At 65.8% G+C, this 56,598-nt stretch carries 53 protein-coding genes (2 of these 53 cut by a window edge); 26 read left to right on the top strand and 27 right to left on the bottom strand.

Annotated features, from left to right (window positions below):
• Nucleotides 1-10: the beginning of an NAD(P)-dependent oxidoreductase gene (locus BLR19_RS04410; protein ID WP_091747624.1), read on the bottom strand. 599 nt of this gene lie to the left of the window's left edge; the window shows 10 of its 609 coding nt (coding positions 1-10); it begins with the start codon at nt 8-10; its stop codon lies beyond the left edge, outside the window.
• 53 nt (nt 11-63) lie between these two features.
• On the opposite strand from BLR19_RS04410, the gene BLR19_RS04405 reads away from it, so the two are divergent.
• The 6 genes from BLR19_RS04405 (at nt 64) to rplL (ending at nt 4,152) form a co-directional block, all read left to right on the top strand.
• Nucleotides 64-480 carry a winged helix-turn-helix transcriptional regulator gene (locus BLR19_RS04405; protein WP_091747621.1) on the top strand — a complete coding sequence of 139 codons (417 nt, stop codon included), beginning with the start codon at nt 64-66 and terminating at the stop codon, nt 478-480.
• A 90-nt stretch (nt 481-570) separates the two neighbouring features.
• Complete coding sequence (locus BLR19_RS04400) at nt 571-1,632, top strand: AI-2E family transporter (RefSeq protein ID WP_218119313.1); 1,062 nt, start codon at nt 571-573, stop codon at nt 1,630-1,632.
• Nucleotides 1,633-1,785: 153 nt separating this feature from the next.
• Nucleotides 1,786-2,238 (top strand): NUDIX hydrolase, encoded by a 453-nt coding sequence (locus BLR19_RS04395; protein WP_055754820.1) that lies wholly within the window; start codon nt 1,786-1,788, stop codon nt 2,236-2,238.
• A gap of 69 nt (nt 2,239-2,307) precedes the next feature.
• The gene (locus tag BLR19_RS04390; protein WP_091747615.1) at nt 2,308-2,880 is read left to right on the top strand and encodes a DUF2059 domain-containing protein; all 573 of its coding nucleotides are present in this window, start codon (nt 2,308-2,310) and stop codon (nt 2,878-2,880) included.
• A gap of 310 nt (nt 2,881-3,190) precedes the next feature.
• On the top strand, nt 3,191-3,706 hold the full coding sequence (rplJ, locus tag BLR19_RS04385; RefSeq protein WP_055754822.1) for a 50S ribosomal protein L10: 516 nt from the start codon (nt 3,191-3,193) through the stop codon (nt 3,704-3,706).
• A gap of 62 nt (nt 3,707-3,768) precedes the next feature.
• Nucleotides 3,769-4,152 carry a 50S ribosomal protein L7/L12 gene (gene rplL, locus BLR19_RS04380; protein ID WP_055754823.1) on the top strand — a complete coding sequence of 128 codons (384 nt, stop codon included), beginning with the start codon at nt 3,769-3,771 and terminating at the stop codon, nt 4,150-4,152.
• A 134-nt stretch (nt 4,153-4,286) separates the two neighbouring features.
• Here the strand turns inward: rplL and BLR19_RS04375 are convergent, their stop codons facing one another.
• The gene (locus BLR19_RS04375) at nt 4,287-5,204 is read right to left on the bottom strand and encodes a CE1 family esterase (RefSeq protein WP_091747612.1); all 918 of its coding nucleotides are present in this window, start codon (nt 5,202-5,204) and stop codon (nt 4,287-4,289) included.
• Between the two features lie 119 nt (nt 5,205-5,323).
• Between BLR19_RS04375 and BLR19_RS04370 the strand changes: the two genes are divergently transcribed.
• Entirely contained in the window at nt 5,324-6,004 is a 681-nt protein-coding gene (locus tag BLR19_RS04370; protein ID WP_091747609.1) for a type 1 glutamine amidotransferase domain-containing protein, read from the top strand.
• A gap of 170 nt (nt 6,005-6,174) precedes the next feature.
• On the opposite strand, the gene BLR19_RS04365 is transcribed toward BLR19_RS04370, so the two are convergent.
• The 4 genes from BLR19_RS04365 to BLR19_RS04350 form a co-directional block, all read right to left on the bottom strand.
• The gene (locus tag BLR19_RS04365) at nt 6,175-8,151 is read right to left on the bottom strand and encodes a M61 family metallopeptidase (RefSeq protein WP_091749097.1); all 1,977 of its coding nucleotides are present in this window, start codon (nt 8,149-8,151) and stop codon (nt 6,175-6,177) included.
• Between the two features lie 117 nt (nt 8,152-8,268).
• The gene (locus tag BLR19_RS04360; RefSeq protein WP_091747606.1) at nt 8,269-10,230 is read right to left on the bottom strand and encodes a M61 family metallopeptidase; all 1,962 of its coding nucleotides are present in this window, start codon (nt 10,228-10,230) and stop codon (nt 8,269-8,271) included.
• Between the two features lie 132 nt (nt 10,231-10,362).
• Nucleotides 10,363-10,848, bottom strand: a complete 486-nt coding sequence (locus BLR19_RS04355; RefSeq protein ID WP_143007331.1) for a hypothetical protein — start codon at nt 10,846-10,848, stop codon at nt 10,363-10,365.
• A gap of 132 nt (nt 10,849-10,980) precedes the next feature.
• Nucleotides 10,981-11,532 carry an FKBP-type peptidyl-prolyl cis-trans isomerase gene (locus tag BLR19_RS04350; RefSeq protein ID WP_091747599.1) on the bottom strand — a complete coding sequence of 184 codons (552 nt, stop codon included), beginning with the start codon at nt 11,530-11,532 and terminating at the stop codon, nt 10,981-10,983.
• A 340-nt stretch (nt 11,533-11,872) separates the two neighbouring features.
• Here BLR19_RS04350 and rpoB point away from each other — a divergent pair, with 340 nt between their 5' ends.
• The 3 genes from rpoB to BLR19_RS14955 all read left to right on the top strand — a co-directional run bounded on the left by rpoB (nt 11,873) and on the right by BLR19_RS14955 (nt 20,542).
• Nucleotides 11,873-15,988: a DNA-directed RNA polymerase subunit beta gene (gene rpoB / locus BLR19_RS04345; RefSeq protein ID WP_091747596.1), complete on the top strand. Its 4,116-nt coding sequence runs from the start codon at nt 11,873-11,875 to the stop codon at nt 15,986-15,988.
• 103 nt (nt 15,989-16,091) lie between these two features.
• Nucleotides 16,092-20,288: a DNA-directed RNA polymerase subunit beta' gene (rpoC, locus tag BLR19_RS04340; RefSeq protein ID WP_091747592.1), complete on the top strand. Its 4,197-nt coding sequence runs from the start codon at nt 16,092-16,094 to the stop codon at nt 20,286-20,288.
• A gap of 122 nt (nt 20,289-20,410) precedes the next feature.
• The gene (locus tag BLR19_RS14955) at nt 20,411-20,542 is read left to right on the top strand and encodes a hypothetical protein (RefSeq protein ID WP_255366429.1); all 132 of its coding nucleotides are present in this window, start codon (nt 20,411-20,413) and stop codon (nt 20,540-20,542) included.
• Nucleotides 20,543-20,544: 2 nt separating this feature from the next.
• Here BLR19_RS14955 and BLR19_RS04335 read toward each other — a convergent pair whose 3' ends face one another.
• Both BLR19_RS04335 and BLR19_RS14585 read right to left on the bottom strand, forming a co-directional pair.
• Nucleotides 20,545-21,309, bottom strand: a complete 765-nt coding sequence (locus BLR19_RS04335) for a hypothetical protein (protein WP_091747589.1) — start codon at nt 21,307-21,309, stop codon at nt 20,545-20,547.
• Nucleotides 21,310-22,117: 808 nt separating this feature from the next.
• Complete coding sequence (locus BLR19_RS14585) at nt 22,118-22,699, bottom strand: hypothetical protein (RefSeq protein ID WP_143007330.1); 582 nt, start codon at nt 22,697-22,699, stop codon at nt 22,118-22,120.
• A 394-nt stretch (nt 22,700-23,093) separates the two neighbouring features.
• Between BLR19_RS14585 and rpsL the strand changes: the two genes are divergently transcribed.
• The 4 genes from rpsL (at nt 23,094) to tuf (ending at nt 27,548) form a co-directional block, all read left to right on the top strand.
• The gene (gene rpsL, locus BLR19_RS04320) at nt 23,094-23,468 is read left to right on the top strand and encodes a 30S ribosomal protein S12 (RefSeq protein ID WP_008260482.1); all 375 of its coding nucleotides are present in this window, start codon (nt 23,094-23,096) and stop codon (nt 23,466-23,468) included.
• 81 nt (nt 23,469-23,549) lie between these two features.
• Complete coding sequence (gene rpsG, locus BLR19_RS04315; protein WP_017506744.1) at nt 23,550-24,023, top strand: 30S ribosomal protein S7; 474 nt, start codon at nt 23,550-23,552, stop codon at nt 24,021-24,023.
• Between the two features lie 146 nt (nt 24,024-24,169).
• Entirely contained in the window at nt 24,170-26,248 is a 2,079-nt protein-coding gene (gene fusA, locus BLR19_RS04310; RefSeq protein ID WP_039248504.1) for an elongation factor G, read from the top strand.
• A gap of 109 nt (nt 26,249-26,357) precedes the next feature.
• Nucleotides 26,358-27,548: an elongation factor Tu gene (tuf, locus tag BLR19_RS04305; protein WP_091747580.1), complete on the top strand. Its 1,191-nt coding sequence runs from the start codon at nt 26,358-26,360 to the stop codon at nt 27,546-27,548.
• A gap of 250 nt (nt 27,549-27,798) precedes the next feature.
• Here tuf and BLR19_RS04300 read toward each other — a convergent pair whose 3' ends face one another.
• The 3 genes from BLR19_RS04300 to BLR19_RS04290 form a co-directional block, all read right to left on the bottom strand.
• The gene (locus BLR19_RS04300) at nt 27,799-28,686 is read right to left on the bottom strand and encodes a pentapeptide repeat-containing protein (RefSeq protein WP_055755153.1); all 888 of its coding nucleotides are present in this window, start codon (nt 28,684-28,686) and stop codon (nt 27,799-27,801) included.
• Nucleotides 28,687-28,767: 81 nt separating this feature from the next.
• Nucleotides 28,768-29,259: a pentapeptide repeat-containing protein gene (locus BLR19_RS04295; protein WP_091747577.1), complete on the bottom strand. Its 492-nt coding sequence runs from the start codon at nt 29,257-29,259 to the stop codon at nt 28,768-28,770.
• A gap of 57 nt (nt 29,260-29,316) precedes the next feature.
• Nucleotides 29,317-31,845 carry a TSCPD domain-containing protein gene (locus BLR19_RS04290; RefSeq protein WP_091747573.1) on the bottom strand — a complete coding sequence of 843 codons (2,529 nt, stop codon included), beginning with the start codon at nt 31,843-31,845 and terminating at the stop codon, nt 29,317-29,319.
• Between the two features lie 206 nt (nt 31,846-32,051).
• On the opposite strand from BLR19_RS04290, the gene BLR19_RS04285 reads away from it, so the two are divergent.
• From BLR19_RS04285 to BLR19_RS04275, 3 genes are read left to right on the top strand one after another with little or no spacing between them, the layout of a single operon-like run.
• A complete protein-coding gene (locus BLR19_RS04285) occupies nt 32,052-32,444 on the top strand; it encodes an NADH:ubiquinone oxidoreductase subunit NDUFA12 (protein WP_091747570.1) in 393 nt (130 codons plus the stop codon).
• A complete protein-coding gene (locus tag BLR19_RS04280) occupies nt 32,441-33,094 on the top strand; it encodes a DUF2155 domain-containing protein (RefSeq protein ID WP_091747568.1) in 654 nt (217 codons plus the stop codon). Before BLR19_RS04285 ends, BLR19_RS04280 begins: the two co-directional genes overlap by 4 nt.
• A 26-nt stretch (nt 33,095-33,120) precedes the next feature.
• Nucleotides 33,121-33,459, top strand: coding sequence for a hypothetical protein (locus BLR19_RS04275; protein ID WP_091747565.1), 339 nt, complete (start codon nt 33,121-33,123; stop codon nt 33,457-33,459).
• Here BLR19_RS04275 and lepB read toward each other — a convergent pair.
• The 5 genes from lepB to aroQ all read right to left on the bottom strand — a co-directional run bounded on the left by lepB (nt 33,456) and on the right by aroQ (nt 37,317).
• On the bottom strand, nt 33,456-34,220 hold the full coding sequence (gene lepB / locus BLR19_RS04270) for a signal peptidase I (RefSeq protein WP_091749094.1): 765 nt from the start codon (nt 34,218-34,220) through the stop codon (nt 33,456-33,458). The two genes, BLR19_RS04275 and lepB, sit on opposite strands and share 4 nt — an antisense overlap.
• A gap of 78 nt (nt 34,221-34,298) precedes the next feature.
• Nucleotides 34,299-35,006 (bottom strand): leucyl/phenylalanyl-tRNA--protein transferase, encoded by a 708-nt coding sequence (gene aat / locus BLR19_RS04265; RefSeq protein WP_091747562.1) that lies wholly within the window; start codon nt 35,004-35,006, stop codon nt 34,299-34,301.
• On the bottom strand, nt 34,976-36,328 hold the full coding sequence (gene accC / locus BLR19_RS04260) for an acetyl-CoA carboxylase biotin carboxylase subunit (RefSeq protein WP_091747558.1): 1,353 nt from the start codon (nt 36,326-36,328) through the stop codon (nt 34,976-34,978). Before accC ends, aat begins: the two co-directional genes overlap by 31 nt.
• 3 nt (nt 36,329-36,331) lie before the next feature.
• The gene (accB, locus tag BLR19_RS04255; protein ID WP_055808514.1) at nt 36,332-36,823 is read right to left on the bottom strand and encodes an acetyl-CoA carboxylase biotin carboxyl carrier protein; all 492 of its coding nucleotides are present in this window, start codon (nt 36,821-36,823) and stop codon (nt 36,332-36,334) included.
• Nucleotides 36,824-36,870: 47 nt separating this feature from the next.
• Nucleotides 36,871-37,317, bottom strand: a complete 447-nt coding sequence (gene aroQ / locus BLR19_RS04250) for a type II 3-dehydroquinate dehydratase (protein ID WP_055808515.1) — start codon at nt 37,315-37,317, stop codon at nt 36,871-36,873.
• Nucleotides 37,318-37,661: 344 nt separating this feature from the next.
• On the opposite strand from aroQ, the gene thiS reads away from it, so the two are divergent.
• Nucleotides 37,662-37,868, top strand: coding sequence for a sulfur carrier protein ThiS (gene thiS / locus BLR19_RS04245; protein WP_055755162.1), 207 nt, complete (start codon nt 37,662-37,664; stop codon nt 37,866-37,868).
• On the opposite strand, the gene BLR19_RS04240 is transcribed toward thiS, so the two are convergent.
• Nucleotides 37,869-38,255, bottom strand: coding sequence for a type II toxin-antitoxin system VapC family toxin (locus BLR19_RS04240; protein WP_066551875.1), 387 nt, complete (start codon nt 38,253-38,255; stop codon nt 37,869-37,871).
• The gene (locus BLR19_RS04235) at nt 38,252-38,497 is read right to left on the bottom strand and encodes a type II toxin-antitoxin system Phd/YefM family antitoxin (RefSeq protein WP_066551874.1); all 246 of its coding nucleotides are present in this window, start codon (nt 38,495-38,497) and stop codon (nt 38,252-38,254) included. Before BLR19_RS04235 ends, BLR19_RS04240 begins: the two co-directional genes overlap by 4 nt.
• A gap of 115 nt (nt 38,498-38,612) precedes the next feature.
• On the opposite strand from BLR19_RS04235, the gene BLR19_RS04230 reads away from it, so the two are divergent.
• Complete coding sequence (locus tag BLR19_RS04230; RefSeq protein ID WP_039247919.1) at nt 38,613-39,395, top strand: HisA/HisF-related TIM barrel protein; 783 nt, start codon at nt 38,613-38,615, stop codon at nt 39,393-39,395.
• 637 nt (nt 39,396-40,032) lie between these two features.
• On the top strand, nt 40,033-40,332 hold the full coding sequence (locus BLR19_RS04225) for a hypothetical protein (RefSeq protein WP_091747555.1): 300 nt from the start codon (nt 40,033-40,035) through the stop codon (nt 40,330-40,332).
• Here BLR19_RS04225 and udk read toward each other — a convergent pair.
• A complete protein-coding gene (gene udk, locus BLR19_RS04220; RefSeq protein ID WP_091747552.1) occupies nt 40,329-40,976 on the bottom strand; it encodes a uridine kinase in 648 nt (215 codons plus the stop codon). The two genes, BLR19_RS04225 and udk, sit on opposite strands and share 4 nt — an antisense overlap.
• Before the next feature lie 158 nt (nt 40,977-41,134).
• On the opposite strand from udk, the gene BLR19_RS04215 reads away from it, so the two are divergent.
• Nucleotides 41,135-42,763, top strand: coding sequence for a long-chain-fatty-acid--CoA ligase (locus tag BLR19_RS04215; protein ID WP_091747549.1), 1,629 nt, complete (start codon nt 41,135-41,137; stop codon nt 42,761-42,763).
• Between the two features lie 18 nt (nt 42,764-42,781).
• Entirely contained in the window at nt 42,782-43,450 is a 669-nt protein-coding gene (locus BLR19_RS04210; protein ID WP_091747546.1) for a DUF1499 domain-containing protein, read from the top strand.
• Here the strand turns inward: BLR19_RS04210 and BLR19_RS04205 are convergent.
• Complete coding sequence (locus BLR19_RS04205; RefSeq protein ID WP_091747542.1) at nt 43,447-44,349, bottom strand: MBL fold metallo-hydrolase; 903 nt, start codon at nt 44,347-44,349, stop codon at nt 43,447-43,449. The genes BLR19_RS04210 and BLR19_RS04205 overlap by 4 nt on opposite strands.
• A gap of 66 nt (nt 44,350-44,415) precedes the next feature.
• Here BLR19_RS04205 and BLR19_RS14765 point away from each other — a divergent pair, with 66 nt between their 5' ends.
• The gene (locus BLR19_RS14765) at nt 44,416-44,562 is read left to right on the top strand and encodes a hypothetical protein (protein ID WP_165116191.1); all 147 of its coding nucleotides are present in this window, start codon (nt 44,416-44,418) and stop codon (nt 44,560-44,562) included.
• Between the two features lie 4 nt (nt 44,563-44,566).
• Here the strand turns inward: BLR19_RS14765 and BLR19_RS04200 are convergent, their stop codons facing one another.
• Entirely contained in the window at nt 44,567-45,106 is a 540-nt protein-coding gene (locus BLR19_RS04200) for a hypothetical protein (RefSeq protein WP_143007329.1), read from the bottom strand.
• Nucleotides 45,107-45,359: 253 nt separating this feature from the next.
• Here BLR19_RS04200 and BLR19_RS04195 point away from each other — a divergent pair, with 253 nt between their 5' ends.
• Entirely contained in the window at nt 45,360-48,317 is a 2,958-nt protein-coding gene (locus BLR19_RS04195; RefSeq protein ID WP_369818830.1) for a TonB-dependent receptor domain-containing protein, read from the top strand.
• A 139-nt stretch (nt 48,318-48,456) separates the two neighbouring features.
• Nucleotides 48,457-49,011, top strand: coding sequence for a hypothetical protein (locus BLR19_RS04190; protein WP_091747532.1), 555 nt, complete (start codon nt 48,457-48,459; stop codon nt 49,009-49,011).
• A gap of 45 nt (nt 49,012-49,056) precedes the next feature.
• Here BLR19_RS04190 and metH read toward each other — a convergent pair whose 3' ends face one another.
• The 4 genes from metH to BLR19_RS04170 are packed head-to-tail and all read right to left on the bottom strand — an operon-like array spanning nt 49,057 to nt 54,718.
• Complete coding sequence (gene metH / locus BLR19_RS04185) at nt 49,057-51,723, bottom strand: methionine synthase (RefSeq protein WP_091747529.1); 2,667 nt, start codon at nt 51,721-51,723, stop codon at nt 49,057-49,059.
• Complete coding sequence (locus BLR19_RS04180) at nt 51,724-52,806, bottom strand: homocysteine S-methyltransferase family protein (RefSeq protein WP_091747526.1); 1,083 nt, start codon at nt 52,804-52,806, stop codon at nt 51,724-51,726. It abuts the gene before it with no gap.
• Nucleotides 52,803-53,759 carry a methylenetetrahydrofolate reductase [NAD(P)H] gene (gene metF / locus BLR19_RS04175; RefSeq protein WP_091747523.1) on the bottom strand — a complete coding sequence of 319 codons (957 nt, stop codon included), beginning with the start codon at nt 53,757-53,759 and terminating at the stop codon, nt 52,803-52,805. Before metF ends, BLR19_RS04180 begins: the two co-directional genes overlap by 4 nt.
• Nucleotides 53,759-54,718, bottom strand: coding sequence for an ArsR/SmtB family transcription factor (locus BLR19_RS04170; RefSeq protein WP_091747520.1), 960 nt, complete (start codon nt 54,716-54,718; stop codon nt 53,759-53,761). The genes metF and BLR19_RS04170 overlap by 1 nt, the downstream gene beginning before the upstream one ends.
• A 119-nt stretch (nt 54,719-54,837) precedes the next feature.
• Here BLR19_RS04170 and BLR19_RS04165 point away from each other — a divergent pair, with 119 nt between their 5' ends.
• Entirely contained in the window at nt 54,838-55,242 is a 405-nt protein-coding gene (locus tag BLR19_RS04165) for an EF-hand domain-containing protein (RefSeq protein ID WP_066551861.1), read from the top strand.
• 2 nt (nt 55,243-55,244) lie between these two features.
• Here the strand turns inward: BLR19_RS04165 and BLR19_RS04160 are convergent, their stop codons facing one another.
• Nucleotides 55,245-56,171 (bottom strand): 2-hydroxyacid dehydrogenase, encoded by a 927-nt coding sequence (locus BLR19_RS04160; protein ID WP_091747516.1) that lies wholly within the window; start codon nt 56,169-56,171, stop codon nt 55,245-55,247.
• 29 nt (nt 56,172-56,200) lie between these two features.
• Nucleotides 56,201-56,598, bottom strand: the 3' end of a protein-coding gene (gene ettA / locus BLR19_RS04155; protein WP_091747513.1) for an energy-dependent translational throttle protein EttA. It continues 1,270 nt past the right edge of the window; the window shows 398 of its 1,668 coding nt (coding positions 1,271-1,668); its start codon lies beyond the right edge, outside the window — the gene reads right to left on this strand; its stop codon occupies nt 56,201-56,203.

The raw sequence follows: 56,598 nt of genomic DNA, 5'->3' as shown, positions 1-56,598 counted from the left end.
CGACTTTCATGAAAGGCTCCTGTAGGTATCCAATGGATACCAGGTGCGCTATGGGGTGCGGCCATGCAAGACGGCACCTCTCAGACACCTAATTACCTTCAAGAAACCTGGCTGCGCGGCGATGTGTTCGCAGCGAACTGTCCGACGCGGCAACTGCTGGACCGCATCGCCGACAAGTGGAGCACCCTGATCCTGATCGTGCTGGGAGAGGGGCCGATCCGCTTCAACGCCCTGAAGCAGCGGGTCGATGGGGTGTCGCAGAAGATGCTGAGCCAGACGCTGAAGTCGCTGGAGCGCGACGGGCTGGTGTCACGCTCGGTCGTGGCCACCGTGCCGGTGTCGGTGACCTATGCGGTCACGCCGCTGGGCCGAACCCTGATGGCGGCGATGCAGTCCATGATCGACTGGGCCGAGACCCGGATGCCGGAAGTCGCGGCCGCGCAAATGGCCTACGATCAGCGATCCTCCGACGCCCACTGACTTTTTTATCGCCTGCGGCGAACGGCCACGCTCGACCCGCGTTCCTGTCGCGACCTTGAAGGGGGCGATATGTTCGGACTGGGAAAACTGATGGGCGACAAGCCTGGTGTGGGCGGCCACGACCCGTGGAAGGGGCGGCTCGCGTTCGGCGCCATCGTGCTGGTGGCGGCCTATTTCGCGGTCCAGCTGATCGTGACGCTGCAGACGCTGTGGCTGCTGATCTTCGGGGCCATCGTGGTGTCGGTGATCCTGCGCGCCCTGGCCGATCCCATCGTGCGCTGGCTGAAGGCGCCGGATCCGCTGGCCGTCTTCCTGTCGCTGCTGATCGTGGTCGCGGTCCTGGCGGGGATATTGACCCTGTTCGGAACCCAGATCACCGAACAGGTCGTGGCCCTGTCCGCCGTGGTGCCGCAAGGCTGGGAGCAGGTTCAGTCCTGGATCCAGGCCCAACCCTATGCCGCACAGCTGTTGGAGCAACTACAAGGGCTGGGCGGCCGTGCCGGTCAGGCGTTGCAGGTCGCTCAGAAGTTCGCCCTGGGCTTCGCATCGGGTGTCACCACACTGGTTCTCGTCGTGGTCGCGGGCGTCTTCCTGGCGATCGAGCCCGCCAAGTCGCGCGAGGGGCTGCTGTCCATGCTGCCCATGGATCGCCGCCCGCGAATGCGCGAAGTGCTGAACAGCTGTGGGAAGGCGCTGAAAGGCTGGCTGAAGGCGCAGCTGTTCTCGATGGTTCTGGTCGGCACGCTGACAGGGGTCGGCTTGGCCATCATCGGCGTGCCGTCGGCGCTGGGGCTGGGTCTGCTGACGGGATTGGCGCAGTTCGTGCCGATCGTGGGCCCCATCGTCTCCACCGTGCCGGCCGTGCTGGTTGGCGCCACGCAAGGGTGGCAGACGGCCCTGATGACGCTGGCGCTGTATGTCGTGGTGTCTCAGCTGGAGAGCAACTTCATCACGCCGATGGTGCAGAAGAACGTCGCGAACCTGCCCGTCGTGCTGGGCATCTTCGCCGTCGTGGGCATCGGCACCCTGTTCGGGCCGCTGGGCGTGCTGTTCGCCACGCCGCTGGCGCTGGTGCTGCACACCTTGATCACCATGCTGTATCGTCAGGACGTGCTGGGCGATCCCAAGGCCAAGGCGCCCGGAGAGAAATAAATGGGACCGTCCGTGGTCTGACAACTTGACGCAGCCGTCGCGATCCCGTTTCGAGGGCGGCCGCGACCGGCAGACCTGGAACCAGACGTGAAGATTGGGCGAGCGCCAGCACGAATCGTCAGGACCGCTCAAGCGATGGGCGAGGGCTGAGGCGTGCCGCAGGCCCGGTCGAAACGCACCACCCGCTCCGAGACCCGGCAGGTCGCGGCCCTGCCGTGGCGGCTGGAGGACGGCGAGCGTCGCATCCTGATGATCACCTCGCGCGAAACGCGACGCTGGGTGATCCCCAAGGGCGGGCGGATGGTCGGCAAGAGCGATCCCGAGGCCGCCGCCCAGGAGGCGATGGAGGAGGCGGGGGTGAAGGGCGACGTCGACACCCAGTCCATCGGCGTCTTCCGATACGCCAAGGGTCTGAAAGACGGCGGCGTGCGCCAGTGCGTGGTGTCGGTCTATCCGCTGGAAGTGCTGATCCAGATGGGCGCCTGGCCCGAGGCACATCAGCGCGAGCGCCGCTGGATGAGCCTGAGCGAGGCGGCGGATCTGGTTCATGAGCCCGACCTGGCCGCGCTGATCCGCGACTTCGACGCCACGCCGCTGGAAGATTAAGCAACCGTCGGTCGAATTCGACTGGCCTGCGGGCCTGAGCGTTCCGATAAGAGAGCGGGGGAGGCCATCATGATCATCACACACAAATTGGCGCTGGCCGCGTCGTTGGGTCTGGCGCTGGGTCTGAGCGCGACAGGCGCGTATGCGCAGACGGCGGCTCGATCCGAAACTGTCGTTGTCACGCGCGTCGAGCCTGCGCCGCAGGATGCCGGCCTGGCGCGCCGCAGCGCCCTGGCGCGCGAACTGATCGACCTGTCCGTCGGCCCGAACTTCATGAAGGAGTTCGAGCGCTTCATGGTCACGCAGATGGGTGAACTGGATAAAAAGGGCGGCGAAGAAGCGATTTGGGTGCGCACCAACATGCCGTCCATGGCTAGCAGAATGATCGAGCGGTTCATGGATGACTTGGCCCCAATCTACGGCTCCGTCTTCACTGAAGAAGAGCTGGTCGCTCAGATCGCATTCTATCGCACGGCTGTCGGGCGCTCTGTCGCAGCCAAGACGATATCCTTGAGCATGGCCTCACAGGAGGTCGAGACCGCAGCGATGACGAACCTTCTGGAGGAGTTCGAGAGCAAATATTGCGCCCGGTTCGACTGCGGCGAGGCCGAACAGACCGGCGCCAAGCCCAGCCGGCGTTAAGCCGGGTTGATTTCTAACGGCGGCGCCTGTAAGAGCGCCGCTTCCCGTCGGAGGTTCATCTTCTGACGGTCCTGTCCGAGAACTTCGGGGCGTGGGGGTCACCCAGGCCATAACTGTCAGAGAGCCCTCTGACGCCGTGGGGAGATGGGGACGCGACCTTGCGCTGTCAGCCCGCATTCCGGGACGGACGCCGTCAGACGCATCCTTCGGACAATAAGACCGGCCCGACGTTTCGCAGCGATGCGACGCGCTTTGGCCAATCCGTCGTCGGGAATAAGCCCGGCGGCGAATACCAAGACTGGAGACCGCAATGGATCGCGCTCAAAAAGCCGAGTCTATCGAATCGCTCAAGGGCGTTTTCGCCGACGCCGGCAGCGTGGTCGTGACCCACAACCTGGGTCTGACCGTTGCGGAAATGGAAGATCTGCGTGGCCGTCTTCGTAAAGAAGGCGGCGCGTTCAAGGTGGTCAAGAACCGCCTGGCGCTGAAGGCGCTCGAAGCCGAGGAAGGCAGCGACTACCACAACCTGTTCAAGGGTCCCGTGGGCATCGCCTATTCCGAGAACCCCGGTACGGCCGCCAAGGTCGCCACCGAGTTCGCCAAGGCCAACGATCGTTTCAAGATCGTCGGCGGCTTCATGGGCTCGACCATCGTCGACCAAAAGGGCGTGGACGCACTGTCCAAGCTCCCGACGCTCGACGAGGTTCGCGGTCAACTCATCGGCCTGCTCAACGCGCCTGCGACCCGTATCGCCGGCGTGCTGCAAGCACCCGCCGGTCAGCTGGCTCGCGTGTTCAACGCCTACGCCACCAAGGAAGCCGCGTAAGCGGCCCAGCCTTTCATCTCTGCATCACTCTCTAAAACCAATCCTCCGAAGGAAAACTGACAATGGCTGACCTCGCCAAGATCGTCGAAGACCTGTCCGCTCTGACCGTCCTCGAAGCTGCTGAACTCTCCAAGCTGCTGGAAGAAAAGTGGGGCGTCAGCGCCGCTGCTCCGGTCGCCATGGCTGCTCCGGCCGCCGGCGGCGGCGCTCCGGCTGAAGCTGCCGAAGAGCAAACCGAATTCACCGTCGTCCTGGTCGACGGCGGCGACAAGAAGATCAACGTGATCAAGGAAGTCCGCGGCGTCCGTTCGGACCTGGGTCTGAAGGAAGCCAAGGACCTGGTCGAAGGCGCTCCGCAGAACGTCGTCGAGAACGTCTCCAAGCAAGCCGCCGACGAAGTCGCCAAGAAGCTGACGGAAGCCGGCGCCAAGGTCCAGATCAAGTAAGATCTGACTTTCGGCATTTGCTGAAGATCGGAAAGGCCCGGCGGGAAACCGCCGGGTCTTTTTCTTTTGGGGCCTACCGCGCTTCGCGCTACTTGAGGCCCATGAGCGGCAACAAGGCTAGGGCTTGGTCTGCATCAGCGCTGCGGGCGGGTGCGGGCGGCGAAGAAGGCCCACAGGGCGTCGTTGTCGGCGACCCAGCTGTGGCCGCCGCCGGCGGTGATACGGCCCACGACGTCGGCGCCGTCGCGGCAGGCGGCGTAGCCCTCTTCATAGACCTTGTTGGCTATCCAGCGGGTGTCGCGCACCTGGGTGCAGCCGTTCAGCTGGGCCCAGCGCTGTTCGGCGGCATGCATGGTGTAGCTCCAATAGCCTGCGCCGCCGCCCTGGATCGGATTGGTGGTGTCGGCGTCGCCGGCGAAGGCGATGACCGGCATAGGGCGCGAAGGACGGCAGGTGGCGGGATCCGGCTCCTGCGGGCGGTCCTTTCTGGGATTGCCGGCGCGCAAGCCGACGACCGGAGCGATGGCGGCAAAACGGTCGGCGGCGACGCAACCCAGCCAGGACACCATCCGCCCGCCGCCCGACAGGCCCGTCGCATAGATGCGGCTGTCATCGACGCAGCCCTGGTCGGCCAGATAATCGATGGCTCCCGTCAGATAGGCGACGTCGTCGGCATCGCCGGGACCGGGGACTGCGCCGGTGACGGTCGGCACGCCGGGGATGTTCCAGACGAAACCTTGATCGATCGGAATGCCAGCATCGGGCGCGGCGACAATGAAGCCGTGCCGATCCGCCGCCTCAGCCAAGCCGGAAGACACCAGCATCTTCTCTCCCGTGCCGCCGCTGCCGTGCAGCAGGAAGACCAGAGGTGAGGGCTTCGCGGGGTCAAAACCGACGGGCAGGTGGATCCGCATCGTGCGTCCGGTGCGGCCGATGGCGACGGCCTGGGTCGCGCCCGCCTGTCTGATGTTGCAGGGGGCGGCCGCGTGCGCCGACGGGCTGAAGATGATCAGGCCCATCAGGGCGGCGAACAGGCCGAACCAAGGCTTCATGCGACGTCGTCTCCGCTGATCGAGAGCGACAGGGTGAGGTGTTTTCGGCATCGAGGCCAGTCTTGAGCGGCGCCGTGCGGCTTCCCATCTGTGGACACCCCAAGACGGAGCCATCCCCTATGAAAATTCTGCTGGTGCTGACGTCGCACGATCAACTCGGCGACACGGGCAAGAAGACCGGCTTCTGGCTGGAAGAACTGGCGGCCCCCTATTACGCGCTGAAGGATGCGGGCGCGGAGATCGTGCTGGCCTCGCCCAAGGGCGGGCAACCCCCGCTGGATCCCAAGAGCGACGACGCGGACGCCCAGACGGACGACACGCGCCGCTTCAAGGCCGATGCCGAAGCTCAGGCCGCCCTGGCCTCGACCGTCATCCTGTCGTCGGTGAAGGCCGATGATTTCGACGCCGTCTTCTATCCCGGCGGTCACGGGCCGCTGTGGGACCTGGCCAATGATGCCGATTCCATCGCCCTGATCGAGGCCTTCACCAAGGCGGACAAGCCGACCGGCTTCGTCTGCCATGCGCCGGGCGTGCTGAAGTCCGTGAACGGCGCGGACGGCAAGCCGCTGGTCAACGGCCGCAAGGTGACCGGCTTCACCAACTCCGAAGAGGAGGCCGTGGGCCTGACCGATGTGGTGCCGTTCCTGGTCGAGAACGTGCTGACCGCCAACGGCGGCGACTACTCCAAGGGGCCGGACTGGGGCTCCTATGTTCTGACCGACGGCAAGCTGGTGACCGGGCAGAACCCCGGCTCGTCGCACGCGGCGGCCGAGGCGTTGCTGAAGCTGTTGAGGGCATAAGGAAAATCTGTCTCCTCCCCGCGATGGGGAGGGGGACCGCGAAGCGGTGCAGGGGTTCTTGAAGTCCCACAGACCTAAAGAGCCCCTCCGTCGCGACGCGAAGGCGCGTCGCGCCACCTCCCCACCGAGTGGGGAGGAGACAGTCGCCCAGAGTTAGCGCCGGCCCAGAGTTAGCGCCGGCGTGGCGCGAGGATGTCGGACAGGCGATCCGGCGCGCCCTCGATCCGTTCCAGCCGCGGGTAGCGCAGGCCGTCGTGGTAATCGAAGGCCACCGTGCGGAAGCGATCGCCGGATTTCAGCAACAGTTCGATCGGGGCGTCGGTCCCTTTCGCCGCCGTGACGGTGTTGCGCAACACCTCGGCCGAGCCGGCCTTGCCGTTGACGGCGACCAGGCTCCAGCCGGCGCCGAGGCCTTGCTCGAAGGCGGGCCCGCCCCAGCGGATGTTGGTCAGCTTGTCCGTCGTCAGGGTGAAGCCCAGCGAATACTGGAAGTCGTTGGCCCAGCCGGTCTGGACCGACTTCTCCGCCGCCGAGGGCGTGTCGGTGTAGGTCAGTCGCCAGCCGCCACGCTCGATCCCGGCCAGCGGCGCGCGGGCGTCGGGACCGACGGCGTCCAGACGGGTGCGCAGGAAGGCGGCCCAGTCGTGGGGATAGACCGCATTCAGGGCCGCGACGACATCTTCGAAGGTGTAGCCCTGAGGCGCCCATTCGCCGTCGTCGTGACCGAAGAAGCCCCTGGCGAAATCATCCAGCGACTTGCGGCCATTGGTGCCCTCGCGGATCAGGGTGTCGGCGTCCAGCCAGACCAGCAGGCTCTCGCGGTAATAGTCGCCGGTGCCGCGCATCCACGAGGTGAACTGGCCCGGCACGCGGTAGCCCAGCAGATTGTGGTTGTTGGTGTCCTGAAGCGCGCGCCACGCGCGGCCCGGCTGTTCGTCATAGAAGGCCGCGACGTTGGCCAGGGTGGCCAGCGCCACGTCCCTGGAATGCAGGCCCGAGCGGGCGGCGAGGACGTCGCCCCAGTATTCGGTCTGACCTTCATAGACCCACAGCAGGGTGTTCTGGGTCGGGACGTTGTGGTTGGCGGTCAACTCGTCCGCCGGACGCATGAACTTGCCGTTCCAGGAGTGGGTGTATTCGTGGGGCAGCAGGCCCCGGTCGCCGGCGCTCTTGGCCCAGTTGGTGAAGAAGTCGGGCGCGCCGGTGTTCTCGGATGAGCGGTGATGCTCCAGGCCGATGCCGCCCATCTGATCGGTCAGGGCGAACAGGAACTCGTAGTTGTCGAAGTGGCGGGCGCCGAACAGGCGGTCGGCCTGCTGAACCATGTTTTCGAACAGCTTGAGTTGGTCGTCCGTGGCAGCCAGGCCCTTGGCCTCGTCGGCCAGGATGTTCAGGTGGACGCGGTCGCCGCTGGGGTCGATGTCCACGCGGCGATAGTGGGCGCCGGCGAAGATGGGGCTGTCGATCAGGGTGTAGAGGTCGGTCGTCGCAAAGGTCGCCACGTCGCCGTCTTGCGAGGCCGTGCTCAGGGCCGTGCCATATTTCCAGCCGGCGGGCAGGACGACGCTGGGGGCGACCTGAATCTGGCGGCTGAAATAGCCGGCCGGATAGAGGATGGCCTTCTCCCATTGAAGATTGACCATCGCCGGGGTCATCAGCACGCGCCAGTTGGAACTGTCGGGCTGGGTCAACTGCTGGAAGGCGATGTCGATGCTGGTGACGCCGGCCGGTATGTCGAGGTGGAAGGCGTAGGGGTCCAGCGTGTCGCGCAGCCACTCGATACGCTGGCCATCGGCGGTCACGGTCAGGCCGGAGATCAGCTGAATCGGGCCGGTGGCGGCGTGATTGCCGGGCAGGAACTTGGGATAGAGCAGGGTCAGCGGGCCGGGACCGGCGACGGGGATGGTCTGGCTGACGTTGATGATCCGGCGGTCCAGATCGGTGATGTCGGCGCGGTACTGGATGACACCGGGATAGGGCTTGTCCTGGGGCGCGGGGATGGCCGGCTGGGCGCGGGGCAGGGCCAGCGGCGCCTGGGTCGCATCGGTTATGACCGGAGTGGACTGGAAGGTCTGGGCCAGGGCCGGGGCGGCGGCGGTCGTCATCAGGACGGCGAGGCAGGCGGCGGTCAGGCGGGTACGCGGCATCAGGTCATCCACATCGGCAGGGGAAGCCGCACCGTCGTGGGCGGGGCGCGATGCGTCAAGCGTGGCGTTGTGTCTCCTCCCCATCGCAGATGGGGAGGAAACGGGTGAGCGTGCTGCTCAGCGCCGGCGTGGCGTCAGGATGTCGCCGAGGCGGTCGGGGGTTCCGGGGATCCGTTCCAAGCGGGGGTAGCGCAGGCCGTCGTGGTAGTCGAAGGCGACGGTGCGGTATTGCTCGTCGTCCTTGACGATCAGGGTGATGGGGACAGCCGGGTCCTTGGCGGCGGTGACGGCTTCGGCGAGGCGGTCGGGGGTGGCGGCCTGGCCGTTGACGGCGACGATCTCCATGCCGGCGGCGAGACCCGACTTGAAGGCCAGGCTGTTCCACTGGACGCTGCGGATCTTGTTGGCCTCGCCGGTCTGGAAGCCCAGGGAATAGGTGAAGTCGTTGCGCTTCAGTTCGGTGTAGAGGGTCTTCATGTAGTCGGTGGGCTTGTCCGAATAGGCCAGCCGCCAGCCGCCGCGCGCCAGGCCGTCCAGCGGGGCGCGGGCGTCGGGGCCGTCGGCGTCCAGCCGGGTGCGCAGGAAGGTCGCCCAGTCGTTGGCGACGACGCCGTTCAGGGCCGCGACCACATCGTCGAACGTATAGGGGGCGGGGGCGTAGTCGCCGTCGCGGACGCCGTAGAAGGCGCGGGCGAAGTCGTCGAGCGATTTGCGACCGCCGGTCTTCTCGCGGATCGTCGTATCGACGTCGAGCCAGATCAGCTGGCCCTCGGAATAGTAGTCCTCGTCACGCTGCCACGACAGCCAGCCCTTGGGCTGGCGCTGGCTGATGATCGGGTCGTTGGTGGTGTCCTGCATCGCGCGCCATTCGCGGCCGACGCGGGTGTCGAAGGTCGCGGCGGTCATGGCCAGGGCGTCCATCGCCTGCTGTTTGGTCAGCAGGCCCGAACGGGCGGCGATGACCTGACCATAGTATTGGGTCTGGCCCTCATAGACCCACAGCAGGCTGTTCTGGAGGGGCGAGTTGAAGTTGGGCACATACTGGTCGGCGGGGCGGCGCCATTTGCCGTCCCACGAGTGGTTCATTTCGTGGCTGAGCAGGTCGCGGTCGCCCAGATGCGTATCCCAGCCGGTGAAGAAGGCGGGATCGACGGAGTTCTCCGAACTGCGGTGATGTTCCAGTCCGATGCCGCCCAGCTTGTCGGTCATGGCGATCAGGAAGTCGTAATGGTCGAAGTGGCGCGCGCCATACAGGCGGTCCATCTGGTCGACCAGGTTGCGCAGGATCTGGATCTGCTCGTCGGTGGCGTTCAGGCTGTCGGCCTTGTCCGCCACAAAGTTGGCGCGGACGGGCGAACGGCCGCCGGGGTTCAGGTCGATCTGGCGATAGTGGACGCCGGCGAAGACCGGGCTGTCGATCAGGACTTCCAGATTGACGGGCTTGAAGGTCTGGACGTCGCCGGTCTTGGTTTCGGGCTCCAGCGCCGTGCCGAACTGCCAGCCGGCGGGGAACTTGACCGTGGGCTGGACCATGATGTTCCGCGACCAATGGCCGGCGGGATAGAGCAGCATCTTCTCCCACTGAATGTTCAGCATCTCGGGCGTCATGGTGATTCGGCCCTGGGCGCCGGTCGTCGGCGACAGGTGCTGCATCGTGATGTTCAGCGCGGTCGCGCCCGCCGGGACGACCACGTGGTAGGCGAAGGGATGCAGGGTGTCGCGGACCCACTGCACGCGCTGGCCGTTCGCCGTGATCTCGATGCCGGCGAGCTGCGCGATGGGGCCGACGGGGCCGTGGTTGCCCGGCAGCCATTCGGGGAAGAACAGGGTCATCGGTCCCGCCTGGGCGACCGGGATCGTTTCCTTCACCGCAAAGATGTGTTGGGCCAGATTGGTGGCATCGACATCCAGGGTGATGACGCCGGGGTAGGCGACGTCCCGCGCTTCCGGAATCGCGGGCAGGGGCGCGGGCAGGGCGGGCGGCGTGGTCGAGGCCTGCTGCGCCAGGGCGGCCGGGGCGGTCGAGGCCAATAGGAGGGCGAGGCCGACAGGGGCGGCGCGCAGGCAAGAACGGATCATCGAGGACTCTTCAGGCGACTGGGGGAGCCGCGACAGTCCGACGCAGGGTGCAAGGCGTCAAGCGTCAGCGCTGATCCGAAATTACACTGCACCCCGAAAACGCGTGCAAAATGCAAGGGCGTGCAATTCGGATCAGTCCTCCTCCATCGGACGCAGGGGCGGCGTGGTGGGCAGGTTGTGCTGTCGTTTCGGGTCGTTGGCCATGCCCCGGTAGTAGCGCACAGCATGGTCGTCGATCTTGGCGATGGCCTCCAGATCCTTGTGCAGGCGGGACCAGCCCCGCGCCTCGATCAGCTTGCCGTCGATCATCGCCCGTGAAGCATTGGCCCAGGCCAGACGCGCCATGTCGGCGGCGTTGCAGGGCAGGCGCTGGTCGATGGCGTCCAACTCATAGGCGTCGAGCGGTTCGAAAACCGCGCCGTGCGGCTGGTCCGATCGGCGCCAGCCCTCCGTGCGGGCGCGCCAACGGAAGGTCGAGAGGCTGAGACCGTGGCGCGCGCAGACCTCCTGGGCGAACCCCCCGGCGAGATAGTCTTTGCGGGCGGCGGCCCAGGTTGCGGCGGACCGTCGGGTCCAGTCGGGCGAATTCGGATTGGGATCGGAGATGTCATCGGCCATGCCGCCCATGATGCGGGCGGCGTCGGCTATGGCCGGAACAATGACGCTTCGAGCTCCTAAGTCGTTGAATAGGCTGCGATCAGGGTGTCAAAATAGGATGGAGCGCGGTCGCCAGCCATCCTGTTTCGGCCTTCAGCCCGGCTTGACGTCCAGCAGTTCGACCGAGAAGCGCAGGGTCGAGTTGGGAGGCAGTTCGTCGCCGCCGACCCAGCGCGAGCCGTAGCCCAGCGAGGCGGGGATGACGAACTCGTAGATTTCCCCGACGCGCATCAGGGCCACGCCCTCGGTCCAGCCCTTGATGACGCGGTTCAGCGGGAACTCGGCCGGTTCGTTACGAGAATAGGAGCTATCGAACTCGCGCCCGTCGATGAAGGTGCCGCGATAGTGGACCTTGACCGTGTCGGTCGCCTTCGGCTGAGCGCCCTCGGGGTGGGCCTTGCCGACGCGGCGATATTGCAGGCCGCTTTCGGTGGTGGTCCAGCCGCGCCGGGCGCCGTTCCAGGCGAGGTAGGCGGTATTGCCGGCGTCCCAGGCCTGCTGCGGCGTCAGGGCGCCTTGGCCGTTGACCTGATCGGCGGCGCGCGCGGCGGCCGAAGCCGTCTCGGCATAGGTCACCGGCTCGCGATGGGTGGCGCAGGCGGAAAGGGCGAGGGCGGCGAGCAGGGGCAGGGCGATCCGTGTCATAAGGCGACGCTAGATCAGGCCATCGTCGCTCGCAACGAGATTGCTCGGCTCCGTCGAAAAGGTTCCCTGGGGCCTTTATTTCGTCGCTAATGCGCGTATATGTGCGCGCTCCGCAACACTCCATATGAGTCTGCGCGCAAGCGCCGAGGCCCGGTCCGTCGCCCTCCGACCGAGCGAAGGCGCGGCTCCTTCCCAGGGAGCCGGTCCATTTCAGGCGTCCTGGCCCGGCAGCGGGCCGAGGGTGGATGCCGAAACCCTGGCTGCGGACGCGGAGACGCGCGCCGTGGCTGCTGCATTTCACGCACGCCTTCCCCGGGGTGTGCGCCATGGGAAACACTGAATGACTGACGTCGCCCACGATCTCGCCATCAACGGTCAGATCGCTTCCGCCACCTCGTTCACCGGCAAGAAGCGCATCCGCAAATCCTTCGGGCGTATCCCCGAAGCGATCGCGATGCCGAACCTGATCGAGGTTCAGCGCGCTTCCTACGAACAGTTCCTGCAGCGCGAGGTCCGTCCGGGCGTCCGCAAGGAGCAGGGCATCGAGGCGGTCTTCAAGTCGGTGTTCCCGATCAAGGACTTCAACGAGCGCGCGATCCTGGAATACGTCTCGTACGAGTTCGAAGAGCCGAAGTACGACGTCGAGGAGTGCATTCAGCGCGACATGACCTATGCCGCGCCGCTGAAGGTCAAGCTGCGCCTGATCGTGTTCGAAACCGACGAGGAAACGGGAGCCCGTTCGGTTAAGGACATCAAGGAGCAGGACGTCTACATGGGCGACATCCCGCTCATGACGGACAAGGGCACCTTCATCGTCAACGGCACCGAGCGCGTGATCGTCTCCCAGATGCACCGTTCGCCGGGCGTCTTCTTCGACCACGATAAGGGCAAGACGCACTCGTCGGGCAAGCTGCTGTTCGCCGCCCGCGTGATCCCGTACCGCGGCTCGTGGCTCGACTTCGAGTTCGACGCCAAGGACGTGGTCTATGTGCGCATAGACCGCCGCCGCAAGCTGCCGGCCACGACCTTCCTGATGGGTCTGGGCATGGACGGCGAAGAAATCCTGAAGACCTTCTACGAGACCGTGCCTTACGAGAAGCGCGGCGAAGGCTGGGTCACGCCCTACAAGGCCGAGCGATGGCGCGGGGTTAAGCCGGAGTTCGACCTGATCGACGCCGACACCGGCGAAGTGGTCGCCCAGGCCGGTCAGAAGATTAGCGCCCGCGCCGCCAAGAAGCTGGGCGAGACGACGACCTCGCTGTCGCTGGCCGCCGACGCCCTGGTCACCAAATATCTGGCCAATGACGCAGTCAACTTCGAGACCGGCGAAATCTTCGCCGAGGCCGGCGACGAGCTGGACGCCCCGACCATCGAAGTGCTGGAGCAAAACGGCTTCACCACCATTGAGGTGCTGGACATCGACCACGTCACGGTCGGCGCCTACATGCGCAACACCTTGCGCGTGGACAAGAACGACAACCGCGAGGACGCCCTGTTCGACGTCTATCGCGTGATGCGTCCGGGCGAGCCGCCCACCCCGGAAGCCGCCGAGGCCATGTTCAACTCGCTGTTCTTCGACAGCGAACGCTACGACCTGTCGGCTGTCGGCCGGGTCAAGATGAACATGCGTCTGGAAAGCCCTGAGGTCTCCGACGAGATCCGCGTCCTGCGCAAGGAAGACGTGCTGAAGGTGCTGCAGATCCTGGTCGGCCTGAAGGACGGTCGCGGCGAGATCGACGACATCGACAACCTGGGCAACCGCCGGGTCCGTTCGGTCGGCGAGCTGCTGGAAAACCAGTACCGCGTCGGTCTGCTGCGCATGGAGCGCGCCATCAAGGAGCGCATGTCCTCGGTCGACATCGACACGGTCATGCCGCACGACCTGATCAACGCCAAGCCGGCCGCCGCCGCGGTTCGCGAGTTCTTCGGTTCGTCGCAGCTGTCGCAGTTTATGGACCAGACGAACCCGCTGTCGGAAATCACGCACAAGCGTCGTCTGTCGGCGCTTGGCCCGGGCGGTCTGACGCGTGAGCGCGCGGGCTTTGAAGTCCGCGACGTGCACCCGACCCACTACGGCCGCATCTGCCCGATCGAAACGCCGGAAGGCCCGAACATCGGCCTGATCAACTCGCTGGCCACCCACGCGCGCGTCAACAAGTACGGCTTCATCGAGAGCCCGTACCGTCGCGTGAAGGACGGCCAGGCCCAGGGCGAGGTGGTCTACATCTCGGCCATGGAAGAGTCGAAGTACACGATCGCTCAGGCCAACATCGAACTGAAGAACGGTCAGATCGTCGAGGACCTGGTCCCCGGCCGGATCAACGGTGAATCCCAGCTCCTGAACAAGGACGCCGTGGACATGATGGACGTGTCGCCGAAACAGGTCGTTTCGGTCGCCGCCGCCCTGATCCCGTTCCTGGAAAACGATGACGCCAACCGCGCGCTGATGGGCGCTAACATGCAACGTCAGGCCGTGCCTCTGGTGCAGTCGGACGCGCCGCTGGTCGGCACGGGCATGGAAGCGGTCGTAGCCGTGGACTCCGGCGCCGTCGTGGTCGCCCGTCGTGACGGCGTCGTCGAACAGATCGACGGCACCCGGATCGTCGTGCGCGCCACCGGCGACGTGGACGCCGCCCGCTCGGGCGTCGACATCTACCGCCTGTCGAAGTTCCAGCGTTCGAACCAGTCGACCTGCATCAACCAGCGCCCGATCGTGCGCGTGGGCGATCAGGTGAAGGGCGGCGACGTGATCGCCGACGGTCCGTCGACCGACCTGGGCGAACTGGCCCTGGGCCGCAACGCCCTGGTCGCCTTCATGCCCTGGAACGGCTACAACTTCGAAGACTCCATCCTGATCTCCGAGCGCATCGTGCGCGACGACGTCTTCACCTCGATCCACCTGGAAGAGTTCGAAGTCGCCGCCCGCGATACGAAGCTTGGCCCTGAGGAAATCACGCGCGACATCCCCAACGTCGGCGAGGAAGCCCTGCGCAACCTCGACGAAGCGGGCATCGTGGCCATCGGCGCCGAGGTTCAGCCGGGCGACATCCTGGTCGGCAAGGTCACGCCGAAGGGCGAAAGCCCGATGACGCCGGAAGAGAAGCTGCTGCGCGCCATCTTCGGCGAGAAGGCTTCGGATGTGCGCGACACCTCCCTGCGCCTGCCGCCCGGCGTCGCCGGCACGATCGTCGACGTTCGCGTCTTCAACCGTCACGGCGTCGACAAGGACGAGCGCGCCATGGCGATCGAACGCGCCGAGATCGAACGTCTGGGCAAGGACCGCGACGACGAGCTCAAGATCCTGGAGCGCAACGTCTATAGCCGCCTGAAGCCGCTGATCGTGGGCAAGAACGCCGTGTCGGGGCCCAAGGGCATCGGCCGTGGCGAACTGACCGAAGAGAAGCTGGCCGAGGTCAGCCGTGGTCTGTGGTGGCAGATCGCCCTGGACGACGAAAAGGCCATGGGCGAGCTGGAGGCGATGAAGCGTCAGTTCGAGGACGCTCGCAAGCAACTGGACCGTCGTTTCGAAGACAAGGTCGAGAAGCTGCAACGCGGCGACGAACTGCCCCCCGGCGTGATGAAGATGGTCAAGGTCTTCGTGGCCGTGAAGCGCAAGCTTCAGCCCGGCGACAAGATGGCCGGCCGTCACGGCAACAAGGGCGTCATCTCCAAGATCCTGCCGATCGAGGACATGCCGCACCTGGAAGACGGCACGCATGTCGACGTCGTTCTGAACCCGCTGGGCGTGCCGTCGCGCATGAACATCGGTCAGATCTTCGAAACCCACCTGGGTTGGGCCGCCGCCGGTCTGGGCAAGCAGATCTCCGGTCTGCTGGAAGCCTGGCAAGGGGGTGGTCAGAAGCAGGCTCTGGTCGAGCGTTTGACCGAAATCTACGGCCCGGAAACCCCGCTGCCGGAAGATGAGGAAGAACTGGTCGAACTGGCGAAAAACCTGTCCAAGGGCGTGCCCTTCGCGACCCCGGTCTTCGACGGCGCCCACATCAGCGACATCGAGCGTCTGCTGGAAGAGGCGGGGCTGAACAAGTCGGCCCAGTCGATCTTGTACGACGGCCAGACCGGCGAGCAGTTCAAGCGTCCGGTCACGGTCGGCTACATCTACATGCTGAAGCTGCACCACCTGGTCGACGACAAGATCCACGCCCGCTCCATCGGCCCGTACTCGCTGGTCACCCAGCAGCCGCTGGGCGGCAAGGCGCAGTTCGGCGGTCAGCGCTTCGGGGAAATGGAGGTCTGGGCTCTGGAAGCTTACGGCGCCGCCTACACCCTGCAGGAGATGCTGACGGTGAAGTCCGACGACGTGGCCGGCCGGACCAAGGTCTACGAGGCCATCGTCCGTGGCGACGACAGCTTCGAGGCTGGCATTCCTGAGAGCTTCAACGTGCTCATCAAGGAAATGCGTTCGCTGGGTCTGAACGTGGAGCTGGGGAACAGCTGATCCGGATCACGAGCCCTCTCTCGCCACGGCGGGAGCGGGCGATCCCTCCGCTTTTCTCCGTTCTGAATAATTTTCGCGGGTCAGCCCCGCAGAAGGAATCAAGATGAACCAGGAAGTCCTGAACATCTTCAACCCGGTCCCGGTCACCCCGACCTTCGACCAGATCAAGATCGCCCTGGCCTCGCCCGAGAAGATCCGTTCGTGGTCGTTCGGCGAGATCAAGAAGCCGGAAACCATCAACTACCGCACGTTCAAGCCCGAGCGTGACGGCCTGTTCTGCGCGCGTATCTTTGGCCCGACCAAGGACTACGAATGCTTGTGCGGCAAGTACAAGCGCATGAAGTACAAGGGCATCATCTGCGAGAAGTGCGGCGTCGAAGTCACCCTGGCCCGCGTTCGCCGCGAGCGCATGGGTCACATCGACCTGGCTGCGCCGGTTGCCCACATCTGGTTCCTGAAGTCGCTGCCCAGCCGCATCTCGCTGATGCTGGACATGGCGCTGAAGGATGTCGAGCGCGTCCTGTACTTCGAGAACTACATCGTCACCGAGCCGGGCCTGACCCCGCTGAAGCAGAACCAACTGCTGACGGAAGACGAGTTCTATCGCTATCAGGAAGAGTTCGGCGATGATGGCTTCACCGCCGAAATCGGCGCCGAGGCCGTGCGCAACCTGCTGATGGGCATCGATCTGAACGCGGAAGCCGAAAAGCACCGCGCAGAGCTGGCCGACAATCCCTCGGAAATGAAGGCCAAGAAGGCGTCCAAGCGCCTGAAGCTGATCGAGGCCTTCCTGGAGTCGGGCAACAAGCCCGAGTGGATGATCCTGACGATCGTGCCGGTCATTCCGCCGGAACTGCGTCCGCTGGTGCCGCTGGACGGCGGTCGTTTCGCGACCTCCGACCTGAACGACCTGTATCGCCGCGTCATCAACCGCAACAACCGCCTGAAGCGCCTGATGGAGCTGCGCGCGCCGGACATCATCATCCGTAACGAAAAGCGGATGCTGCAGGAGTCGGTCGACGCCCTGTTCGACAACGGCCGTCGCGGTCGCGTGATCACGGGCGCCAACAAGCGTCCGCTGAAGTCGCTGGCCGACATGCTGAAGGGCAAGCAGGGTCGCTTCCGTCAGAACCTGCTGGGCAAGCGCGTCGACTATTCGGGTCGTTCGGTCATCACCGTGGGTCCGGAACTGAAGCTGCACGAGTGCGGCCTGCCCAAGAAGATGGCGCTGGAGCTGTTCAAGCCGTTCATCTATGCGCGCCTGGACGCCAAGGGCCTGTCGGGCACCGTCAAGCAATCCAAGCGCATGGTCGAGCGCGAGCAGCCCGCCGTCTGGGACATCCTGGACGAGGTCATCCGCGAGCACCCGGTTCTGCTGAACCGCGCGCCGACGCTTCACCGTCTGGGCATCCAGGCGTTCGAGCCCAAGCTGATCGAGGGCAAGGCCATCCGCCTGCACCCGCTGGTCTGCACCGCCTTCAACGCCGACTTCGACGGCGACCAGATGGCCGTTCACGTCCCGCTGAGCCTCGAGGCCCAGCTGGAAGCGCGCGTCCTGATGATGTCGACCAACAACATCCTGTCGCCCGCCAACGGCAAGCCGATCATCGTGCCGTCGCAGGACATCGTCCTGGGCCTGTACTATCTGTCGCTGGTCAAGGACGGCGAGCCGGGCGAAGGCAAGCTGTTCGCCAACATCGGCGAGATCGATGCGGCGCTGGACGCCAAGGTCGTCACCCTGCACACGCGCATCAAGGCGCGCTGGACGGAACAGGACGCCGAAGGCAAGGAGGTGACCAAGGTCATCGACACCACGCCGGGCCGCATGAAGCTGGCGGCTCTGCTGCCGCGTAACCCGAACGTCGGCTATCGCCTGCTCGAGAAGAACCTGACCAAGAAGGAAATCGGCAATCTGATCGACGTGGTCTATCGCCACTGCGGTCAGAAGGCGACGGTCATCTTCGCCGACCAGATGATGGGCCTGGGCTTCCGCGAAGCCGCCAAGGCCGGCATTTCCTTCGGCAAGGACGACATCGTGATCCCGGCCAAGAAGATCGAGCTGGTCGCCGAGACGCGCACCCAGGTCGAGGAGTACGAGCAACAGTACGCCGACGGTCTGATCACGCGCGGGGAGAAGTACAACAAGGTGGTTGACGCCTGGTCCAAGGCTACGGACCGGATCGCCGACGCCATGATGGGCGAGATCGCGCAACCGCGCGTGCTGATCGAGGGTGAAAACCCCGACATCAACTCGGTCTTCATGATGGCCAACTCCGGCGCCCGGGGTTCGCAGGCCCAGATGAAGCAACTGGGCGGCATGCGCGGCCTGATGGCCAAGCCGTCCGGCGAGATCATCGAGACGCCGATCACCTCGAACTTCAAGGAAGGCCTGACCGTCCTTGAATACTTCAACTCCACCCACGGCGCCCGCAAGGGTCTGGCCGACACCGCGCTGAAGACCGCCAACTCGGGTTACCTGACCCGCCGTCTGGTGGACGTGGCGCAGGACTCCATCGTCACCGAGCAGGATTGCGGCTCGACGCGCGGCATCACCCTGCGTGCGGTGATGGAAGGCGGCGACGTGCTGGTCTCGCTGGGTCAGCGCATCCTGGGTCGCTATGCGGCCGAGGACATCAAGGAGCCGGGCACGGATACCGTCCTGTTCCCTGCCGACACCTATCTGGTGGAAGAAGTCGCCGAGGCCGTCGAGGCTGCGGGCGTTCAGTCGGTCAAGGTCCGTTCGGCCCTGACCTGCGAGGCCGAAGCCGGCATCTGCGCCCACTGCTACGGCCGTGACTTGGCACGCGGCACCAACGTCAACATCGGCGAAGCGGTCGGCGTCATCGCCGCCCAGTCGATCGGCGAGCCGGGCACCCAACTGACGATGCGGACCTTCCACATCGGCGGCACGGCCCAGGTGGCGGAAACCTCCTTCATGGAGGCGACCAACGCCGGTACGGCCAAGGTCACCGGCCCGACCGTCGTCGCGGCCCACGGCGACCTGGTGGCCATGAGCCGCAACGTCATCGTGACCGTGGTCGTGGACGGCAAGGACCGCGAGACGCACAAGGCTCCTTACGGCGCCCGCATCCGCGTCAAGGACGGCGACGAGGTCAAGAAGAACCAACGCCTGGCGGAGTGGGACCCCTACACCACCCCGATCCTGACGGAAGTCGGCGGCGTCGTGCGCTTCGAGGACCTGGTCGAAGGCCTGTCGGTCAAGGAAGAAACCGACGAAGCGACGGGCATCGCCCAGCGCGTCGTCAGCGACTGGCGCGCCAGCCCGCGCGGCTCGGACCTGCGTCCGGCCATGGGCGTCACCCTGGGCGACGCTTACGCCAAGCTGTCGTCCGGTTCGGACGCCCGCTATCTGCTGCCCGTGGGCGCGGTTCTGTCCGTGTCGAACGGCGATGAGGTCAAGCCGGGCGAGATCATCGCCCGCGTTCCGACCGAAGGCGCCAAGACCCGCGACATCACCGGCGGTCTGCCGCGCGTCGCCGAACTGTTCGAAGCTCGCCGTCCGAAGGACTGCGCGGTCATCGCCGAGATGGATGGTCGCGTCGAATTCGGCCGCGACTACAAGAACAAGCGTCGCATCAAGATCACGCCCGAGCCCAACGCCGACGGCGTGCAGGGCGAACCGGTCGAGTTCCTGATCCCGAAGGGCAAGCACATCTCCGTCCACGACGGCGATCTGATCCAGAAGGGCGACTACATCATCGACGGCAACCCGGATCCGCACGATCTGCTGCGCATCCAGGGCGTCGAGGCGCTGGCCGAGTATCTGGTGAACGAAGTGCAGGAGGTCTATCGACTGCAGGGCGTGCCGATCAACGACAAGCACATCGAAGTCATCGTGCGTCAGATGCTGCAGAAGGTGGAAGTGCTAGATTCGGGTGAAACCACCCTGATCCGCGGCGACACCGTCGAAGTCGCCGAAGCCGTTCTGGAAAACGCCAAGGTCGAGAAGCGTGGCGGCCGCCTGGCCACCACCCAGCCCGTCCTGCTGGGCATCACCAAGGCGTCGCTGCAAACCCGCAGCTTCATCTCGGCGGCGTCCTTCCAGGAGACCACTCGCGTCCTCACCGACGCTTCGGTCCACGGCAAGAAGGACATGCTGGAAGGCCTGAAGGAAAACGTCATCGTCGGCCGCCTGATCCCGGCCGGCACCGGCGCCTACCTGCGCAGCCTGCAGAAGATCGCCAACGAGCGTGATGCAGAACTGACCTCGGCTCTGGAAGAGGCGATCGAGCCGCTGCCGGCCGATCTGCAACTGGAGCTGGAGAGCAGCGAGAGCTGATCTCACGCTTCTCGAGCGAAGATACGAAGAGGGCGGCGCCGGCGACGGCGCCGCCCTTTTTCTATGCCTTGACGCGTGCTCGGATTGCGGTGAACTGAGCCAAGGTTGTGTAGAGGGCCGCCATGACGAACGCTGACAAGGTGCTGTGGGGCCTAACGGCCGTGATTTTGTCGCTCTTCGTCGTCGTTGAAGCCAAGACGATGATGCTCAATCTCGGCGCGGCCATGCATGACGCCTATTGCCAGGATCACTGACCTCAATTTTTCCACCGCTCTATCGGGGCTGAAGCACCTGGCGTGATCGGTGCGCCGCCGGCCCGGTGGCCGTCGCGTCGGGTCTGGACGTTGCGGGTCGAGTCGGGCGCCAGCGAGGGATTCAACTGCGCGCCGGCGCAGCCTGTACCGAAGTTCGAGCCGACGCAGTCCGCCGGACCCACCACGCCGACGCCGCCGGACAGAGGACGACGGCGCGCCTCCCATTCGGCCAGACGCCGCGCCCCCTCGCGCGCAAAGGCGGCGTCGCGCTCGGGGTTGCCCGTGCCGGTGATCGGAGCGGCGTTCATGCCGCGTCGCATGGCGTCCTCGCGGCAATGGGCGCGCTCGGCGGCGTTGAGCTGTTGCGGCGTGGTGCAGCCGATCAGGCCCTGACGCAGGACGCGGGACATGGCGCCGGCGCGGTCGTTCGGATTGACCGTCCAGGCGTCCGGCGGCGCGGGCGCGCCCTGGGGGGTGGGCGCGGCGATCCGCGGACGAATCGGGGCGGGGCGACTGTCTGGCGCGGACGCGACCCTGTTTGTGGGAGCAGCGTCGATGCCGCCAGCATCACGCGATGCGGACATGGCGACGGGCTCGGGCGTCTGCATCGCAGGGCGGGGCCGCTCGTTCGGCAGCTGAGGGCGCGGGCTGATGTCGATGTAGAGCGGACGTGGATCGGGCGCGCTCGGCGGCGCGTCAATCCCCAGTGCGGTCAGGGATAGGGTGGCGATCAGCCCTGCGTTGATGGCGACCGAGGCTGTCGCCAAGGCGACCTTTCGCCAGTTCGGGCGAGTTCGTTGCGACCTTGGGCCAGGGGAGGGCGCGGAGGCGGCGGTCATTCGCGACGCTTTCGGAGATTGGGCAGGAAGCCGTCCTGCCTAGAAAAGAGTTCGATCCGAATATCCACGTCGGGGCAACCTGCCACAGGGTTGGGATCTTCGCACGATCTCCGGACGCGTGGCGGATCGGCGCGTTGCGCTTCCCAGGCCGCCAGACGACGCGCCCCCTGTCGCGCGAAGGCGGCGTCGCGCTCGACGTTCCCCGTTCCCCGGATGACAGGGGCGGCTTCGCCGCCGTTCCAGCGCTCCTCGCAGCGGCGGCGGTCGTCGGGCGCGAGGCGGTGCGGGGCGTTGCACGAAAGGGAAGACAATCTCGGCCCCGCAAGAGCGCCGCCGACCCGCCAGCGGTCGTCGATCCCGTCGTCCGCGTTCGCCTGGCTCATGGACGACGGCGGGGGCGGGGGCGGGGACGGGGGCGCCGACGTCGCCGGATCACCTCTGTTCGGCGCCTCCCCTTGCGACGCCTGCGCGCGTCGGGTCGCGGCCTCAGAGGACGTGACGAGCGGAGCTCTTGGCGCGCGGACCAGGGACGGCCAGGCGTCCTCAAGATAGACGATCATCGGCGCAGGCCGCAGCGAACGCGCGCGCAGCCCCGGATCCGTCATGGATAGAAGCACGACGGCCCCTGCATTCAGCCCGACGGCGGCGGCCGCAAAGCCCGCCTTGCGCCAACCAAGACGGCGGTGCGCCTTTGTCGGCGTCATCGCCCCAGGTCTGATGTCAACGGCAGCCATCGTCAGTTCATGCCGAACAGGGACCGCAGCCCGGGGTAGGCGCCGTCGCCCTCGCGGTAGTCGCGCCAGCGTTTCTTGACGGCGGCTTCTTTTGCAAAGCCCGCCGTCCTTTCCTCATCGCCGGAGCGCACCATCGGCGGCGATGATCCATCGGCCGCGATCGCCAGCGCACGGCAAGCCTGACGGTCCCGCGTGGACCGTGCGGTTTCGGGGCGGCAATCCGGCTCGCCATTGCGCGCCGCGTTCCCCGTCGGCCAGGCGGCGGCCAAGTTGTTCGGTCGGACTGTCCAGCGCGGATCATAGGCGGGCGCGGCCGGACGATCCGATGTCGGCGCCGGTCCCGCAGGTATGGAATCGCGCGAAGGGGCTGGCGCCCGGCGTTGGAGCTGCGCTGGCGGCGCAGCCATCGGCGCTGTGCGGGCCTTGAGCCTTACAATCACAGGCTCGATCTCGATGTAGAGCGGCGCGTGTCCCGAAATCCGACGTGACGCCGGGCGGCGGTCCTCCAACGCGAGCAGCGTCAGCAGGCCTGCGTTGACCGCAAGCGAGAGCGCAATCGCCCCTGTTCTGGCCAGCCCCGCCATGACCCATCCCCGGTTGGTCGTCTCGTCAAGCTGAGCGCGAAGCGTGGCGGGTTTCAGGCGAAAGGTCGCTCTATTGAAGACCGTTAGGCTTCATCGAAGCGGCTGCATTCTGGAGTGTTAACGTCTCCGCCTTGACCTTCGCGCCCATCGCGCGTAGAAGCCGCCCACTTTCGAGGCGTGGCCGGTTCGCCGGTCGCTGAGATCGTGACAATCCAACGGACGGGCTGTGCCCGCCGGAACGCCCAAAGCGCGCGTTCCGGTTTTTCTGTTTGGGTGGTCGCGCGCTCAGTCTCGATGACACCCGGGCGAGGGGATGGTCCCCCGTTCACAAGAAGGCGAGAGGCGCTTCGGTCGAAAGACACACGCCTCCATCAGAAGTCGAGACGAGTTTCGAATGCCTACGATCAACCAGCTGATCCGCAAGCCGCGCAAGCCCAAGCCCACCCGCAACAAGGTGCCGGCTCTGGAGGGTTCGCCCCAGCGTCGCGGCGTCTGCACCCGCGTTTACACCACGACCCCGAAGAAGCCGAACTCGGCTCTGCGTAAGGTCGCCAAGGTCCGTCTGGCCAAGAACGGCTACGAAGCCGTGTGCTACATCCCCGGCGAAGGCCACAATCTGCAAGAACACTCGGTTGTTCTGATCCGCGGCGGCCGCGTGAAGGACTTGCCCGGCGTTCGTTACCACATCCTGCGCGGCGTTCTGGATACCCAAGGCGTCAAGGATCGTAAGCAGCGTCGTTCGCACTACGGCGCCAAGCGTCCGAAGTAAGCCATTCTTCTCCGGGCCGTCGCGCCCGGAGGCCTTTTCGAGATCATCCCGGCGCTGGTCGGGCACTGCAAGGAATACCCCATGTCGCGTCGTCACCGCGCCCAGAAACGTGAAGTTCTGCCGGATCCCAAGTTCGGGGACCTGGTCGTCACCAAGTTCATGAACTACGTCATGTACGAAGGTAAGAAGGCCGTCGCCGAGAACATCGTGTACGGCGCCTTCGATATCCTAGCCGAGAAGAAGAAGGACCAAGAGCCGGTCGCGACCTTCCACGCCGCTCTGGAAAACGTCTCTCCGTCGGTCGAAGTGCGCTCGCGTCGCGTCGGCGGCGCCACCTATCAGGTGCCCGTCGAAGTCCGTCCGGACCGTCGTCGCGCCCTGGCCATCCGCTGGCTGGTGAACGCTGCGCGCAAGCGTGGCGAGAACACTATGACCGAAAAGCTGGCCGCCGAACTGCTGGACGCTTCGAACAACCGCGGCACCGCGGTCAAGAAGCGCGAAGACACCCACAAGATGGCCGAAGCCAACCGCGCCTTCAGCCACTATCGCTGGTAACGCCTTCAAAGCGTCATCTGCGCTGACTATCTAAGGGTTTCCGGTGCGGGCGGTTTGAGCTAAATCGCCCGCACTCGCTTATCCGAACACCGACATCCTTCCGTGGGCGCCCTTTAGCGTCCTGAAAACTTTCAAGGCACGTTTCCATGGCACGTACGCACGCGCTCCAGGACTACCGCAACTTCGGCATCATGGCCCACATCGACGCGGGCAAGACGACGACGACCGAGCGGATCCTGTATTACACCGGCAAATCCCACAAGATCGGCGAAGTCCACGACGGCGCCGCCACCATGGACTGGATGGACCAGGAGCAGGAGCGCGGCATCACCATCACGTCCGCCGCGACGACCGCCTTCTGGCAGAACAAGCGTCTGAACATCATCGACACCCCAGGCCACGTGGACTTCACCATCGAAGTCGAGCGTTCCTTGCGCGTCCTCGACGGCGCCGTGACGGTGCTGGACGGCAACGCCGGCGTCGAGCCGCAGACCGAAACCGTCTGGCGCCAGGCTGACAAGTACAAGGTTCCGCGCATCGTCTTCGTCAACAAGATGGACAAGATCGGCGCCGACTTCGACGCCTCGGTCGAGTCGATCCGCGACCGCCTGGGCGCCAAGGCCGTGCCGATCCAGTTCCCGATCGGCGCCGAATCCTCGCTGTCGGGTCTGGTCGACCTGGTCCGCATGACCGGCGTGGTCTGGGACAACGACGGCCTGGGCGCCTCCTACAAGGACGTGCCGATCCCCGACGACCTGATGGAAAAGGCGGTCGCCGCGCGTCAGTACCTGATCGACAACGCCGTCGAGCTGGACGACGAGGCGATGGAAGCCTACCTCGAAGGCAACGAGCCCGACGAAGCCACCATCAAGAAATGCATCCGTAAGGCCGTTCTGACCGGCGCCTTCTATCCGATCCTGTGCGGCTCGGCCTTCAAGAACAAGGGCGTGCAGACGCTGCTGGACGCCGTCGTCGACTATCTGCCGTCGCCGCTGGACATCCCGCCGACCCCGGGCATCGACTTCAAGACCGAAGAGCCCGTCGTGCGTAAGGCCTCGGACGAAGAGCCCCTGTCGGTCCTGGCCTTCAAGATCATGGACGACCCCTTCGTCGGCTCGCTGACCTTCTGCCGCCTGTACTCGGGCAAGATGGAAACGGGCATGAGCCTGCTGAACTCCAGCCGCGACAAGAAAGAGCGCGTCGGCCGGATGCTGCAGATGCACTCCAACAACCGCGAAGACGTCAAGGAAGCCTACGCCGGCGACATCGTCGCCCTGGCCGGCCTGAAGGAAACCCGCACGGGCGACACCCTGTGCGACCCGATCAAGTCGCCCGTCATCCTGGAGAAGATGGAGTTCCCGGCGCCGGTCATCGAGATCTCGGTCGAGCCCAAGACCAAGGGCGACCAGGAGAAGCTGGGCGTCGCCCTGGCCAAGCTGGCCTCGGAAGATCCCTCCTTCACCGTCTCGACCGACCACGAGTCGGGCCAGACGATCCTGAAGGGCATGGGCGAGCTGCACCTGGACATCAAGATCGACATCCTGAAGCGCACCTATAAGGTCGAGGCCAACATCGGCGCGCCGCAGGTCGCCTATCGTGAATCGCTGGGCCGCAAGGTCGACATCGACTACACGCACAAGAAGCAGACCGGCGGTACGGGCCAGTTCGCCCGTGTCATGATCACCTTCGAACCCGGCGAGCCGGGCTCGGGCTTCGTGTTCGAGAACTCGATCGTCGGCGGCGCGGTGCCGAAGGAATACATCCCCGGCGTCGAAAAGGGCCTGAACTCGGCCAAGGACAACGGCCTGCTGGCCGGCTTCCCGCTGATCGACTTCAAGGCGACCCTGACGGACGGCAAGTTCCACGACGTCGACTCCAGCGTGCTGGCGTTCGAAATCGCGGCCCGCGCCGCCTTCCGCGAACTGAAGGAGAAGGGTTCGCCCAAGCTGCTCGAGCCGATCATGGCGGTGGAAGTCGTGACCCCCGAGGAATATCTCGGCTCGGTCATTGGCGACCTGAACGGCCGTCGCGGCATGATCCAGGGTCAGGACATGCGCGGCAACGCCACCGTCGTGAACGCCTTCGTGCCGCTGGCCAACATGTTCGGCTACGTGAACACGCTGCGCGGCATGTCGCAGGGCCGCGCCCAGTTCACCATGCAATACGACCACTACGAGCCGGTGCCGCAACACGTCGCCGACGAAGTGATCAAGAAGTACGCCTAAGCTTTCCCTTTTCGGAAAGCCCGCCTATATGCGCCCGGACCGTAAGGACCGGGCGTCCTTAACCCCCAAACTGCAGGAACCCCGGTTCGGGGACCTTAGGAGCTAGAAAATGGCCAAGGAAAAGTTCGAACGGACGAAGCCGCACTGCAACATCGGCACGATTGGTCACGTTGACCACGGCAAGACGACGTTGACGGCTGCGATCACGATGACGCTGGCGAAGGCCGGCGGCGCGAAGGCGATGAACTACGCCGACATCGACGCTGCGCCGGAAGAGAAGGCGCGCGGCATCACGATCAACACGGCGCACGTGGAATATGAGACGGCCAACCGTCACTACGCCCACGTCGACTGCCCCGGCCACGCCGACTATGTGAAGAACATGATCACCGGTGCCGCGCAGATGGACGGCGCGATCCTGGTGGTGTCGGCCGCTGACGGCCCGATGCCGCAGACCCGCGAGCACATCCTGCTGGCCCGTCAGGTCGGCGTGCCGGCCCTGGTGGTCTTCATGAACAAGGTCGACCTGGTCGACGACGAAGAGCTGCTCGAGCTGGTCGAGATGGAAGTGCGCGAGCTGCTTTGGTCGTACCAGTTCCCCGGCGACGACATTCCGATCACCAAGGGCTCGGCCAAGGCCGCGACCGACGGCGTGAACCCGGAAATCGGCGAACAGCGCGTTCTGGCCCTGATGGAAACCGTCGACGCCTACATCCCGCAGCCGGAGCGTCCGGTCGACCTGCCGTTCCTGATGCCGGTCGAAGACGTGTTCTCGATCTCGGGCCGCGGCACCGTGGTCACGGGCCGCGTCGAGAAGGGCATCATCAAGGTCGGTGAGGAAGTCGAGATCGTCGGCATCCGTCCGGTCCAGAAGACGACCTGCACGGGCGTGGAAATGTTCCGCAAGCTGCTGGACCAGGGTCAGGCGGGCGACAACGTGGGCGTGCTGCTGCGCGGCACCAAGCGTGAAGACGTTGAGCGCGGCCAGGTGCTGTGCAAGCCGGGCTCCATCACCCCGCACACCAAGTTCCTGGCCGAAGCCTACATCCTGACCAAGGAAGAAGGCGGTCGTCACACCCCGTTCTTCACGAACTATCGCCCGCAGTTCTACTTCCGCACGACGGACGTGACCGGCATCGTTCAGCTGAAGGAAGGCGTCGAGATGATCATGCCGGGCGACAACGCCGAGCTGAACGTCGAGCTGATCACCCCGATCGCGATGGACCAGGGCCTGCGCTTCGCCATCCGTGAAGGCGGCCGCACCGTCGGCGCCGGCGTCGTGGCCAAGATCGTCGAGTAAGAAGACCGGCCTCAAGTCGCGCGCCTCCGCGAGGCGCGCATAGGCCGAAAGACAGAGTAGCGTAACAGAGCGGCCCCCGGAGCAATCCGGGGGCCGTTTTGCTGTGGGCTACCCGCAGATCGCCAGAGGCGCCCGTAAGAGGTCCGAGTTTCATCGGATTGCGCCGCAGGCCAAGGCCTCTGGTCTTTGGGGTGCGGGTCAGGCCTGAGATACGGGGCGGTCCCGAAGGGACGAGTTCGAGGCGGACGGCTTAGTTTTCGGCGTTGACCAGGTTTCGCACGCGAGGCGGGACCGGCGGCGTGGGCGCTGCGCGGACGATGCGAATAGAACTGCTGCGGCAGGCCTGGGGCGAAAGGCGGCCGGGCAGGCGGGTCGAGCCGTCGCCGCAGGCTTCGCTGATCTGGTCCTGCGTCAGGCCTCGCGCGCCAGACAGGTCGGCGCCGCGAATGTCGGTCCGACGTAGCGAGGCGTTGGAGAAGTCGGCGCGCGAGAAGCTGCCGCCGGTCAATCGCGCCCCATCTAGGCTGGCGTTCGAAAAGTCCGCGTTGGAGAAATCGCCGCCCGAAAGGTTCGAGGCCGTGACCTCGGCGCTGGCGAAGTTGGCGCCCGACGCCCGGACATTGGCCAGTGTGGCGCCGAACAGTTCCGAGTTTGAGAAGTTGGTTCCGGCCAGGGTGGCGCCGGTGAAGTTGACCCCGTGCATCTCGCTGCCCGAAAGGTTGGCGCGGGTCAGGTTGGCGCGAACGAAGGACGATCCTTGCGCCTCGGCCCCATTGATCTGCGCCCCGGTGAAGTTGGCGGAGGTGAAGTTGGCGCCGACGATCTCGACCCCGCCCATGTTGGCCCGGCTGAAATCACTTCCGGTGAAGTTGGAGCCCATCATCTCGGCGCCGCGCAGATTGGCGCCGACCAGGGTGGCGTTCATGAAGCTGGCGCCGGTGAAGGTGGCGCCTGACAGATTGCGGCCGGACAGTTCGCAGCGATTGCACGATCCGCCCAGCGACACCGAGCGGGCCACGTCGCGGTCCTGCATCGACATCTCGACCCCGGCGAAGGCGGGGGAGGCGGCGAGCGCCAGTCCCAGCGTCAGCAGAGCCAATGTGGGGCGGACCCGGATATGTTCAGCGATCTGTTTCACGCACTCTGAATGCCTCGAAACCCCCGCCGCACCTACTTAAATCGAGGTAACTTCATGAAATCGAGGCAAGGTCGGCGCCGCTCAGCAGGCCGGAATGCGCAAGCCCCGAGGCAGGACGGTGGAGCCGTCGCCGCACGCTTGGTTCAGCTGGCCCTGGGTCAGGCCGGTGGCTCGCGCCAGCTGGGCGCCCGACAGATTGGTCCCCGACAGGGTCGCGCCGGCGAAGCTTGCGCCCTCCAGGTAGGCGCCGACAAAACTGGCGTTGGTCAGGTTGGCGCGCGAGAAGTTCGAGCCCGAGAAAACGCCGCCATAGGCTTCGACGTCACGCATGTCGGTGTTGGAGAATTGCGTGCGGTTCATCACCGACAGGCTCAGGTCCGCCTGACGCAGGCGTGAACCGGCCAGGTTCAGGCCCCGCGCCTCCAGCCCCGAAAAGTCGCCCTGAAAAAGATTGCAACCGGCGCAGGAGGCGCCGCGTCGCACACTGGCGATCTGGCCCGCGTTCTGGGCCAGGGCGGGCGCGGCGACGGCCAGCAGGGCGGCGATCAGGCCGAGAGAAAGTGTGCGTTTCATGGACCGGGCTCCGACGTTCGATCGTCTGTCAGCAAACCCTAGGCCATAACCCTTAACCTAGCCCTGATCGCCGCCCTGAAGCGCCGGGGCCGCCCCGCAGGTGTCGCAGGCCCAGGCGGCGCCGCGTTGTTGCAGGCTAAAATCGCCGCAGGCGGGACAGGCGACGGCCTCGCTGTTGGCGGCGGTGCGGGCTTCCGGCTCGCCCTTCTTGCCGAAGGGCAGGACGACCAGATTGTCGGGCGCAGAACCGCGCGCGAACCCTTTGGAGATGAAGCGGGCGGCGGGCACGGCCGCGTTGGCGTCGGGTTTACTGTCCCCCAGTCCGTCCGCGTTCAGGTCTTCGGTCCCGGCGTTGGCCAACTCGACGCGGTCCAGATAGGAGACGCCCAGTTCGCGGAAGATGTAGTCCAGGATCGAGGTCGCCGACTTGATCGAATCGTTGCCGGTGACGCGGCCGGCCGGCTCGAACCGGGTGAAGACGAAGGCGTCCACGAACTCGTCCAGCGGCACGCCGTATTGCAGGCCGATCGAGATGGCGATGGCGAAGTTGTTCATCAGGCTGCGGAAGGCGGCGCCTTCCTTGTGCATGTCGATGAAGATCTCACCCAGTTCGCCGTCTTCGTATTCGCCGGTGTGGATATAAACCTTGTGGCCCCCGACGGCGGCCTTCTGGATATAGCCCTTGCGCCGGTCGGGCAGTTTGCGGCGCGCGCGTTCGCGCTCGACCACGCGTTCAACGACCCGTTCCGTCGGAGCCGGGCGGGGCGCTTCGCGGGCAGGTTCAGGGCGGACGGCGTCGAGCGGCGGCAGGGACAGCAGCGGGCCGGCGGGCGGCGCGGCGCGCGACAGGCGAAGGGCGCGACGGCCGTCCAGGGCCCCCTGGCTCAACAGGCGCGCGGCCTGGGTGGAGGTCGTGCGCCAGTCCATCGATTCGATCGCGAGGTCCGGCATGTCGCTGAACGGCTCGACGGCGCGCCGCAGCTCGGCCGCCGCCGCCGCCGGATCGGCCAGCAGGGCGGCGACGCTGCCCGGCGCCTCGGGCCAGTCGCGCAGATCGCCATGACCGAAGACCCAGCGCGTCGCCGCCGTCTCCGCCTCTTCCGACACGCCCAGCAGGGTCAGCAGCAGACCATCGCCGTCTTCCACGCCCAGGACGTCGCGGATGAAGCCGGGGTCCAAGACGGGGGCGGCGAAGACCGTGTCGAAATCCTCGGCCCAGCCCAGGGCGGTCTCGATGGCGGCCAGTTCGATGTCGGTGAAGCCCAGCGCGCGCAAGGCTGTGTGGTCGATGCCCGGCGCCTCGACCAGGGTGCGGCGACCGAACGTCCACCGCTCCGCCGCCTGGACATCGCCGCCGGCAGCAGAGATGGCCGCGGCAAGCGCGGGGTGCAGCCGGCGACCGATCTCGCCGTCGGCCGTCTGGAACACATCGATCGCCGCGACGCGACCCTGGCCCAGCCGCAGCCGCGCCTCCGCATCGTCGACGAACAGGCCGATGGCCGAATGGCGACGCGGCTTCTCCGGGTCTTCCCAGTCGGGGCAGGGACCGCGCAGGCTCGCCAGTTCGGCCGAGGCCATCGCCGCCGTCGCCGCGACCAGTTCCGCGAACGTCCGCGCCTGAGACGTGCGGTCGTCGTCAGCCGCGAGGGCCTCCAGCAGGCCGTCCAGTCCCAGCGCGATGGGACCGGGCCGGGCGGACTGAAGGTCCAGCGCCACCATCAGCAGGCGCGTCAGATCCGCCAGATCGGTCGCCATGTCTCCGTCGAGCGCCAGGACGGCGCCTAGGTCGATCAAAGCCCGCGTGGTCTGCGCAGTCGCTGTCTCCGCATCGCGCGGGTCGAAGGCGACGATCAGACCGCCGTCCAGCGCCGCCTCGGCCGCCAGCGAGCCTTCGGGCGCGCCCGCCGCGATCTGGGTCCGGTCCGCCAAGGCGACCAGAGGCGCGCCTTCGACTATCGGCTCCAAGGCCATCGTGGGACGTTCGCCGTCGATCGCTCTCAGGATATCGGCGTCGCTGGCGCCGCACCGCCGCGCCAAGGCCGCCGCACGGCCCAGGGCCGGATTACGCGAAGGATCGCCGCAGTCGCCGCGCGGGCCTTCGCAGCGATCCACCGCATCGGCCACGCCCGCCAGCGCCTCGGCCAAGGCGTCGGCCGCCTGGGCCCCCAGACGCATGGCTGCGCGCCGTCCGGCGTGCGCCTTCAGCCGCGCCGCCACGCCGGGGTCGTTCAGATCGACGACGCCGACAGCCGCAGGGCCAGACGCCGCCGGCGCCGCCAGGCCCAGTCTGAAGGCGCCTGACAGTTCGCCGACGAACGCGGCGGCCTCGGCCCGGTCGAACACGCCCTCGGCCACGCCTGTCTCCGCCAGCCGCTCGGCCCAGGCGTCGACGCCGCCGTTCAGCCAGTCGCCCGACAGGGGCGTTGCGAACCCCTCCGTCTCGACCCAGTCCAGCCAGGCCTCGATCCGGACGTCGGACCAGCCGGCGGGAGCCAAAACCTGTTGCACGCCGGCGGGGCGCTCGATGGCGCGGGTCTCCATCGCGACTCGTTCGGCGCGAGCGGCGAAGCCGGATTGAAAGCGCATGGCGGCGTCTCTCCGAAAGGTTCGGTCGAGCCTAGGATGCGCACCCTACTTAGCCAATACATCTGGTGTCGCAAGGTGGGTTTGCCCACAAGATATCGATTCATTACGAGGCGCTTGAACGCTGGACGAAGAGGGCGCGGGTTTCTATGATCCGAACTAGACGCCGCCTCCCTTTCCGGCGACCCCTTACGGTTGGATTCCACGACGTGTTGAGCAAGATTTTCGGCTGGTGGGAGGGCGCCACGATCGGCACCCGGTTCACCATCGCCAAGCGCGGTCGCTTCGTCGGCCAGGACGAGAACGGCAATCGCTATTACGAGAGCCGCGACAACGTCAGCTACGACGGCCGCAAGCGTCGCTGGGTCATCTATGACGGCTATGCCGAGGCGTCCAAGGTGACGCCCGACTGGCACGGCTGGCTGCACTACACCTTCGACCTGCCGCCGACCGAGCAGCCGCTGCCGCGTCGCGCCTGGGAGAAGGATCACCTGCCCAATATGACCGGCACGCCTCTGGCCTGGCGTCCGCCCGGCTCGCTGGCCGGCGACGCCAAGCGCCCGGCCGCGACCGGCGACTATCAGGCCTGGACGCCCGAGTGAAAATCCGCCGCATCCTGTTGGGCGCGGCGTCCGTCGCGGCGGTGCTGAGCGCCGGCGCGGTGACCGCCAGCGTGCTTCAGGACGCGCCGCGCGATGCGCGTCCGGTCCAGGATCCGATCGGCGACATTCTGCGCACCACTCCGGCCCAGCCGTCGGTCCCGACCGAGACGCCGCCTGCGGGCGCGCCGGCTCCGCGCTCTCCGGTCGCCGTGGCGCCGCCGCCCAACGTAGTCATCGCCGAGGACGCCGCCGTCGAGGAAAAGGCCGAGGAGGAGGTCGCGGCTGAGAAGCCCGTCGCCACCAAGGCCATCGACCAGCCCGCCACGCCCGCGCGCCGCCAGCGTCGCAAATTCGCGATCATCCAGGCCATCGACAAGGTCACCGCCGAGACGATGAAGTTCGAGGTCGAGGTCGGCGGTCGTCCCGTGCGCTTCAACCAGAATCTGATCTTCGCGGCCCGCGCCTGCGAGGTGACGACGCCGGACGAACTGACCGAGGACGCCATCGCCTATATGGACGTCTCGCTTCAGCCGCGCGGCCGGCAGGAAGGCCGCCAGATCTTCCGCGGCTGGATGTTCGCCTCGTCGCCTGCCGTCAGCGGGGTCCAGAACCCTTATTACGACGCCTGGGTCGTCGGCTGTAAGAACTGAGCTTTGACGCCGCGAGGAGGCGCGCCATGGATCGCAACAAGTCGCCCAAGAAGACTGAAACGGTCGAAATCCGACTGCCTCACGCGACCAAGACCGCCTTCATGGCCCGGTGCCGTGACGAGGGCAGGACAGCCAGCGACTCCATTCGCCGCTTTATAGACGCCGAGTTGAACGCGACGTCGTCCACGCGTCCTCAGCTTCGCCTGGGCTGGCGACCCCTGCTGGCCGCCGCCGTCGCGGGCCTGGCGCTGGGCGCCGTCGCCGCGCCCTCCCTGGCCCAGTCGTCGCCCACCCGCGCCGATTTCGACCGGCTGGACCGCAATCACGACGGCGTCGTCAGCTTCGACGAATACCGCGCGCGCTAGCGGATGCGGACCAGGAACCGGTCCCACTGAAGGTTCAGCCACGTCCAGGGCTTGAACAGGCCTGCGCCCGGCTTCCATGAGGCCAGCACCACCTCGGCCCGGCCGATGATGTTTTCGGCCGGCAGTAGGCCGACGCCGATCTCGGGCGGCCAGCGGCTGTCCAGCGAGTTGTCGCGATTGTCGCCCATCATCAGATAGTGACCCGCCGGCACCCGGCGCGCAGGCGTGTCGTCGCCCGGCAGGCCCGATCCGCCGTCGTAGGTGACGTAGGATCGTCCGTCGGCCAGGGTCTCGCGCACCTGCTGGACCCGTCGCTGCGGCGCATCGTGATCGGCGACGACATCCAGCCGGGTCTGTCGCACCGGGTCGCCATTGACGAGCACTACGCCGCCCCGCACCTGAACCGTGTCGCCCGGCAGGCCGACGACGCGCTTGATCCAGGCCTCGCTGGGGTCGCGCGGAAGGCGGAACACCACCACGTCGCCGCGTCTCGGTTCGCGCCCGAACAGCCGTCCCGCCGACATCGCCGGATTGAACGGTAGAGACGCCGTGCTCCAGCCATAGGGATATTTCGACACGACGATATAGTCGCCGGTCACCAGCCCCGGCTCCATCGACGACGAGGGGATGGTGAAGGGTTGGAACAGCACGATGCGGATCGCGAGCGCCAGGATGATGGCGAAGATCAGCGTCAGGGCGATCTCTCGCACGTCGCGAAGAAGGGACGGGCGGGGCGGGGCTTTTGGCGGGGTCTGTGTCATGCCGCCATTGACCGCCGGGCCGGGCGAAGACGCCAATCCTAAGCTGTCGGGACAGGCCCCAAATCGTGTCCGGACAGACTAGGCGATGGCTAAGGCGACGGCTTCTGCGCCGGTCAGGGGCGCGCACAACGCCCCTTGGTCCGGTCTGACCGACAGCGCGGGCTGAAGTCGCTCAAGATATGTCGCTTGCGGCGCTTCAACCGCACCGAACTGGCTGAGATGGTCGGTCAGAAACTGGGCGTCCAGCAGGGTCCAGCCGCCCTTTCGCAGGCGCGCGACCAGATGCACCAAAGCGACCTTGGAGGCGTCCCGCTCGCGGCTGAACATGCTCTCGCCGAAGAAGGCCCCGCCCAGCGACACGCCATAAAGCCCGCCGACCAGCCGCCCGTCCCGCCAGCATTCGATGGAGTGGACGAACCCCATGGCGAACAGGGCCGCATACAGCCGCCGGATCGGGCCGTTGATCCATGTATCCTCGCGATCCGGCCCCTGCGCCGCCGCACAGCCGTCCAGCACAGCTTCGAAGGCCGTGTCGACCCGCACCTCGAACGGTTCGCTCCGCACGGTGCGACGCAGGCGGCTGGGAATGTGGAAGGCGTCCAGCGGAATGACGCCCCGCTGTTCCGGCTCGATGATGAAGACGCGCGGATCATCACGCGCCTCGGCCATCGGAAACACGCCCCGGGCGTAACAGGCCAGCAGGTCCTCGGGGCCGAAACCGCCGAAAGGCCCGCTGGCGCTGAAATCGGGGTCGGTCAGGCGTCGCCCTTCTGACGGGCCGCCCATTTCTCCAGCCAGTGGATGTCGTAGTCGCCCGACAGGATGTCAGGCTCGGCCAGCAGCTTCTGGAACAGGGGGATGGTCGTGTCGACGCCGCCGATGACGACCTCGTTCAGCGAACGCTTCAGACGAGCGATGGCCTCTTCGCGGTCGCGACCGTGCACGATCAGCTTGCCGATCAGGCTGTCGTAATAGGGCGGGATCGAATAGCCGGCGTAGATGGCGCTATCCAGGCGCACACCCAGGCCGCCCGGTGCGTGGAAGTCGGTGATCTTGCCCGGCGACGGCGTGAAGGTCTCCGGGTTCTCGGCGTTGATCCGCACCTCGATGGCGTGGCCCTTGAACTCGATGTCCTCCTGCGTGAACGACAGCGGCAGACCGGCGGCGATGCGCACCTGTTCGCGAACCAGATCCACGCCCGTGATCATTTCCGTAACCGGGTGTTCGACCTGCAGGCGGGTGTTCATCTCGATGAAGAAGAACTCGCCGTCCTCCCACAGGAACTCGATGGTGCCGACGCCCAAGTAACCGATGGCGGCGATGGCCTTGTTGACCGTCTCGCCGATCTGCTTGCGACCCTCGGCCGACAGGGCGGGCGAGGGGGCCTCTTCCAGCACCTTCTGGTGACGGCGTTGCAGCGAGCAGTCGCGTTCGCCCAGGTGGACGACATTGCCGTGGCTGTCGGCGATGACCTGGATCTCGATGTGGCGCGGCTTCTGGAGGTAGCGCTCCATATAGACGGCGCCGTTGCCGAAGGCGGCCTTGGCCTCCGACTGGGCGGTCTGGACCGCTTCGACCAGATCGTCAGGCGTCAGGGCGACTTTCATGCCGCGTCCGCCGCCGCCCGCCGCCGCCTTGACGATCAGGGGGAAGCCGATGGATTTGGACGCCTCGATGGCGGCCTCGACGGTCTCGACCTCGCCATCCGAGCCGGGAACGACGGGGATGCCGGCGTCCTTGACCGTCTGTTTGGCGCTGATCTTGTCGCCCATCACCCGGATATGCTCGGGCTTGGGGCCGATGAAGGTCATGCCATGGGCCTCGACGATCTCGGCGAAGCGGGCGTTCTCGGACAGGAAGCCATAGCCGGGGTGGATCGCCTGGGCGCCGGTGATCTCGGCCGCCGCGATGATCGAGGGGATGTTCAGATACGACTTTGCGGCCGAGGCAGGGCCGATGCAGACGCTCTCGTCGGCCAGCCGCACCCACATGGCGCCGCGGTCGGCTTCGGAGTGCACGGCGACGGTGGAGATGCCCATCTCCTTGCACGCCCGGTGGATGCGCAGCGCGATCTCGCCGCGGTTGGCGATCAGGACCTTGGTGAACACGGCTTAGGCTTCCAGCAGGACGAGGGGTTCGCCGAACTCGACCGGCTGGGCGTCGCCGACCAGGATTTCGGCCACAACGCCGTCGCGCGGGGCCTGGATCGGGTTCATCGTCTTCATGGCTTCGACGATCAGCAGGGTCTGGCCCTTCTTGACCTTGTCGCCGGGCTGGACGAAGGCCGGAGCCTCCGGCGAGGCCTGCAGATAGGCGGTGCCGACCATCGGCGACTTCACCTCTTCGCCGGCGCGGGCGACGATGGTGGCGGGGTCCGACGGCATGGCGGCCGGCGCAGCAGCGGCGGCGGGCGCAGCGGCGACGGGAGCGGGGGCGGCGGCGTACTGAACCGGAGCGGCGTTGACGGTGACTTCGCGCGCCACGCGGATGCGCAGTTCGCCGCGCTCGACCTCGACTTCCGTCAGATCGGTCTCGTTCAGAATCTCGGCCAGCTGGCGAACCAGGGCGGCGTCGATTTCAGCGTGTTTCTTGTCATCGGCCATTGGAGTTGCGCCTTGTCTTTCGTGGTCTTTGATAAACGGGACGGGGCTCAGCCGCGTTCCCGAATCTGGGTGAGGGCCGCCTGGACGGCCAGTTCATAGCCCGCCGCGCCGAAGCCGGCGATGACGCCGGTCGCCGCGGAGGACACATAGGAGTGATGGCGAAACGCCTCGCGCGCCGCCGGATTGGACAGATGCAGCTCGATCACCGGGATCGACAGCGTCTTCAGCGCATCGTGCAGCGCCACCGACGTATGCCCATAGGCCGCCGGATTGAGGATCAGGGCGTGGGCGCCCTCGCGCGCCTCCTGGATCCAGTCCACCAGCACGCCTTCATGGTTGGTCTGGCGAAACACGATCTGCGCTTCACCGGCCGCCCGGACGCAGCGCTGCTCGATGTCCGCCAGGGTGTCGCGGCCATAGATGTCCGGCTCCCGAACCCCGAGCAGGTTCAGATTGGGGCCGTTCAGCACATGAATGACGGGCGTTTCGGCCATGGTTCCAGAATCGATCCGGCGCAGCGCGGCGCAAGAGGGGCCTTTTAGCGGACGCAGGGCGTGGGTCAAACGCTCGCGGCGTCGAACCTTACCCGACGTTACGTGCGATGGCGTGGATTTCGCAGCGCCGGCTGCCATCGTCCCTGGTCGGGACGGCCTGTGGGAGCGCCGAGGATGCGCCAGGACGGCAAACTGATCCTGAGAACCGTGGTGGCGACCTTTGCGGCCTTGGCCGTTGCGGTCGGCGCCTTCCTGTTTGAGGCGGGCTGAGCGCACAGTCTGGCGAACCGGCCTGTCACCGTCTATCTGACGCGCGACGGTCGGCGAGGCGAAGGTCAGGGAGAATGCGCGTGCACCAGATCCATCTCAATGGCGAGCCACGTCAGGTCCAGGCCGCCACCATCCTGGCCCTGGTCGAGGAACTGTCGCTGGACCCGCGCAAGGTCGCCGTCGAACGCAATCTCGAGATCGTGCCCAAGTCCCTGCACGCCGCCACGCCGGTGGCCGCAGGGGACCGCATCGAACTGGTCCAGTTCGTCGGCGGCGGTTGATCAGACCTTGAGGATGGGGCCCTCGTAGAGACTGATGGCGCTGTCCGCCGTCAACAAGGTCAAGTCTTCGCAGCGCGCTTGAGCGATTAAGGCGCGATCAAAAGGATCGCGATGGAGCAACGGAAGTTGCCCCGCGACGATCCCATGCTCGCTGGTCATGACCACCTCCACGAAGCCATTCACGGTGAGCAGATAATGGAGCCGTTTGGGATCGATCGAGAAGTCCTCGGAATTCCGAGCCGTCTTGATAGCGATTTCCCATATGCTCATCGCGCTGAAATGAAGGGTGTTGTCACGGTCATTGATCAGTTCGCAGGCCTTTTCGCTCAGTCGCCCCGTGTCGAAAGCGGCCCAGATCAAAAGATGAGTATCTAGAAGCAGGTTCACGATTTGCCGTAGAACATGTCTTCAATGTCGTCCTTGAAGGGCGTCTTGATGTCATCAGGAACCACGCCTTCGCCCTTCATAAACCCGATGCGCTGAACCGGCTTCTTCTGCGTGTCATCTAGGGCAGTCACCTTCACCATCGGCTTGCCGGCCTTGGCGATGATGAAGGGTTCGCCCTTCGCCGCCTTCTCAATCAGGCGGGACAAATGCGTCTTGGCCTGATGAATATTGACCGTCTCCATGACGTGTCTCCATTGAACTTAGTCCACTTAGTTTAGTCTATCTGATGGTCTCTCGCAACGCGGTGTGATCCTTGCGACCTTTCGCTCGGCGGCCAGGGCGCGTAGGTCAGCACTCATGACCGATACAGCCAATGAAACCTGGTCCGTCGCCGGCCGCACCTTCAACTCGCGCCTGATCGTGGGCACCGGCAAATATGCCGACTACGCCCAGAACGCCGCCGCCGCAGAGGCGGCCGGGGCCGAGATCGTCACCGTGGCCGTGCGCCGTGTGAACCTGTCCGATCCGACCCAGCCGATGCTGGTCGACTACGTGAAGCCGGATCGCTTCACCTTCCTGCCCAACACCGCCGGCTGTTTCACGGGCGAAGATGCGGTCCGGACCCTGCGCCTGGCGCGCGAGGCCGGCGGGTGGAGCCTGGTCAAGCTGGAGGTGCTGTCCAACACCGCCCACCTGTATCCCGATATGATCGAGACGCTGCGGGCGCTGGATCTGCTGATCAAGGACGGCTTCGACGTCATGGTCTATTGCACCGACGACGTGGTGATGGCCAAGCGGCTGGAAGACGCCGGCGCCGCCGCCATCATGCCCGCCGCGGCCCCGATCGGCTCGGGCCTGGGCATCCAGAACGAGGTCAATGTCCGCCTCATCGTCGAACAGGCCAAGGTGCCGGTTCTGGTCGATGCGGGCGTCGGCACGGCCTCGGACGCGACCCGTGCGATGGAGCTCGGCTGCGACGCCGTCCTGATGAACACCGCCATCGCCGGGGCCAAGGACCCCATCCGCATGGCCCGCGCCATGAAACACGCCGTCATCGCCGGCCGCGACGCCTATCTGGCCGGGCGGATGGCCAAGCGGATGTATGCCGACCCGTCGTCGCCGCTGGCGGGACTGATCTGACCCAACCGTTTCCTCCCCACAGCGTGGGGAGGGGGACCGCGAAGCGGTGGAGGGGTTCTTCAAGTCTCACGGGCCACCGATGCGGTGAAGAGCCCCTCCGTCGCGGCGCGAAGGCGCGCCGCGCCACCTCCCCATGAATGGGGAGGAGACGATGCTCAGCCATCGCAATGCCGCTGGTCCGTTGTCAGTGAATCCAATCGCTTGCCTATTTATGTCCCCCGTCTCCCATCCAAGGGGTCAAACGGCCCCATAATGCATCCGTCTCGTCGCATGGAGGGCTCGCCTGGCCTGCGACCTTGCGGCGGCGGGAGCGGATGGAACGGGGGCGGGTCTGAAACGGCCCGCGTCGGCGGCGACTCATGGAGCGCCGTCGGAGGGTCGGGGGGGATACTCGGCCGCACTCGGGACGGTCCTCGCAGGGACCGCCGACCCGTCGCAGGCTTATGGGGTTAGGCGATAAGACCGCCACCGCTCGACGCCCCGAGCTTGCAGGCCAACCAACCGCGCGGAGCGTCATACCCTTCGTCGAAACGGTAACTCAAACCACAGAACTCCGGGCGAAGGCCCGGCGCTCCGCCCAGCCCTCCAAACTTCGCTGCGACCGCGCGAAGGCGATACCCCCTGTCCGGAGACCCGCATGGCCCGTCCCAAACCCCGTCGTCCCAAACCCGGTCGCGGCCTCCCCCCGCCCTACAAACAGACGCCCGAGGAAGAGGCGGAGGACGAGCGCATTCGCGCGGAGCTGTTGGTCGAATACGAACGACTAGACGCCATCTTGGTCATCAAACAAGCCGAGGCCGACGAGCGTGCCCGCATCAAGGCGATAAAACGCGAGGCGGAGGCGCAGGAGGCCCGCGACCTCGCCGCCAGCAATGCAGGGCAACAGCCTATCCCTACGGTCCAGTCGCCAGACCGCATCAGAGACCTTTGGACCTAATCGTCCAGCAGGGCCTGCAGCAGCGGATGGGCCAGGACCGGCGCAGCCAAACGCACCACGGCCTGGGGATCTTCAAGACGCACGGCCGCCGTCGCGTCGGCGACGATGAAGTCGGCGTGGGTGCGCGACGGTTCGGTCAGGCGCTCGTGACCCGGACGCACCGTGGCCAGATATTGCGCCACGACCGAATCCGCCGATCGGCCCCGCTCGGCCTGGTCGCGCAGCAGGCGGCGGATGAAGCGGATGTCGGCGGGGGTGTCCACGAAGACCCGGATGTCGAACAGGGCGGTCAGATCGGGGGTGCACAGAACATGCGTGCCCTCGACGATCACCACCTCGGCCGCCGAGATCGGCTCGCCGCCCGGCTCGCGGCCGTGATGGATGAAGGAATAGACCGGCGCCGTCACCGCGCGCCCGGCCTTCAATGCCTTCAGATCCGCGATCATCAGGTCGTGATCGCGCGCCGTCACATCGTCGAAGTCGAAGGTCGCGGCGTCGAAGCCGGGCAGGGAGGCTGCGTCCTTATAATAGCTGTCCTCGCGCACCAGCACGGCCGACCCTTCCGGCAGGGCCGAGACCAACGCCTCCGCTAGGGTGCTTTTGCCGGAGCCGGAGCCCCCCGTGATCGCGATCAATATGGTCATGGCGCGCCTTCTAGCCGGACGATCCGGCCGACGCCACGGGGGACGATCCGCCGCGCCGTGACTGACGCTACGTCACGTTGCTTATCGCCGATCACCGATGTTAGCGTCGGCTCAAGCGTCGCATCAAAGCAGACGCATCCAAGGGACAAGGATACGACATGCTGGGCTTGATGCAGGACTGGCCGCTGACGGTCGACAAGATCATCGACCACGCCAAAAACTGGCATGGCGAACGCGAAGTGGTGACGCGCTCGGTCGAGGGGCCCATCGTTCGCACGACCTACGCCCAGATCCACGACCGGGCCAAACGCGTGTCCAGCGCGCTGAAGGACTGGGGCGTCCGGCCGGGCGACCGCGTCGCCACCCTGGCCTGGAACACCGCCAACCACATCGAGGCTTGGTACGGCATCATGGGCATCGGCGGGGTGTGCCATACCCTGAACCCGCGCCTGTTCCCCGAACAACTTGTCTACATCATCAATCACGCCGAAGACCGGATCATCTTCGTCGACCTGACCTTCGTGCCGCTGCTGGAAGCGATCCTCCCGCATATCCCGAAGGTCGAGCGCGTCGTCATCATGACCGACGCCGCCCACATGCCGCAGACGAAGCTGCCCAAGGCCGTCGCCTATGAGGACGCGATCGCCGGTCAATCGACCGACGTCGTCTGGGGCGACTTCGACGAACAGACGGCCTGCGGCCTCTGCTACACCTCCGGCACCACGGGCAATCCGAAGGGCGTGCTGTATTCGCACCGCTCCAACTTCCTGCACACCTTCATGGGCCTTCAGGCCACGGTGATGGGCGCCACGCCCAAGGAGGTGATCCTGCCGGTCGTGCCGATGTTCCACGCCAACGCCTGGGGCATCGCCTTCGCCGGCCCCGCCGCCGGGACCAAGCTAGTGATGCCGGGCGCCAGGATGGACGGTCAGTCGATCTATGAACTGATCGAGCAGGAGGGCGTCACCTTCTCGGCCGCCGTGCCGACCGTCTGGCAGGGTCTGTTCGCCCACATGAAACAGAACGGTCTGGGCTTCTCGACCCTGAAACGCGTGCTGATCGGCGGCTCGGCCTGCCCCGAAAGCCTAATCCGCGGCTTCCAGGACGATTTCGGCGTCGAGGTCACCCACGCCTGGGGCATGACCGAGACCTCGCCCATCGGCACCATCGCCAACCTGCCGCCCGAAATCCTGAAGCTCTCGTACGACGAGCAGATGAAGTACCGCCTGAAGCAGGGCGTGCCGCCACTGGGCGTCGAGCTGAAGCTGAAGGACGAGGCGGGCGCCGAACTGCCTCACGACGGCGCCACCTTCGGCCGTCTGATGGTCAAGGGGCCGACGATCAGCCGCGCCTACTTCAAGGAAGACGGCTCGATCCTGGACGACGAAGGCTTCTTCGACACTGGCGATGTGGCCACGGTCGACGACCTGGGCTTCATGCAGATCACCGACCGCGCCAAGGACGTGATAAAGTCGGGCGGCGAGTGGATCAGCTCCATCGAGATCGAGAACATCGCCGTGGGTCACCCCAAGGTCGAGATCGCCGCCGTCATCGGCGCGCCTCACCCCAAATGGGACGAACGGCCCGTGCTGATCCTGAAGCTGAAGCCCGACGAGACGCTGGACAAGCAGGAGCATCTGGACTTCCTGACCGGCAAGATCGCTAAATGGTGGATGCCCGACGACGTGGTCGCCGTGGACGACATCCCGCTGGGCGCGACCGGCAAGATCGACAAGAAGCTTCTGCGCGACCGGATGAAGGACTATCGCCTGCCCACCGCTGCCTAACTGTAAACCGGAGCCTGAATGCCGACCAGAAAGCCCGTACCCGCCATTCTGCCCTGGCTGACTGCTCTTGCTGCGGCGCCCTTTGTGTTGGTCGTGGCGGCCGTTACGGCGACGCGGTTCGGCGGGCTCGATCTGGCGATCGGCTATGACCTGCTGACCTGGACCGTGGCGCGCTTCCTGGCCTGGGTCGGCCTGGCGGCGGCTCTGGCGGCGGCGGTGCTGGCGCTGCGCGATCTGAAGGGCAGGGGGATCTATGCGTTGGCGGCGTTGGTCCTGGCGGGCGGGACCGTCGCCGGCTTCGTGCTGCGTCAGGGCCAGGATGCGACGCCCCATCCACGTGACGTCAGCACCAATCTTGACGAGCCACCGGGCCTGCCGCGCGCCGCCGGCGTGCGCAGCGGCGCACCCCAAGCCTGTGAGGGCGTAGACGCCGTCCCGACCCAGGTCCTGGCCCAGCAGGCGACCTCGGCGCTGGTCGACGCCGGCTTCGTCGTCACCCGCGCGACAACCTTCCAGGTCGAGGCCGTGCACGCCGGCGCCTGGTTCGGCTTCGCCACCGACGCGGTCGTTCGCATCCGCCCCGGCCGCACCGACATCCGCGTCGCCGCACGCGGCAGCCGTCCCGACGGCGGCGCCACCTGCCGCCTCGCCGCAAAGATCGCCCGAAACCTGGAGATGGAACGCTAGGCCGGCCGGAACCGCGCCGACAGATCGGGCGGCCCGTCGCTGAGCGCCACGCCGTCCTCGACCAGTTTGATCAGATGAGCCAGCACCGACAGCGACGCCGCCGGCCACAGCCGCTGATCGACGGCGGCGTACAGAACCGGGACCATTTCCGCGATCGTGCGATCCCCCGCCGCCAGCCGCTGGAGCACTTGCGCCTCCCGCTCCAGCCGATGCGCGCGATAGGCCTTCAGAAACGGCTGCACTTGCGTCACCGGCGCTCCGTGCGTCGGCCACAGCACGTCGAAGTCGCGTGCGATCACCGCGTCGAGGCTGGCCATATACTGACGCATATTCCCATCCGGCGGCGCCACGACCGTCGTCGACCAGCCCATGACATGGTCGCCGCAAAACAGGGCGTTCTCCTCGCGCAGGACGAAGGCCATGTGATTGGACGCGTGCCCGGGCGTGGACATCGCCTCGATCGTCCAGCCGTCGCCTTCAATCACCTCGCCGCCCGTCAGCAGCACATCGGGCGCGAAGTCGGCATCTTCATCCTCGTCCAACGCACCCGACGCATGCGTTTCCCGCATCGGAGGCCGAGCCGCCCAAATCCGCGCCCCGGTCGCCTCGGCGAACGGCCGCGCCAAAGGTGCATGATCCCGATGCGTATGCGTCACCAGCACATAGCTGACCCGCCGCCCCTCGACCGCCGCCATCAGCGCCGCCAAATGCGCCTGATCCAGCGGTCCCGGATCGATCACCGCGACCTCGGCCCCTTGGTCAGGTCGGCCGACGATATAGGTCCCCGTCCCGGTGAAGGTGAAAGGCCCCGGATTGTCGGCGATCACCCGCTGGATCAATGGCGACACCTGATCGCGCCGCTCATAGGCGAAGTCGAACGCCCTTACGAACGGGATCATCGTCACGGCCGCGTTTGGCGCAGAGCTTGCGTTAACGTCTCGGTAATCATGCCTGGAGCGCCCACAATGGCCCGTTCGATCGCCAACGCTGTATCAAATCGGCTTCCGTTCGTCGCGGCGGCGATCTTGTGTCTCGCCGCGGTGCAACTGATCGCCGCCTCCTGCACGCCGGAGCCCGCACCCTATGCGGCGCGGGTGATGATCCAACGCTAGAGGCCTACTCGCGGCGGACGCGGAAGGGCGGATCGTTCGCCACCTTCATCATGTAGCTTCCCAACGCCGCCCTGCGCACAGTCACTGGATACTGCCGCTCAGCCGAAAAGAGCACGTCTACGCCGTCGGTCTTTCGCCACACGGAGCCGTCATTCAGCGTGATTGACCATTCGCCCCTGCCAAGGTTTCGGGCTGATGTCATCGTCGCCGAGATGGACTGCAACTCTTCCGACCGCCCTGACCCGCTGAAGGGGTTCAAGTCTGTGACGTTGAAACCGAACAACCGGCGTTGATTCTGCTCCACATCCTGCCGGCTGACGATCGCGACCTCGCCGGCAGCTGCCAATCGAGCTGCGGCGGCGTCGAAACATGCTAGCCGGGCGGCGTTGGCCTCAATCGTCGTGCATTGCATGACGGCTCCGACCAGGTCGGTTCCCGATGAAGACAAATCTTGCTGCGCCAGAGCCTGGTCTGACCAAAAAATAACCGATGCAACCGATAGAACGGTGATTCTTTTGGCGCTTACGACAGCTGAGCGGGTCATAATCTTCTTCGTCTCGTTAAGTTGGCGGCCAGTATATCACTAGAAATCAAGGTGTGTCCGATGTCGCTGTAGCGACTACGGTGTGTCGTCTTTGCGACAGGCGTGTCGCCAATGTGTTCAAGCGCCACCTTCTCGCTGGACTTGGCGCCTGCGTTGGTATGCTCTCGCGCCCAACCGATCGCATGGTCGGCAAATGGCTAATGTATTGAGCAGTTCGTTTCTAACGAACTTGGCTCTTCTGGGAGAACAAGCCTTGAACACCAACAGATATCGTCGCGGCCTTCTGGCAACCACGATCATCGGCGGCGCCGCTTTGGCGATGTCCGCTACGCCCTCGTTCGCACAGTCGGCTGACGACCAAGCGACCGACGTCGGCGAGATCGTCGTCACGGGTTCGCGCATCGCCCGTCAGGACTATCGTTCGACCAGCCCGATCGTCACCGTCACCGCCCAAGACTTCCAGGCGACGGGTTCGGTCACGATCGACACCTTGATCAACGATCTGCCGCAGTTCACCCCGTCGATCTCGTCGACCTCGAACAACCCGTCCAATGGCGGCCAGGCCAACATCAACCTGCGTAACCTCGGCTCGAACCGCACGCTGGTCCTGATGAACGGCCGTCGTGTCGTTCCGTCGAACTCGGACGGTTCGGTTGACGTCAACCTGATCCCGACCGCTCTGATCAAGAACATTGAAGTCATCTCGGGCGGCGCCTCTGCGGCCTATGGTTCGGACGCCCTGGCTGGTGTCGCGAACTTCATCCTGGACGAGAACTTCTCGGGCGTTCAGGTCGACGCCCAATACGGTGAAACCGATCGCAGCGACGGCAAGACCGAAAGCTACTCGGTCACTGTCGGCGGCAACTTCGACGACGACCGTGGCAATATGGTGCTGTCGCTGGGCCGCTCGACCCGCGACGTGATCTTCAACGCCGCGCGTGACTTCTCGGCTGTGTCCGGTCCTTCGGGCACCTCGCCCCTAGGTTCGACGATCTTTGACGGCAACAACCTGCCGAGCCAAGCCGCCATTGCAGCTTATTTCAATAGCCCTAATCTGTCGGAGACCGGCGGGTTCGGTTTCAACGATGACGGCTCGCTGTTTTCGTATACCGGCAAGCTGAATGTCAAGAACCCGGCTGGTGCGGGCGCCGAGTACACGGCTCCTGGCGCCGACTATACGTTCAACACGGGCCCACTAAACTATCTGCAGTTGCCGCTGGAGCGCTACAACGTTTACGGCGGTGGTCGTTACAAGATCAACGACAACGCTGAAGTCTATGCGAATGCGCTGTTCACCCAATACATCGCCGATACCGAACTTGCCGCCAGCCCGGCAGCAAATGGTACTGGCTTCCGCGTTCCCGCGACAAACCCGTTCATCTCGGCTGATCTACGTGCCATCCTGAACACGCGTGCGAATCCTAACGGCTCGTTCCTGCTCAACAAGCGTTTCACCTCGCTGGGCGGCCGTCACTCGACGGAAGAGTATAACATCTATCAGATCACCACGGGCGTCCGTGGTCAGGTGCCGCAAAGCAGCTGGACCTATGACGTCTACGGTTCATATGGTCGCGTTTCGAACACCACCACGCAGACCGGCAACGTGTCGCGTTCTTCGGTTCAGCGTCTGCTGGACGCGGCGGACGGCGGCGCGAGCCTTTGCGCAGGCGGTTTCGATCCGTTCGGCGTGACGACCCTGTCAGCCGAGTGCAACAGCTACATCGGTCGCTCGGCTCGTAACTCGACTGTTACGGAACAACGCGTCATCGAAGCCTCGCTGCAAGGCAAGGCGTTTGATCTGCCGGCCGGTGAAGTTCGCGTCGCGCTGGGTGCTCAGTATCGCCAGGACGACTTCGCCTTCGGAGCCGACTCCTCGTTGGCTCAACAAAACGCTTCTGTCGATCACTTGGGCGCTAACGGCCAGCCTGACGGCGGCAAAGTGGGCGGTTCGGAAATCGCAGGCTTCAACCCGACGCCTTCGTTGAGCGGCGGCACAAACTCGAAGGAACTGTTCATCGAAGCCTTGGTGCCGCTGCTGGCGGACCTGCCCTTCGTCGAGCAACTGGATCTGAACCTGGGCTACCGCTACGCCGATTACAGCACGGCTGGCGGCACTCAAGCCTATCGTGCTGAACTGGACTGGACCGTCGCCGGCGGCTTGCGCGCTCGCGGTGGTTACAGCCGCTCGGTTCGTGCGCCTTCGATCGGTGAGCTGTTCGCCACCGCCAGCACGGACTTCCCGAATATTGGCAGGCCTACGGCTGGCGGTACGGGCGGCGATCCCTGCGATATCCGCAGCAGCTTCCGCCAAGGTCCGGATGCCGCCGCCGTGCGGGCTCTCTGCCTGGCTCAAGGCGTCACATCGCAAGCGATTGACCGGTACACTTTCTCGAACGATCAGGTGGAAAGCCGCACAGGCGGTAACCCGGACCTGTTCGAAGAAACCTCGGACAGCTGGTCTGCCGGTCTGGTGTATCAGTCGCAGTTCGCTTCGCCCTGGCTTTCGGGCTTCTCGGCCTCGATAGACTACTACAATATCGAGATCACTGACGCGATCGGCTCCATTGATGCGCCGGACTCGTTGGCGGGTTGCTTCAATGTGACGGGCGAAAACCCGACGTTCGACGCCTCCAACAGCTACTGCCAGCTGTTCACCCGCGATCCGCTGTCGGGTAACATCACTGGCGCCATCGAAAACCAGGCCAACCTCGGCATGATCAAGACGTCGGGCATCGACTTCCAGGCTGACTGGGCCTTCAACATCGCCGACATCGGTGGTGGCGATTGGGGCCGTCTGAAGTTCAACACGGTCATCAGCTGGCTTGAGAACTACGAAGACAACGTCGTCGAAGGCGGCGTCTTCACGGATCGCACCGGCACGATCGACAGCTCGTTCGGCAACACCTTCCCCGAATGGAAGGCCTTGAGCTCGGTGACTTGGGCTAGCGGCCCGTTCTCGGTCGGCGCCCGCTGGCGCCGGGTGGGCGAGGTCACGGTGATCAACACGACCCAGGTTCTGCCTTCGATCGACTACTTCGACCTGAACGGTTCGTGGTCCGTCAATGACACGGTCGCCCTGCGCGCCGGCGTCAACAACCTGACCGACGAACAACCGAATACTTTCGTTCCGGGCGTTCAGGCCAACACCGACCCATCGACCTATGACGTGCTGGGTCGCCGCTACTACGTCGGTCTGACCGCCAAGTTCTAAGGCCGGTCAACGACACCAGACTGAGGCGGCGGAGCAACGCTCCGCCGCCTTTTTCGTTTAAGCGCCGCCGTAGAAAAACCATTGGCGTGGTCGAGCGTTGATGATCGTCGCCCGTTCGCGGCGCTCCTGAAGGAAGACCATGCTCAAACTCCTCGTTCCCGGTATCTCGGCCCTGTCGCTGCTGGCCGCAGGCTCAGTCGTCGCCCAAACCCAGGACGGTCCGATCGTCACGGGCAATCGTTCGGGCGAGACCGCCGACGCGCTGAAGACCCGCGAGGCCATCGCCTATGCACGGCCGCTGCCGCGCGGGGCGCCGAGCGCCGACTATCCGCTGGTGGCGTGGTGCGATGCCTTGGTGACCGGACATGCCGATCTGGGCGAGACGCTGACGTCGCGCGCGCCGGAGGATGCCGAGTTGGTACGTCTGGGCCGTCTCGAAGCCCAGGATTTCCGCAGCGCCCTGGCTGCGGCCGCGCCGCGCCAATCGGCGGCTTCGAAGGCCGAGGCCGAGCAGGCCGTCGCCGCCGTCAAGGCGCAGTGGGCGCCGTTGATGGCAAACCCCGACGCCGAGGCGCGCAGCCAGTCGTTCGGCCTGTTCTTCGGTCTGCCGGGCCGATGCGAGCACGCCGCGCGCCGCCTGCGCGACAACATCACCACGCCGCCCGCCACGCTGGAGAGCGTCGGCATCAACTGATCGGTTCGGCGGTTACCCGATGACAGACGGCGGTTTGAGCCCGGCTCAAGCCGCCGTTTCGCGTTTGGCGGCGTAGGGATCGTAGTTGAGGATAGGCGCCAGCCAGCGCTCAGCCGTGGCGACGTCCCACCCCTTGCGGCGGGCGTAATCCTCGACCTGGTCCAGATCGATCTTGCCGACGCCGAAATAGTGACTGCCCGGATGGCCGAAATAGAGGCCCGACACCGAGGCCGGCGGCGTCATGGCATAGCTCTCGGTCAGGGCCATGCCGGCGTGGTCTTCGGCCTGTAGCAAGCGGAAGAGGGTGGCCTTTTCCGTGTGATCGGGCTGGGCGGGATAGCCCGGGGCAGGGCGGATGCCCTGATATTGTTCGGCGATCAGCGCGTCGATGTCGGTCGTCTCGTCGGCGGCATAGCCCCACAGGGTGGTGCGAACTTCCTTGTGCAGCCGTTCGGCGAAGGCCTCGGCCAGGCGGTCGGCCAGGGCGGTGGCGAGGATGGCGGAATAGTCGTCGCCTGCGTCCTTGAACCGTTTCGCGACTTCCAGCTCGCCGTGCCCAGCCGTGACGGCGAAGGCGCCGATATAGTCGTCCCCCTCATCGGCGATGAAGTCGGACAGGGCCAGATTTGGCTTGCCGTTCGACTTCTTGATCTGCTGGCGCAGGGTGTGGAAGCGGGCGACCTCCGTGTCGCGGCCTTCGTCGGCGAAGACGATGACATCGTCGCCGTCGGCGTGGGCCGGCCAGAAGCCGACGACGCCTTTGGCCGTGAACCACTTCTCCTCGATGATCCGCTTCAGCATGACTTGCGCGTCGGCGAAAAGGTCGCGGGCGGCCTCGCCGACGATCTCGTCATCCAGGATCAGCGGATAGCGGCCGATCAGCTCCCAGCTGGCGAAGAAGGGCGTCCAGTCGATGTGGTCGGCCAGATCCTGCAGGTCCCAGGCGTCGAAAGCCTTCACGCCGAGGAAGGACGGCTTGCCGGGCATGGGCTGGGCGGGGTCGATACGGAAGCGATTCTCGCGCGCCTGAGCCAGGGTCGCGCGGGCCTTCACCTCCTGGCCGCGGGCATATTGCTCGCGGATGCGGATGTATTCGTCGCGTGTGGCGGCCTCGTTCTTCGCGCGCTCGGTCTTGGACAGCAGGCCCGAAACGACGCTGACGGCGCGCGACGCGTCGACGACATAGGTGGTCGAGCCCCGGCGATAGGCGGGCTCGATCTTGACCGCCGTATGGGTGCGGCTGGTGGTTGCGCCCCCGATCAGCAGAGGGATGTCGAAGCCGCGCCGTTCCATCTCGGCGCCGACAAAGACCATTTCGTCCAGCGACGGCGTGATCAGGCCCGACAGGCCGATGATATCGACGTTGTGGGCTTTCGCCTCGTCCAAGATGCGGTCGGCCGGGACCATGACGCCCAGGTCTATGACCTCGTAGTTATTGCACTGAAGCACGACGCCGACGATGTTCTTGCCGATGTCGTGAACGTCCCCCTTGACGGTGGCCATCAGGATGCGGCCCGCCTGCTCGCGCGGCTTGCCGGCCTTCTCGGCCTCCATGAAGGGCTCCAGCCAGGCGACGGCCTGTTTCATCACGCGGGCGGACTTCACCACTTGCGGCAGGAACATCTTGCCCGAGCCGAACAGGTCGCCGACCACGTTCATCCCGTCCATCAGCGGGCCTTCGATCACGTGCAGCGGGCGCTCGGACGCCAGGCGCGCCTCTTCGGTGTCGGCCTCGATGAACTCCGTGATGCCGTTGACCAGGGCGTGTTCGATCCGCTTGCCGACCGGCTGTTCGCGCCATTTCAGATCGACGACGCGGGCCTGACCCTTCTCGCCCTTGTAGCGGGGCGCCATGTCGACCAGCCGCTCGGTGTTCGACACATTGGTCCGCTGCGGCCGGTTCAGGATCACATCCTCGACCGCCTCGCGCAGTTCGGCGTCGATGTCGTCATAGACCGGCAGGTCGCCGGCGTTGACGATGCCCATGTCCATGCCCGCCGCGATGGCGTGGTACAGGAAGACGCTGTGAATCGCGCGGCGCACCGGCTCGTTGCCGCGGAAGCTGAACGAGACGTTCGACACCCCGCCCGAGATGCGGGCGTAGGGCAGGGTGCGTTTGATCTCTCGCGTCGCCTCGATGAAATCGACGGCGTAGTTGTCGTGCTCCTCGATCCCTGTCGCCACGGCGAAGATGTTGGGGTCGAAGATGATGTCTTCAGGCGGGAAGCCGACCTCGTTGACCAGAATGTTGTAGGCGCGGGTGCAAATCTCGATCTTGCGCGCGGCGGTGTCGGCCTGACCGACCTCGTCGAAAGCCATGACCACGACGGCGGCGCCGTAGCGCAGGCATTTGATCGCATGGTCGCGGAAGGCCTGTTCGCCCTCCTTCATGCTGATCGAATTGACGATGGGCTTGCCCTGAACGCACTTCAGGCCCGCCTCGATCACCTCCCATTTGGAGCTGTCGATCATCACCGGCACGCGGGCGATGTCGGGCTCGGCCGCGATCAGATTCAGGAAGGTCCGCATGGCGACGACGCCGTCCAGCAGGCCTTCGTCCATATTGACGTCGATGATCTGGGCGCCGGCCTCGACCTGCTGGCGGGCGACGTCCAGCGCGGCAGAATAGTCGCCCTCGACCACCAGCTTGCGGAATTTGGCCGAGCCGGTGACGTTGGTCCGTTCGCCGACGTTGATGAAGACAGGACGCACTTACGCTACCAATTCAAAAGGTTCGAGGCCGGATAGACGTAAGGCCACCGGCCGTTCCGGGATGGCGCGCGGTTTCAGCGGCGCGACCTCTTCGGCGACGTGACGAATGTGATCCGGCGTCGTGCCGCAGCAGCCGCCGACGATGTTGACCAGGCCGGAGGCGGCCCATTCCTCGATGAAGTGGGCGGTCTCGTGCGGTTCTTCGTCGTACTGGCCCATGGCGTTGGGCAGGCCGGCGTTGGGGTAGGCCGCGACCAGGGTGTCGGCGACCCGGCTCAGTTCGGCGATGAAGGGGCGCATCAGGTCGGCCCCCAAGGCGCAGTTGAAGCCGACGGCGAAGGGTTTGGCGTGGCGAACGCTGTTCCAGAAGGCCTCGGCTGTCTGGCCCGACAAGGTGCGGCCCGAGCGGTCGGTGATGGTGCCGCTGATCCAGATGGGCAGGGCGTCTAGCCCCTCGTCTTCCAGATCCTTGATCGCCTTGATCGCGGCCTTGCAGTTCAGCGTGTCGGTGATGGTTTCGATCAGATAGAGATCGACCCCGCCCTCGTTCAGGGCCTTCACCTGATGGCGATAGGCCTCATAGACCTGGTCGAAGGTCACGCTGCGGGCGCCGGGGTCGTTCACGTCGGACGACATCGACAGCATCTTGTTCAGCGGACCGATGGAGCCGGCGGCGAACCGCGGCTTGTGCGGCTCCTTTTCCGTCCAGCGGTCGGCGGCGGCGCGGGCCAGTTTCGCGCCTTCCAGATTGATGTCCCACACCGCCTCGGCGTCAAGGGCGTAGTCCTCCTGGGCGATGGTGGTGCCGGAGAAGGTGTTGGTTTCGCTGATGTCGGCGCCGGCGGCGAAATACTGGTCGTGCAGGTCGGCGATGACATCGGGCCGCGTGATGCAGAGGATGTCGTTGTTCCCCTTCATCTGGTGTCTTTCGTCATAGCCGTTGGCGGCGACAAAGCGGTCGGCGCGGAAGTCGGCTTCGTCCAGCCCGCGACGCTGGATCATGACGCCCCAACTGCCGTCGAGGACCAGGATGCGTTCCTTAGCCGCCTGATGCAGGGCGGCGATGCGTTCTGCGCGGGTCATTGGTCTGCCGCCGTCTCGCGCACGCCCAGAACCCGACAGATCGCATAGACCAGGTCGGCGCGGTTCAGGGTGTAGAAGTGGAAGTCCGAGAAACCCTCTTCCTGCAGACGCGCGCACGTCTCGGCGGCGACGGAGGCGGCGAGCAGTTTGCGGGTTTCGGGATCGTCGTCCAGGCCGTCGAAATGCGCCTTCAACCAGTCAGGAATGCTGGCGCCGCAGGCGCCGCACATCCGCTGAAGACCAGCGAAGTTGGACACGGGCATGACGCCGGGGATCAGGGGGATGGTGACGCCCGCCGCCCGCACCCGGTCGCGGAACCGCAGGAAGGCGTCGATGTCGAAGAAGAACTGGCTGACGGCGCGGGTCGCTCCGGCGTCGACCTTGGTCTTCAGCACCTCGATGTCGTGATCGATGGAGGGGCTTTCGGGATGGCGTTCGGGATAGGCGCCGACCGTGACGTCGAAGCCGCCGATGCGGCTGATGGCGGCGGTCAGCTCGGTGGCGTTGGCATAGCCGTCGGCGCGCGGCTGATAGACGCCACCAATGCCAGCCCCGCCGGGCGGATCGCCGCGCAGAGCCACGATGTGATCGACGCCGATCGCCTTGTAGCCTTCGATGACCTCGTCGACCTCGTCACGGCTGGCCTCGACGCAGGTCAGGTGGGCGGCAGGGCGGAGCGAAGTTTCCGTGATGATGCGCTGGACTGTGCGGTGGGTCCGCTCGCGGGTCGAACCGCCGGCGCCGTAGGTGACGGACACGAAGGCGGGGTTCAGCGGCTCCAGACGGCGGATCGCCTTCCACAGATTGGCCTCCGCCTCATCGGTCTTGGGCGGAAAGAATTCGAACGAGATGCGTACGGCATCGCGGTTTGATCCGGCGCGGGCTACGGGGCCAAGCGGCGACAGCAGCAGGGCGCGGGCGTCGGCTAAATTGAGGGAGGCGGAGGAGGCCATCAGGCGGTCTTTCTGTCCTGGACTCGGCGTTCCGCCGTCCAGATGGTCACGGTCAGGCCCTCGGCATCGTGGGGCAGGGCGATGGGGGCCGATGGCGTCAGGCCGCCGTCAATGAGCCAGCCGTTGATCTCGCTGTCGGCGAAACCCAAGCGGCGATGCTGATGCGCCTCGCGCATATGTTCGAAGTCGTGCGGGGCGAAGTCGATGATAACCAGGCGGCCGTTCGGACTGACCAGGCGGGCGGCCTCGGCGACGGCGGCGGACGGATCGGACAGGTAGTGCAGCACCTGATGCACGATCACCAGATCGGCGCTGGCGGCGGGCAGGCGGGTGGCGAAGATGTCGCCGTGGCGCAGTTCGACCTGTTCCACTCCCGCCTTGGTGACGTTGGTGCGGGCGATGTTCAGCATGTTCTGGCTGAGGTCCAGCCCGACCGACATCTTCGCCTTCTTGCCGAACAGGGTCAGCATCCGGCCAGAACCCGTGCCCAGATCGACGACACGTTCGAAGGGGCCGGGACCGACCGCCTTTTCCAGCGCCGCCTCGACAGCGCTTTCGCTGACGTAGAGCGAACGCAGGCGGTCCCACTGGGGCGCGACCTGTTCGAAATAGCTGGCGGCGGCTTCCTCGCGGTCCTTGCGGACCTCGTCCAGACGCCGATGATCGGCTTCGCCGGCGTCTTCGGCCAGGATGTCCAGCACCGTGTCGATCAGCCGGCGCGCCTGGGCGTCATGCGACAGACGGTAATAGACGCGGGCGCCGTCGGGAAAGCGTTCGATCAGCCCGGCGTCGGTCATCAGCTTCAGATGGCGTGATACGCGCGGCTGGCTTTGGTCCAGAATGCGCGACATTTCCATGACCGACAGCTCTTCGCCCGCCAGCAGCGACAGAACGCGCAGACGGGTGGGTTCGCCGGCGGCGCGAAGGGCTTCGACAGTCTGATCGGCGGACAAACTCATATGCTGATATAAAGATATCCTTATATGATTTGGCAAGTGAAATCGGTTTCTTGGAACCGCGTCGACGGGAATGGTTCGTGCGTGCGTTAAAGCCCACAGACCCGTCTTGGAGTGATCTTATGCGTAGCCTGTTCATCGCCGCTCTTGCTGTCGCCGCCGCCAGTCCGGCGTTGGCCCAGAGCGACTTTCCCGAGACGCCCATGCCTCAAATGTCTGGGCCTGAAATGTCAGGGCGGCCTATGGGCGGACAGATGCGGCCGCCGGAGCGCGAAAACCTGGCCCAGATGCAGGCGCGCATGACCCAGATGTTCAACCGCCTAGACGCCAATGAAGACGGCGTGGTCGACGCCAGCGAACTGGCCAATGCACGCGGCGGTCGTATGCTGGCGCGCTTCGACGCCGATGCGGACGGGCGCATTACTCGCGAAGAGTTCGACGTGGGCCTCGCCGCCGCCTTCAAGGCGATGGACAAGAACGGCGACGGCGTGGTGACGGCGGACGAGCGGCCGCAGCGTCCCCGCTGAAGTCAGACGACGGGCGTCTTCAGCGGCTCGCCCGCGAAATGCGCCTGCAGATTTTCGATCAGCAGCATCAGCATGCCCTGCACCCCGGCAGTCGTGGCCCCGGCGGTGTGGGGCGTCAGAATGACATTGGGCACGTCGGCCCAGCGGGCTGGGTCTGTCGGCTCTTCGATGAAGACATCCAGGGCCGCCTGACCCAATGTCTCTGACTTCAAGGCGGCGATCAGGGCGTCCTCGTCCACGACCTGACCGCGCGAGACGTTGACCAGCAGGCCGTCGGGGCCAAGCGCCTCGATGATGTCCTGCGAGATCAGGCCGCGATTGGTCTCGTCCGCCTTGCAGGCGACGACCAGGATGTCGCTGGCCTTGGCGAGCGCCAGAAGGTTGTCGGCGCGTGGCCATTCGGCCTCGTGCGGCCGCGGCCCCCACCAACTGACCGCCATTCGGAAAGCCTCGGCGCGGTCGGCGACGGCCTTGCCGATGTGGCCCAAGCCGACGATGCCCAACTTCTGGCCGGCAAGCGACGTCGTGATGGTGCGCGTCTCGAAGGTCCAGCCGCCGGCGCGGACCTGACGGTCGCCCGAGGCGATCTGGCGGCGTGCTGCCAGGATCAGGCCCAGGGCATGATCAGCGACGTCCTCGTGATTGACGCCGGGGGCGTGGGTGACGGGCAGACCGCGCTGGCGGCACCAGTCGATGTCGATCCCGTCATAGCCGGAGGTAAAACAGGCCACGAGGTCGAGGTTCGGCAGGCGTTCGATCAGCGCCTTGTCCAGGGCCGCCTCGCCGGCGACAACCATGACGCGGATGTCGTGGGCGGCCTCAATGGGCGGACCTTCCCAGAAGCGATAGACGTCGTAGGCGCTCTCCAGAAATCCCGAGAGTGGCGCAAGATGCCGCTGCATGATGAGAACGGCGGGGCGTTGGGTCATGCAGCGGCTCCTCTTGTCAGGTCAGGCGATCAGCGGCCGAACTTCTGGTGCTGAATACGCTTGGGTATGATGCTGTCGGCGCCCAGGCGGCGCATCTTGTCCTGTTCGTAGGCTTCGAAGTTGCCCTCGAACCATTCCACATGGCCGTCGCCCTCGAAGGCGAGGATGTGGGTGGCCAGACGGTCAAGGAACCAGCGGTCGTGGGAGATGACCACCGCGCAGCCGGCGAACTCTTCCAGAGCCTCTTCAAGGTTCTGAAGGGTTTCGATGTCCAGGTCGTTGGTCGGTTCGTCGAGCAGGATCAGATTACCGCCCGAGGCCAGGGTCTTGGCCAGGTGGACGCGGTTGCGCTCACCGCCGGACAGCTGGCCGACCTTCTTCTGCTGGTCGCCGCCCTTGAAGTTGAAGCTGCCGACATAGGCGCGGG

Source organism: Brevundimonas sp. 374 (genome assembly GCF_900102995.1).
GTDB lineage: Bacteria > Pseudomonadota > Alphaproteobacteria > Caulobacterales > Caulobacteraceae > Brevundimonas > Brevundimonas vesicularis_C.
The sequence above is the reverse complement of the archived record's forward strand: the minus strand, read 5'-3'. Positions and strand labels throughout refer to the sequence as shown.

Bases quoted from the DNA above. Each gene is read 5' to 3' on its own strand.
- BLR19_RS04405 (WP_091747621.1), top strand. From the start codon at position 64: ATGCAAGACGGCACCTCTCAGACACCTAATTACCTTCAAGAAACCTGG.
- BLR19_RS04400 (WP_218119313.1), top strand. From the start codon at position 571: ATGGGCGACAAGCCTGGTGTGGGCGGCCACGACCCGTGGAAGGGGCGG.
- BLR19_RS04390 (WP_091747615.1), top strand. From the start codon at position 2,308: ATGATCATCACACACAAATTGGCGCTGGCCGCGTCGTTGGGTCTGGCG.
- rplJ (WP_055754822.1), top strand. From the start codon at position 3,191: ATGGATCGCGCTCAAAAAGCCGAGTCTATCGAATCGCTCAAGGGCGTT.
- rplL (WP_055754823.1), top strand. From the start codon at position 3,769: ATGGCTGACCTCGCCAAGATCGTCGAAGACCTGTCCGCTCTGACCGTC.
- BLR19_RS04375 (WP_091747612.1), bottom strand. From the start codon at position 5,204: ATGAAGCCTTGGTTCGGCCTGTTCGCCGCCCTGATGGGCCTGATCATC.
- BLR19_RS04370 (WP_091747609.1), top strand. From the start codon at position 5,324: ATGAAAATTCTGCTGGTGCTGACGTCGCACGATCAACTCGGCGACACG.
- BLR19_RS04365 (WP_091749097.1), bottom strand. From the start codon at position 8,151: ATGCCGCGTACCCGCCTGACCGCCGCCTGCCTCGCCGTCCTGATGACG.
- BLR19_RS04360 (WP_091747606.1), bottom strand. From the start codon at position 10,230: ATGATCCGTTCTTGCCTGCGCGCCGCCCCTGTCGGCCTCGCCCTCCTA.
- BLR19_RS04355 (WP_143007331.1), bottom strand. From the start codon at position 10,848: ATGGCCGATGACATCTCCGATCCCAATCCGAATTCGCCCGACTGGACC.
- BLR19_RS04350 (WP_091747599.1), bottom strand. From the start codon at position 11,532: ATGACACGGATCGCCCTGCCCCTGCTCGCCGCCCTCGCCCTTTCCGCC.
- rpoB (WP_091747596.1), top strand. From the start codon at position 11,873: ATGACTGACGTCGCCCACGATCTCGCCATCAACGGTCAGATCGCTTCC.
- rpoC (WP_091747592.1), top strand. From the start codon at position 16,092: ATGAACCAGGAAGTCCTGAACATCTTCAACCCGGTCCCGGTCACCCCG.
- BLR19_RS14955 (WP_255366429.1), top strand. From the start codon at position 20,411: ATGACGAACGCTGACAAGGTGCTGTGGGGCCTAACGGCCGTGATTTTG.
- BLR19_RS14585 (WP_143007330.1), bottom strand. From the start codon at position 22,699: ATGGCGGGGCTGGCCAGAACAGGGGCGATTGCGCTCTCGCTTGCGGTC.
- rpsL (WP_008260482.1), top strand. From the start codon at position 23,094: ATGCCTACGATCAACCAGCTGATCCGCAAGCCGCGCAAGCCCAAGCCC.
- rpsG (WP_017506744.1), top strand. From the start codon at position 23,550: ATGTCGCGTCGTCACCGCGCCCAGAAACGTGAAGTTCTGCCGGATCCC.
- fusA (WP_039248504.1), top strand. From the start codon at position 24,170: ATGGCACGTACGCACGCGCTCCAGGACTACCGCAACTTCGGCATCATG.
- tuf (WP_091747580.1), top strand. From the start codon at position 26,358: ATGGCCAAGGAAAAGTTCGAACGGACGAAGCCGCACTGCAACATCGGC.
- BLR19_RS04295 (WP_091747577.1), bottom strand. From the start codon at position 29,259: ATGAAACGCACACTTTCTCTCGGCCTGATCGCCGCCCTGCTGGCCGTC.
- BLR19_RS04290 (WP_091747573.1), bottom strand. From the start codon at position 31,845: ATGCGCTTTCAATCCGGCTTCGCCGCTCGCGCCGAACGAGTCGCGATG.
- BLR19_RS04275 (WP_091747565.1), top strand. From the start codon at position 33,121: ATGGATCGCAACAAGTCGCCCAAGAAGACTGAAACGGTCGAAATCCGA.
- lepB (WP_091749094.1), bottom strand. From the start codon at position 34,220: ATGACACAGACCCCGCCAAAAGCCCCGCCCCGCCCGTCCCTTCTTCGC.
- aat (WP_091747562.1), bottom strand. From the start codon at position 35,006: ATGGGCGGCCCGTCAGAAGGGCGACGCCTGACCGACCCCGATTTCAGC.
- accB (WP_055808514.1), bottom strand. From the start codon at position 36,823: ATGGCCGATGACAAGAAACACGCTGAAATCGACGCCGCCCTGGTTCGC.
- aroQ (WP_055808515.1), bottom strand. From the start codon at position 37,317: ATGGCCGAAACGCCCGTCATTCATGTGCTGAACGGCCCCAATCTGAAC.
- thiS (WP_055755162.1), top strand. From the start codon at position 37,662: ATGCGCGTGCACCAGATCCATCTCAATGGCGAGCCACGTCAGGTCCAG.
- BLR19_RS04235 (WP_066551874.1), bottom strand. From the start codon at position 38,497: ATGGAGACGGTCAATATTCATCAGGCCAAGACGCATTTGTCCCGCCTG.
- BLR19_RS04230 (WP_039247919.1), top strand. From the start codon at position 38,613: ATGACCGATACAGCCAATGAAACCTGGTCCGTCGCCGGCCGCACCTTC.
- BLR19_RS04225 (WP_091747555.1), top strand. From the start codon at position 40,033: ATGGCCCGTCCCAAACCCCGTCGTCCCAAACCCGGTCGCGGCCTCCCC.
- udk (WP_091747552.1), bottom strand. From the start codon at position 40,976: ATGACCATATTGATCGCGATCACGGGGGGCTCCGGCTCCGGCAAAAGC.
- BLR19_RS04215 (WP_091747549.1), top strand. From the start codon at position 41,135: ATGCTGGGCTTGATGCAGGACTGGCCGCTGACGGTCGACAAGATCATC.
- BLR19_RS04210 (WP_091747546.1), top strand. From the start codon at position 42,782: ATGCCGACCAGAAAGCCCGTACCCGCCATTCTGCCCTGGCTGACTGCT.
- BLR19_RS04205 (WP_091747542.1), bottom strand. From the start codon at position 44,349: ATGATCCCGTTCGTAAGGGCGTTCGACTTCGCCTATGAGCGGCGCGAT.
- BLR19_RS14765 (WP_165116191.1), top strand. From the start codon at position 44,416: ATGGCCCGTTCGATCGCCAACGCTGTATCAAATCGGCTTCCGTTCGTC.
- BLR19_RS04200 (WP_143007329.1), bottom strand. From the start codon at position 45,106: ATGACCCGCTCAGCTGTCGTAAGCGCCAAAAGAATCACCGTTCTATCG.
- BLR19_RS04190 (WP_091747532.1), top strand. From the start codon at position 48,457: ATGCTCAAACTCCTCGTTCCCGGTATCTCGGCCCTGTCGCTGCTGGCC.
- BLR19_RS04180 (WP_091747526.1), bottom strand. From the start codon at position 52,806: ATGACCCGCGCAGAACGCATCGCCGCCCTGCATCAGGCGGCTAAGGAA.
- metF (WP_091747523.1), bottom strand. From the start codon at position 53,759: ATGGCCTCCTCCGCCTCCCTCAATTTAGCCGACGCCCGCGCCCTGCTG.
- BLR19_RS04170 (WP_091747520.1), bottom strand. From the start codon at position 54,718: ATGAGTTTGTCCGCCGATCAGACTGTCGAAGCCCTTCGCGCCGCCGGC.
- BLR19_RS04165 (WP_066551861.1), top strand. From the start codon at position 54,838: ATGCGTAGCCTGTTCATCGCCGCTCTTGCTGTCGCCGCCGCCAGTCCG.
- BLR19_RS04160 (WP_091747516.1), bottom strand. From the start codon at position 56,171: ATGACCCAACGCCCCGCCGTTCTCATCATGCAGCGGCATCTTGCGCCA.